Annotated in this window: 52 protein-coding genes; 20 read left to right on the top strand and 32 right to left on the bottom strand. The window is 46.3% G+C overall.

The genetic code is table 11. The features are described from left to right. Positions 1-265: 265 nt before the first annotated feature. The 3 genes from C6H04_RS06100 to C6H04_RS06090 are packed head-to-tail and all read left to right on the top strand — an operon-like array spanning position 266 to position 2,529. Positions 266-487, top strand: coding sequence for a TIGR00366 family protein (locus C6H04_RS06100; RefSeq protein WP_233711872.1), 222 nt, complete (start codon positions 266-268; stop codon positions 485-487). A 15-nt stretch (positions 488-502) separates the two neighbouring features. Continuing rightward, positions 503-1,861, top strand: coding sequence for a TrkH family potassium uptake protein (locus tag C6H04_RS06095; RefSeq protein WP_104695746.1), 1,359 nt, complete (start codon positions 503-505; stop codon positions 1,859-1,861). Next, a complete protein-coding gene (locus C6H04_RS06090; protein WP_104695745.1) occupies positions 1,858-2,529 on the top strand; it encodes a potassium channel family protein in 672 nt (223 codons plus the stop codon). The genes C6H04_RS06095 and C6H04_RS06090 overlap by 4 nt, the downstream gene beginning before the upstream one ends. An 87-nt stretch (positions 2,530-2,616) precedes the next feature. On the opposite strand, the gene C6H04_RS06085 is transcribed toward C6H04_RS06090, so the two are convergent. The 15 genes from C6H04_RS06085 to C6H04_RS06015 all read right to left on the bottom strand — a co-directional run bounded on the left by C6H04_RS06085 (position 2,617) and on the right by C6H04_RS06015 (position 15,414). Further along, positions 2,617-2,865 carry a hypothetical protein gene (locus C6H04_RS06085; RefSeq protein WP_158653001.1) on the bottom strand — a complete coding sequence of 83 codons (249 nt, stop codon included), beginning with the start codon at positions 2,863-2,865 and terminating at the stop codon, positions 2,617-2,619. A gap of 427 nt (positions 2,866-3,292) precedes the next feature. After that, complete coding sequence (locus C6H04_RS06080; protein WP_104732623.1) at positions 3,293-3,763, bottom strand: hypothetical protein; 471 nt, start codon at positions 3,761-3,763, stop codon at positions 3,293-3,295. Between the two features lie 97 nt (positions 3,764-3,860). Beyond that, a complete protein-coding gene (locus tag C6H04_RS06075; RefSeq protein WP_104732622.1) occupies positions 3,861-5,183 on the bottom strand; it encodes a purine-cytosine permease family protein in 1,323 nt (440 codons plus the stop codon). Positions 5,184-5,193: 10 nt separating this feature from the next. Then, positions 5,194-6,168, bottom strand: a complete 975-nt coding sequence (locus C6H04_RS06070; RefSeq protein WP_104732621.1) for a 5-oxoprolinase subunit C family protein — start codon at positions 6,166-6,168, stop codon at positions 5,194-5,196. Further along, on the bottom strand, positions 6,165-7,061 hold the full coding sequence (locus C6H04_RS06065; protein ID WP_104732620.1) for a 5-oxoprolinase subunit B family protein: 897 nt from the start codon (positions 7,059-7,061) through the stop codon (positions 6,165-6,167). The genes C6H04_RS06070 and C6H04_RS06065 overlap by 4 nt, the downstream gene beginning before the upstream one ends. After that, on the bottom strand, positions 7,051-8,424 hold the full coding sequence (locus tag C6H04_RS06060; RefSeq protein ID WP_104732619.1) for an acetyl-CoA carboxylase biotin carboxylase subunit: 1,374 nt from the start codon (positions 8,422-8,424) through the stop codon (positions 7,051-7,053). Before C6H04_RS06060 ends, C6H04_RS06065 begins: the two co-directional genes overlap by 11 nt. A 3-nt stretch (positions 8,425-8,427) precedes the next feature. Beyond that, positions 8,428-8,661, bottom strand: coding sequence for an acetyl-CoA carboxylase (locus C6H04_RS06055; protein WP_104732618.1), 234 nt, complete (start codon positions 8,659-8,661; stop codon positions 8,428-8,430). A 9-nt stretch (positions 8,662-8,670) separates the two neighbouring features. Beyond that, a complete protein-coding gene (pxpA, locus tag C6H04_RS06050) occupies positions 8,671-9,444 on the bottom strand; it encodes a 5-oxoprolinase subunit PxpA (RefSeq protein ID WP_104732617.1) in 774 nt (257 codons plus the stop codon). A 114-nt stretch (positions 9,445-9,558) separates the two neighbouring features. Further along, on the bottom strand, positions 9,559-10,593 hold the full coding sequence (locus tag C6H04_RS06045) for a sensor histidine kinase (protein WP_104694952.1): 1,035 nt from the start codon (positions 10,591-10,593) through the stop codon (positions 9,559-9,561). Between the two features lie 5 nt (positions 10,594-10,598). Next, positions 10,599-10,904 (bottom strand): hypothetical protein, encoded by a 306-nt coding sequence (locus tag C6H04_RS06040; protein ID WP_104694932.1) that lies wholly within the window; start codon positions 10,902-10,904, stop codon positions 10,599-10,601. Further along, on the bottom strand, positions 10,901-11,938 hold the full coding sequence (locus tag C6H04_RS06035; RefSeq protein WP_104694931.1) for a flagellar basal body P-ring protein FlgI: 1,038 nt from the start codon (positions 11,936-11,938) through the stop codon (positions 10,901-10,903). Before C6H04_RS06035 ends, C6H04_RS06040 begins: the two co-directional genes overlap by 4 nt. Positions 11,939-11,947: 9 nt before the next feature. After that, on the bottom strand, positions 11,948-12,793 hold the full coding sequence (lgt, locus tag C6H04_RS06030; RefSeq protein ID WP_104732616.1) for a prolipoprotein diacylglyceryl transferase: 846 nt from the start codon (positions 12,791-12,793) through the stop codon (positions 11,948-11,950). Continuing rightward, the gene (locus C6H04_RS06025) at positions 12,777-13,535 is read right to left on the bottom strand and encodes an RluA family pseudouridine synthase (RefSeq protein WP_104732615.1); all 759 of its coding nucleotides are present in this window, start codon (positions 13,533-13,535) and stop codon (positions 12,777-12,779) included. Before C6H04_RS06025 ends, lgt begins: the two co-directional genes overlap by 17 nt. Then, the gene (gene waaA, locus C6H04_RS06020) at positions 13,511-14,686 is read right to left on the bottom strand and encodes a lipid IV(A) 3-deoxy-D-manno-octulosonic acid transferase (protein WP_104732629.1); all 1,176 of its coding nucleotides are present in this window, start codon (positions 14,684-14,686) and stop codon (positions 13,511-13,513) included. Before waaA ends, C6H04_RS06025 begins: the two co-directional genes overlap by 25 nt. Beyond that, on the bottom strand, positions 14,686-15,414 hold the full coding sequence (locus C6H04_RS06015) for a zinc ribbon domain-containing protein (protein ID WP_104694928.1): 729 nt from the start codon (positions 15,412-15,414) through the stop codon (positions 14,686-14,688). The genes waaA and C6H04_RS06015 overlap by 1 nt, the downstream gene beginning before the upstream one ends. A 131-nt stretch (positions 15,415-15,545) precedes the next feature. Here C6H04_RS06015 and rfaD point away from each other — a divergent pair, with 131 nt between their 5' ends. From rfaD to C6H04_RS05990, 5 genes are all read left to right on the top strand, one after another. Then, positions 15,546-16,517: an ADP-glyceromanno-heptose 6-epimerase gene (gene rfaD, locus C6H04_RS06010; RefSeq protein ID WP_104732614.1), complete on the top strand. Its 972-nt coding sequence runs from the start codon at positions 15,546-15,548 to the stop codon at positions 16,515-16,517. Then, positions 16,511-17,965: a D-glycero-beta-D-manno-heptose-7-phosphate kinase gene (gene rfaE1 / locus C6H04_RS06005; protein ID WP_104732613.1), complete on the top strand. Its 1,455-nt coding sequence runs from the start codon at positions 16,511-16,513 to the stop codon at positions 17,963-17,965. The genes rfaD and rfaE1 overlap by 7 nt, the downstream gene beginning before the upstream one ends. Next, the gene (gene gmhA, locus C6H04_RS06000) at positions 17,935-18,504 is read left to right on the top strand and encodes a D-sedoheptulose 7-phosphate isomerase (RefSeq protein WP_104732612.1); all 570 of its coding nucleotides are present in this window, start codon (positions 17,935-17,937) and stop codon (positions 18,502-18,504) included. The genes rfaE1 and gmhA overlap by 31 nt, the downstream gene beginning before the upstream one ends. A 1-nt stretch (position 18,505) precedes the next feature. Continuing rightward, complete coding sequence (locus C6H04_RS05995; RefSeq protein ID WP_104732628.1) at positions 18,506-20,149, top strand: phosphoethanolamine transferase; 1,644 nt, start codon at positions 18,506-18,508, stop codon at positions 20,147-20,149. 80 nt (positions 20,150-20,229) lie between these two features. After that, positions 20,230-21,900 (top strand): phosphoethanolamine transferase, encoded by a 1,671-nt coding sequence (locus C6H04_RS05990; protein ID WP_104732611.1) that lies wholly within the window; start codon positions 20,230-20,232, stop codon positions 21,898-21,900. Between the two features lie 131 nt (positions 21,901-22,031). Here the strand turns inward: C6H04_RS05990 and C6H04_RS05985 are convergent, their stop codons facing one another. Beyond that, positions 22,032-23,948 carry a motility associated factor glycosyltransferase family protein gene (locus C6H04_RS05985; RefSeq protein WP_104732610.1) on the bottom strand — a complete coding sequence of 639 codons (1,917 nt, stop codon included), beginning with the start codon at positions 23,946-23,948 and terminating at the stop codon, positions 22,032-22,034. A 17-nt stretch (positions 23,949-23,965) separates the two neighbouring features. Beyond that, complete coding sequence (locus C6H04_RS05980) at positions 23,966-25,510, bottom strand: flagellin B (RefSeq protein WP_104694920.1); 1,545 nt, start codon at positions 25,508-25,510, stop codon at positions 23,966-23,968. A 108-nt stretch (positions 25,511-25,618) separates the two neighbouring features. Between C6H04_RS05980 and topA the strand changes: the two genes are divergently transcribed. The 4 genes from topA to C6H04_RS05960 are packed head-to-tail and all read left to right on the top strand — an operon-like array spanning position 25,619 to position 29,894. Continuing rightward, a complete protein-coding gene (topA, locus tag C6H04_RS05975; RefSeq protein ID WP_104694919.1) occupies positions 25,619-27,904 on the top strand; it encodes a type I DNA topoisomerase in 2,286 nt (761 codons plus the stop codon). Continuing rightward, entirely contained in the window at positions 27,904-28,833 is a 930-nt protein-coding gene (locus C6H04_RS05970) for a radical SAM protein (protein ID WP_104732609.1), read from the top strand. Before topA ends, C6H04_RS05970 begins: the two co-directional genes overlap by 1 nt. A 27-nt stretch (positions 28,834-28,860) precedes the next feature. After that, the gene (locus C6H04_RS05965) at positions 28,861-29,463 is read left to right on the top strand and encodes a nitrate reductase cytochrome c-type subunit (RefSeq protein WP_104732608.1); all 603 of its coding nucleotides are present in this window, start codon (positions 28,861-28,863) and stop codon (positions 29,461-29,463) included. After that, on the top strand, positions 29,460-29,894 hold the full coding sequence (locus C6H04_RS05960; protein ID WP_104732607.1) for a U1 small nuclear ribonucleoprotein: 435 nt from the start codon (positions 29,460-29,462) through the stop codon (positions 29,892-29,894). Before C6H04_RS05965 ends, C6H04_RS05960 begins: the two co-directional genes overlap by 4 nt. Here C6H04_RS05960 and C6H04_RS05955 read toward each other — a convergent pair whose 3' ends face one another. From C6H04_RS05955 to rpsO, 10 genes are all read right to left on the bottom strand, one after another. After that, positions 29,895-30,311, bottom strand: a complete 417-nt coding sequence (locus tag C6H04_RS05955) for a hypothetical protein (protein ID WP_104694915.1) — start codon at positions 30,309-30,311, stop codon at positions 29,895-29,897. A gap of 175 nt (positions 30,312-30,486) precedes the next feature. After that, positions 30,487-33,744 carry a carbamoyl-phosphate synthase large subunit gene (carB, locus tag C6H04_RS05950; RefSeq protein WP_438940246.1) on the bottom strand — a complete coding sequence of 1,086 codons (3,258 nt, stop codon included), beginning with the start codon at positions 33,742-33,744 and terminating at the stop codon, positions 30,487-30,489. Positions 33,745-33,795: 51 nt separating this feature from the next. Beyond that, positions 33,796-33,966 carry a restriction endonuclease subunit S gene (locus C6H04_RS05945; protein WP_233711871.1) on the bottom strand — a complete coding sequence of 57 codons (171 nt, stop codon included), beginning with the start codon at positions 33,964-33,966 and terminating at the stop codon, positions 33,796-33,798. A gap of 384 nt (positions 33,967-34,350) precedes the next feature. Continuing rightward, positions 34,351-35,346: a tyrosine-type recombinase/integrase gene (locus C6H04_RS05940; protein WP_104732605.1), complete on the bottom strand. Its 996-nt coding sequence runs from the start codon at positions 35,344-35,346 to the stop codon at positions 34,351-34,353. A gap of 305 nt (positions 35,347-35,651) precedes the next feature. Next, positions 35,652-37,298: a GmrSD restriction endonuclease domain-containing protein gene (locus C6H04_RS05935; protein ID WP_104732604.1), complete on the bottom strand. Its 1,647-nt coding sequence runs from the start codon at positions 37,296-37,298 to the stop codon at positions 35,652-35,654. A gap of 3 nt (positions 37,299-37,301) precedes the next feature. Further along, complete coding sequence (locus C6H04_RS05930) at positions 37,302-39,104, bottom strand: flagellar hook-basal body complex protein (RefSeq protein ID WP_104732603.1); 1,803 nt, start codon at positions 39,102-39,104, stop codon at positions 37,302-37,304. Then, entirely contained in the window at positions 39,101-40,291 is a 1,191-nt protein-coding gene (gene flgD, locus C6H04_RS05925; RefSeq protein ID WP_104732602.1) for a flagellar hook assembly protein FlgD, read from the bottom strand. The genes C6H04_RS05930 and flgD overlap by 4 nt, the downstream gene beginning before the upstream one ends. A 50-nt stretch (positions 40,292-40,341) precedes the next feature. After that, positions 40,342-41,808, bottom strand: coding sequence for a flagellar hook-length control protein FliK (fliK, locus tag C6H04_RS05920; RefSeq protein ID WP_104732601.1), 1,467 nt, complete (start codon positions 41,806-41,808; stop codon positions 40,342-40,344). Between the two features lie 49 nt (positions 41,809-41,857). After that, complete coding sequence (locus C6H04_RS05915; protein ID WP_104695153.1) at positions 41,858-43,096, bottom strand: O-antigen ligase family protein; 1,239 nt, start codon at positions 43,094-43,096, stop codon at positions 41,858-41,860. 7 nt (positions 43,097-43,103) lie between these two features. After that, positions 43,104-43,376, bottom strand: coding sequence for a 30S ribosomal protein S15 (gene rpsO / locus C6H04_RS05910; protein ID WP_104695154.1), 273 nt, complete (start codon positions 43,374-43,376; stop codon positions 43,104-43,106). A 137-nt stretch (positions 43,377-43,513) separates the two neighbouring features. Here rpsO and flhA point away from each other — a divergent pair, with 137 nt between their 5' ends. Genes flhA through pseC form a run of 8 tightly spaced genes read left to right on the top strand, consistent with a single transcriptional unit; the run spans position 43,514 to position 54,071 of the window. Continuing rightward, entirely contained in the window at positions 43,514-45,688 is a 2,175-nt protein-coding gene (flhA, locus tag C6H04_RS05905; protein ID WP_104695215.1) for a flagellar biosynthesis protein FlhA, read from the top strand. Between the two features lie 9 nt (positions 45,689-45,697). Then, on the top strand, positions 45,698-46,786 hold the full coding sequence (locus tag C6H04_RS05900; protein ID WP_104695155.1) for a DHH family phosphoesterase: 1,089 nt from the start codon (positions 45,698-45,700) through the stop codon (positions 46,784-46,786). A 37-nt stretch (positions 46,787-46,823) separates the two neighbouring features. Beyond that, positions 46,824-47,504 (top strand): hypothetical protein, encoded by a 681-nt coding sequence (locus C6H04_RS05895; protein WP_104695156.1) that lies wholly within the window; start codon positions 46,824-46,826, stop codon positions 47,502-47,504. A 14-nt stretch (positions 47,505-47,518) separates the two neighbouring features. Next, positions 47,519-48,508, top strand: a complete 990-nt coding sequence (pheS, locus tag C6H04_RS05890; protein ID WP_199766038.1) for a phenylalanine--tRNA ligase subunit alpha — start codon at positions 47,519-47,521, stop codon at positions 48,506-48,508. Then, positions 48,508-50,811 (top strand): YtpR family tRNA-binding protein, encoded by a 2,304-nt coding sequence (gene ytpR, locus C6H04_RS05885; protein WP_199767094.1) that lies wholly within the window; start codon positions 48,508-48,510, stop codon positions 50,809-50,811. The genes pheS and ytpR overlap by 1 nt, the downstream gene beginning before the upstream one ends. Beyond that, positions 50,811-52,130 carry a 3-phosphoshikimate 1-carboxyvinyltransferase gene (gene aroA / locus C6H04_RS05880; protein ID WP_104732626.1) on the top strand — a complete coding sequence of 440 codons (1,320 nt, stop codon included), beginning with the start codon at positions 50,811-50,813 and terminating at the stop codon, positions 52,128-52,130. Before ytpR ends, aroA begins: the two co-directional genes overlap by 1 nt. Then, positions 52,111-52,935: a 4-hydroxy-3-methylbut-2-enyl diphosphate reductase gene (locus C6H04_RS05875; protein ID WP_104732599.1), complete on the top strand. Its 825-nt coding sequence runs from the start codon at positions 52,111-52,113 to the stop codon at positions 52,933-52,935. The genes aroA and C6H04_RS05875 overlap by 20 nt, the downstream gene beginning before the upstream one ends. Positions 52,936-52,940: 5 nt before the next feature. Continuing rightward, positions 52,941-54,071 carry a UDP-4-amino-4,6-dideoxy-N-acetyl-beta-L-altrosamine transaminase gene (gene pseC, locus C6H04_RS05870; protein WP_104732598.1) on the top strand — a complete coding sequence of 377 codons (1,131 nt, stop codon included), beginning with the start codon at positions 52,941-52,943 and terminating at the stop codon, positions 54,069-54,071. Between the two features lie 55 nt (positions 54,072-54,126). Here pseC and C6H04_RS07940 read toward each other — a convergent pair whose 3' ends face one another. From C6H04_RS07940 to C6H04_RS05850, 5 genes are all read right to left on the bottom strand, one after another. After that, positions 54,127-54,300: a glycine zipper domain-containing protein gene (locus C6H04_RS07940; protein WP_158653000.1), complete on the bottom strand. Its 174-nt coding sequence runs from the start codon at positions 54,298-54,300 to the stop codon at positions 54,127-54,129. A gap of 97 nt (positions 54,301-54,397) precedes the next feature. Next, positions 54,398-54,784, bottom strand: a complete 387-nt coding sequence (locus C6H04_RS05865) for a molecular chaperone DnaJ (protein WP_104732597.1) — start codon at positions 54,782-54,784, stop codon at positions 54,398-54,400. A gap of 806 nt (positions 54,785-55,590) precedes the next feature. Continuing rightward, positions 55,591-56,064 carry a hypothetical protein gene (locus C6H04_RS05860; RefSeq protein WP_104732596.1) on the bottom strand — a complete coding sequence of 158 codons (474 nt, stop codon included), beginning with the start codon at positions 56,062-56,064 and terminating at the stop codon, positions 55,591-55,593. After that, a complete protein-coding gene (locus tag C6H04_RS05855; RefSeq protein WP_104732595.1) occupies positions 56,057-56,770 on the bottom strand; it encodes a hypothetical protein in 714 nt (237 codons plus the stop codon). The genes C6H04_RS05860 and C6H04_RS05855 overlap by 8 nt, the downstream gene beginning before the upstream one ends. A gap of 204 nt (positions 56,771-56,974) precedes the next feature. After that, the coding region (locus tag C6H04_RS05850; RefSeq protein WP_158653821.1) for a hypothetical protein at positions 56,975-57,271 on the bottom strand (297 nt) is incomplete at its 5' end.

The raw sequence follows: 57,271 nt of genomic DNA, 5'->3' as shown, positions 1-57,271 counted from the left end.
TTTACGCGACTTGTAAGATTCGGCTTGTCTGTCTTTCATTCCTTTATAAGGAGGGCATTTAAGAAAATGTTGGGTATAGCATTTACAATAGCGTGTATTTTAGAGCAAAGAGCAAGCCCTCTAACCTAGATGGAGATCATAAAAAAGCCTGGGAGTCCGCTTTGTAAGAGGGAGACATCAGAAATCCTCGTGTCAAATCATCGCGAGTTTTCTATTTTTAATGGGTCAGCAGTTTTGGCTATACTTTAGGAATAAAAGGATTGGCATGCGTTCTTTTGTCCTATTTTTGCAAAACTATTCGCCTTCGCCCTTGTTGAGCTACTTTTCTGCGGGTTTGCTTAACATTTTTATTCTCAGTGGGGGTGGGCAATTTGCCGTGCAAGGTCCTGTGCTCATCCCTGGCGGGGTGGCTTTGGAAGTACGCCCAGCTGTAACGAACATGAGTGTGGCCGCGGGTGTGGCGAGCGCGCTCTGTTTTATCTCTTAACTTAAAGGTTTAGGTTTGAGTGATAGTTTCCTCAATAAGGCAGAATCTGTCAATAAAACTTTTAGCACAATTGTGATCAGTTATGTGCTCTTGGCACTTTTAGGAGCATTATTGCTCAGTTTTGAGCCTATGCGCACTAAACCCATCGCTTTCATTGACCTCTTCTTCACCACAGCCTCGGCTGTGTGCTTAACGGGCCTCATCAGTGCCAACCCCGCTGTGGATTTTAGCATTTACGGGCAGGCCGTCATCATGGCTTTGATCCAAGCAGGGGGGCTTGGCTACATGGGTCTAGCAGGTCTGTTGTTTCTTCTCATTGGTAAAAAGCTGGATTTTAAAAATCGCGTCTTGCTTAAAGAAACCCTAGATTACCCAAATTTGCAAGGCATCATCAAGTATCTTAAGAAAATCTTATTATTTACTCTTGCTATTGAAAGCATCGGGGCTTTGATTTTGACCCTAAACTTTCTCTCTTACATGCCCTTTAAGCAAGCATTGTGGGCGGGGATTTTTCATGCCATTTCGGCGTTCAATAACGCGGGGTTTAGTATTTTTGAATTTAACCTCGTGGATTACCGCGATGATGTAGTGGTGAATCTCACAATTTGTATCCTCATTATCTTGGGCGGATTGGGATTCTTGGTGCTCAGTGAGTGCTACAATTACCGCTACAACGCGCGCTTGAGTGTGCATAGCCGTATTGTGCTCATCGCTACGGCAATCTGTATTGTGCTAGGCGTGATCGTGATCTTGCTTTTTGAATGGGATAATCCTAAAAGTATGGGGCATTTGGATTGGTTTCATAAATTTATGAGCACCTTTTTTATTTCGGTGAATTTACGCACAGCAGGGTTTAACACCATTGACATGGCAAGTTTGCACGACCAGAGTCTGTTTTTCTCCTCTTTGTTAATGGTGATTGGGGCAGCTCCTGGTAGCACGGCCGGGGGTATTAAAATCACCACAGTAACTTTGCTTCTCTTTTATGCCTACTGCACTCTCAAAGATAAAGAAGTGGTGCTTTTTCAACGCACGATTCCTGAATCCATTCTCAAAAAATCCTTCTTGATTTTCATCATTACCATGTTTTATATTATCATTTCCGCGATGATCTTGAGTGCGACAGATGACACACAAAACAAGCATTTCTTGCGTTTACTATTTGAAATTTGTTCAGCCTTTGGCACAGTGGGGGCGAGCACGGGCGATGGGGGCAATCTGTCCTTTGCAGCCACTTTTAGCCATTTTGGTAAACTCTATTTGATTGTTTTGATGTTTATGGGGAGGGTGGGGGTTTTGGTTTTTAGCATGGCTTTGGTGCGCAAAAGTAAGGCACACAGTATTAAATACCCAGAAGAAGGAGTGATTTTATGAAAACTTATGCAGTGTTGGGATTGGGGAAATTTGGCTCCCATGTGGCACGCGGTTTAGTGGAAAATGGCGAACAAGTGATCGCATTAGACATCAATGAAGACACGATTAATGCCTTTAGGGGCGTGTGCGATAATCTCTTTATCATTGATACAACTGATATCAACGCCCTAAAGGACATTGGGATTGCAGAAGTGGATACGGCAATTGTAAGTATCGGGCAGAAAGTAGAGGCTTCTATTCTAAGTGTGATGGCACTCAAGGAAATCGGAGTTAGGGAAGTGATTGCCAAAGCGTCCACTCTCATCCATGGCAAAATTTTATCCAAGATTGGCACGGATCGCGTGATTTATCCAGAGCGTGATGCGGCAAAGCGATTGGTTAAAGGATTTTCTTTCAACCCTAATTTAGAGGTGATCGATATCACCAATAGCATGAAAATCGTGCGCCTAACTATCGGCTCAGCGCATGCAAGCATGGCCGCGCAGGACTTTTTGAATCTCTTTAAAGCAGATTTGAAAATCATAGCGCTCAAGCGTGAGAACAAGTGGGAATACGACATTCATGTCTCTCTTATCTTGCAAAACGCTGACATTCTCTTGCTCTTTGGACACACCAAAGAGATTGAAACTTTCATGGCTAGCAAAGAAGTCGCAAAGTTTAACAAGTAAACATGATTTGACTAGCTCCCCATAGATAAAGGGGCTTTGGGGTGCGGGGTTTCTGTGCGTTGTTGGAGTTGGTGGGCTGGGAGTTCTTTAAATATTGAGTTCTAGGTAATGCAATTTGCCTTCCCCAGAATAGTAGTTATTGTTGCTCGAAATTTTTAAGGTATTAGCGATAAATAAGCAGTTTTTGATGCATTTAAGTGGACGGTCATTTTTATCCACAAGCTCTATCCCAAGATCTAGTAGCTCAAAACAAACAATCTTGCCAAAGTCGTGGGCTTTTGTGCGTAAGGTGGTAAAATCCAAAGTGATCTCCTGAATTTCTTCGTACTGGTCCATACCTAGCAGCTCGGCTACATCTTCTAAGAACCCCATTATTTTTAACTTCTCTACCCACACCTCTGCAATCTCATCTTAAAAATTGGGCTAGTGAGAAAGTAAAATAACAAAGCCCTAAAGGCTTTTTTGTCGCAATTCTTCTTTGTGGTGAGCAAGCCCAGATGGTCTGCTATCTCATTTTTGTCTTGTTCTAACAAATCTGCGTAACTTTTAAGTAATTCTTTTAAGATTGCCTTGCCAGTTACCAGCCACGCCGTAAAGCCCCTAGCTTTAGCTATGGGGATAGTTGGCTAGCACCAGCATGGCTGTGCTAATATTTGTGCAATCAAGGGGTAATACCCTTGGGGTTGGGGCATCAACCTTTGGAATAGGGAACGTAAGACTCCAAACGGAGCTGTCCTGCTTGAAGCCGCGATCTCCACTAAAGTTAGAATCCCCTAACTTTAGTTATGGGAGAGTATGTCAATAGACCTTTGGCGTCAAAAAGCCTTTCTTTAAGAAAGTTGTAAGTTTTTAATCTTTCCTCTAGGCTGGGATTGCTGGGGGGAGGGGGTGATTGCAAGGCTTTAACCTGTGCCTTAAGTGTTTTAATCTCTGCCTTTAAAACTTCCTTTTCTTGCATGCGTTCTTGGTTTTCCAACACCTCTTGAATCATCTGTCGATCCGCCTCTATCCCAAACACCTGACACAGCGCGCTTAGAATCTCTGTATCCTGTGTGGCTGTGATCGCCTCGATACCCGTCAATTCATTTTGATAACCGCGCGACCTAAGCCAACGCCATAGGGTGTTAGTTTTGTAATGCTCCAGCACATCTAAGAGATTAAAATGATCTTTGAGCTGTTCTAGGCTGGTGATCCTCTCCCCATCACAAATTAACGCAAACTTAGCTAGTTTCATCGTGCCTCCTCATAGAAACGCCCATTATACAATAAAAGCCACCGCCCCACAGCTTTAAAAGCGCGAAGTCATGGCATTAGAAAAGCTAAAATAGTTGTCAACGCCGCCTTAAGAAAAGATACAGCACGCACGCGCTCACAAAAGTAGCTGTAGCATACCAGTTTGCGCCCAAATCTTTAGAAACTAGCACTCCATGGTAAACTAAAATGCCCACCCCGCTCGCTCCAAACCACGCCACCAGCCCAGCTGCCTTGAAGGCAGGCGCGCTTAGGGCATTGCGCACATCTTGTTCGTAATTGGGCGCGCTTAAAATATGCACCAAAGCGATCGCCACCCACGCCACCACAAAGATACCCTGATAGGCTAGGGCACTGAGCAAATAGGCAAACATATCCACTAACATGAGCAAAAACACCGCTACTCCCACCAAGATAGCCCAAACATATTTAGAGAGATCAAGACCTAGCACTTCTTTAAAAAAGGCTTGCATGTTGGTCGCGCCCAAGAAGTAATTAGCCGTGTTGATGCGCGCTTGGGTGATGATCACAAAGAGCAAACCAAAGATACCTAACAATTCAATGAAGGCAAAGGCAACTGCGGACTCTGAAGTGGCTAATTTAGGCATGGTGCTCACTAAGTAAATACCCACCAATGCCGAGAGCACAAAGGCGACTAAGTAAAAGGGCGCGCCAAAGGTGATAAAGGCGTGGAATTTGACATCTTCTTTTTTGCCAAAACGCGCGAAGTCAAAGGTATACATCATTAGCACCCACACCCCCATGTAATACACCGCCACATGCCACCAGCCATAGGGGGGCGCGTTTTTAGGTCCCATGTGTAACCACGCCTCATTATAACCATAGGTGCTAGTCGCATAGATAACAGAAGCCACTAGCCCTAAGAGATACAGGGGTAAGAGCACCCCGTTAAATTTGTCTAACCAGTGTTGCACCGAGCCAAAGATCAAGGGCACGGAAAAAGCCACGATGATCAAACACGCCCCCCAGTGGGGCAGAGCGGGGAATTTATGCGTGGCTGCTAGCGCGATCACATACCCCTCAAAAACGGCGTAATAAATAGCAGTAGCAAAGAAAATCAAGGTGGCTAGGGCAGCCCCCTTACTCCCAAAGAGCACGCGTGAAAATAGGGCGACAGAGAGACCGCTCTTAGCCGCATAGCCAGAGATGAACGCGTTGATGAGAGAATAGGCCACCACGGTGATAAGCAACCCGATAAGGGCGTTTTTTGTGCCATAGGCTTGTGCCATCGCCACCCCCACCACCACATAAAACAAAGCCGAACAAACCCCCCACCAAGACATCATCAAAGAACCCCGTGAGGCTTTTCTCTCCTGCGTAACCACCGAAGTAGATTCGTCCTGCGTATGCTTGTGTGCTAGGTCCTCGTGGTGCGTTGGCATGGCATCTCCTTTAGCTTAAACTGGCGATCATCTTTTTAATCTTGTCTTGATAGGCTTTGCGCGCCACTAGGGCTTGTTGCATATCCACTTGTTTAAAGCGCACTTTTTGATTGGGCGCAAACTGCCCTAGGCGATCTAGATCACAACTAATTACCGTGCAATACATCGCAAATCCGCCCCCACTGGGCGCATCCCTTTGCAAGACAATGGGTTCATTGCCCCCGGGGGCTTGCATCGAGCCCACTGGGTAGCAGGCATCGGGGATATTGCTCGGATTGGAGCCCGCGCCAAAGGGCTGGGGCAAATCTTTATAAGTGAATTTCTGCCCATTTTTAAAGCGATAGCCCAGTCTGTCTGCTTGGGTAGAGACGACATAGACATCATTAAATAGATTGTGCAGGCTCTGCTCTGTGAGCTTATAATCTTGTAGTCCTAAGATCACGTGCAAAAACTCCACTTCTTCTAAGTGTAGATGAAATTCTGGGTCTAGGATCTTTTGGCTGGGTTTGCCCGTGGGCGTGCCAATGGGCAATACATCGCCCTCTTCTAATTTGCGCCCCTTAAAACCCCCAATGCTCCCTAGCGGATAGGTGGATCGCGAACCCATCACCACGGGCACATCTATCCCTCCGGCTATAGCGATATAAGCGCGCGCACCCTTCTTTAAGTAGCTAAAACTAAGTTTGCCCCCGGCTGGAACTTTGAGCGCGGCATTGCTGGGCATTTCTTGCCCATTGACAAGAGGGGTGGTGTGTGCGCCCGTAACCGCGATATAGGTTTCCTTTTCAAATTCTAATTCGGGTGCCATCAAGGCTACCTCTAGGGCGGCAGCGTTTTTATCATTGCCCACCAAGACATTCGCCGCGATGAAAGAGGCTTGATCGAGCGCGCCCCCGGGGGGAATGCCCAAATGGTAGTAGCCATAACGCCCCAAATCCTCTACATAAGTGGCAATGCCCGGCTTGATCACTTTAAAAGAGCTCATGCTAACACCTCCAAGATTTTTTGGTTATAGGCTTTGGGGTTGCTTTGCCACTCTTGCAGAGAAAAGCGCGTGGGGCGGATTTTGAGATTAAAAGTGCCCGCCTCTACCTCTTTGACATATTTATCATACTCTGCTTGCGTGCAGGGGGTGAATTTGATGATGTCCCCGGGGTTTAAAAACACCATGCTCTCTTTGAAATAGGGCAATCTTTGCTCCGGGTCCCACACGGGCGCGGGTGTGATACCCATCATCTGATAGCCCCCACCCCCGCGCACGGCATAAATACACCCAAAACACCCCCCATGCCCGATGGTGAGGGCGGGCGTGTCGATGCGCGCAATCGCGTATTTGGGCACTTCGATCTGAGCTTTGCGTTCTACAAGTTGATAAAGCCAAGGTAAGCCCGCCACAAAGCCGATCATGCTCACAAACCAAGGGCTCTCAGAGTGGGCTTGAATGAAGGCTTCCACACTCTCATAGCCATTGATTTGGCGGGCGTATTCAATGTCGGTGATATTGGGGTCTAAGGTGGAGCCGGGCTCTCTGCACTGGTGGTTATTGCGGAAGCGCATTTGGCACTCATGGGTATAGGGGTCATTGTAAAAAACGGGCATTTCAATCAAGCGGGTTTGAATTTCTGTGCGCGCCCCCACGACTTCTTTTTCTAAAGATTTTAAAATCTCTAGGGCCTTGGTGTGGGGTAAGATGTCCGGATTAAAGGCGATCATGTAGGACGCGTTAGCCGGGCAAATCTCGCTAATGCCCTCCACTCGCATTTCCCTCAGGCGGTTGCAAATCGCCATCGCCAAAAAAAACGCCTCTAAAGACATCCCCTCTTCGCTCACCTCCACAAATAAAAAGGTGTCCCCCCCAAAGCTATATCTAAACGCCATTTTTAGCCTCCTGTTGGTAGTTTTCTAAAAAGTTGATGTCATAATCGCCCTGTTGGATATGGGGGTTTCTCAAAAGCTCCTTAAAAAGCCCGATAGTGGTTTTCACGCCCTCAATTTTGAGCTCGTTTAGGGCTCTTTTGAGTTTGTTAAGGGCTAAGGGACGGCTTCGATCGTAGACAATGAGTTTAGCAATGAGCGAGTCGTAGAAGGGGGGAATGGTGCGCCCGCTAAAGAGCATGCTATCCAAGCGCACGCCCAAACCGGTGGGGCATTGTAATTTAGTGATCTCTCCGGGGCTGGGGAAAAAATTATTCTCAGGGTCTTCAGCGTTGATTCTAACCTCCACAGAATGCCCGCGTAAAGAAATGTCCTTTTGTTGGTAGTGCAAAGCCTGCCCATCGGCAATGCGCAACATTTGGCGCACGATGTCAATCCCGGTTACCATTTCTGTAATGCCGTGTTCGACCTGAATACGCGTATTCATCTCTAAGAAATAAAAACCCTTGCTTTGCGTGTCATAGAGAAACTCCAAAGTCCCTGCACCCTTATAACCCACATCGCCAGCCATGCGCACCGCGCACGCGCACAAAGCCTCCCTAGTCTGAGAATCTAAGCTGGGGCTGGGGGCTTCTTCTAAGATTTTTTGCCTGCGCCGCTGCAAAGAACACTCGCGATCGTAAAGATGGATCACATCTTTTCCATCGCCTAGCACCTGCACTTCGATGTGTTTGGCTCTTGCTAGATATTTTTCCAAATACACCCCCCCATTGCCAAAGGCGGCGCGCGCCTCAGCCGTGGCGATCTCAAACTGGGTTTTAAGCTGGGTTTCATCATTCACTAGCCTAATCCCCTTGCCTCCACCCCCGGCAATCGCCTTAATGAGCAAAGGATAGCCAATTTGGCGCGCCTCCTCTAGGGCTTGATCTAGGTTTTCTAACACGGGACTACTAGGCATGGTGGGCACTTGGCTTTTTTTAGCCTGTTGCAGGGCTTTAGCCTTATCCCCCATTGTAGCGATGAGCTCGCTTGAAGGTCCTACAAAAATGATCCCCGCTTCCTCGACGCGTCTGGCAAATTGGGCGTTCTCGCTTAAAAAACCATAGCCCGGGTGGATGGCATCTACTTGTGCTTGTTTGGCAACTTCGAGCACATTATCAATATTAAGGTAGCTTTTATGGGCGAGATTTTCTCCCACTCGGTAAGACTCATCGGCCAACTGGCAAGCCAAGTTGCCCGCGTCTGCGTCTGTGTAGATCGCCACAGCTTTCATGTTGAGCTCATGGGCGGCTTGGATAATGCGTACCGCGATCTCTCCGCGATTAGCCACCAAAACCTTTTGGATTTTTAAGGGGCGTTTTAGCATCGTCTACTCCACCACAAAGAGCACATCGCCCGGGTTGACAAATTGTTCATTCTCCGCCCTAATTTCTGTGATCTTGCCTTTAGCTCCGGCCTTGATCTCATTGAAAGTTTTCATCACCTCTACTAGGCAAAGGGTGGTGTCTTCATTGACTTCAGAGCCCACCTCTACAAAGGGAGCGGCATCCGGGTTGGGTTTGCGATAAAAGGTTCCGGGGATGGGGCTAACAACTTCGTGCATAGGTTCTCCTTAAGGGTGGTGAATGGTGGGTTTTTGAATTTTAATGCCATGCTCTTCTAAGAGCGTGCGCGTGGCTTGCAACAAAGAGAGGGCCCCGGGGGTATCGCTGTGGATACACACCGAGTCAAAATCTACCTCAATGACCTTACCGGTTACCGTTTTGACTATGCCCTCTTTGCAGGCTTGCAAGACCTTATTAGCAACTTCCTCAGGCGTGTAAGCACGTGCGCGGCGCACCATTACCAACTGCCCATCATCGCCATAATCGCGATCCCCATAAAATTCGCGCACAAAGGGGTGTTTGAGCTCCTTTGCCACTTCATGCGTGATCGTGTTTTCCATGCAATAAAGGGGCAGGCTGGGGTCAATCTTATGCAAAGTGCTGATGAGTTCTTCAGAAAAGGCGCGATCCTTGCTGGCGTGGATATACAAACTCCCATGGGGCTTGAAGTGGTGCAATTTACCCCCTAGGAAATGCACAAACTCGCGCAACGCGCCTAGCTGGTAGAGACAATCATTAGTTAATTCGGTCGGATTAGCCACAATATGCCTGCGCCCAAAGCCCACCAAGTCTCTAAAGCCCGGGTGCACCCCAATCTCTACCCCTTGTTCTAGGGCGTTTTGCACGCTATGGCGCATGATATTGGGATCGCTAGCATGAAAGCCAGCGGCAATATTGCAACTGCTGATGAGCTTCATAATCTCATCATCTACGCCATCTCCAATAATCCATGGGCCAAAACATTCCCCCATGTCGCTATTTAAATCTATGTGTTTTTTCATGGTTCTCCTTTGAATTACATTGAAAAGTATGGCATGAGAAGGCTAACTACCCCAAAGCTTGCCTAAGAGTCACAAATTTATCTGGGTAGAATAGAAACTAAGACGCGTCAATGTCTAGGGAGCGAGCGTCGTGTCTTCCAAATCCCTCAAAATGCGGATTTCAAAGGTTTTATCTGGTGTGTCTAAGAGCGTGATCTTGCCCCCATGCGCCTCCACCACCTGTAAAGAGAGTGCTAAGCCTAGCCCATTGCCCTTTAATTTGGTGGTTTCAAAGGGCTCAAAGAGCACTTCTTTGTCGATGATTTCTTTCCCATCGTCCTTAATGTGGCACACCACCCACTCCCCCTCTTCAAAGATGGCTACTTCAATTTGCCCCTCTTCTAAATGCCCCTCTTCAATCGCATCAATGGCGTTATACAAGAAGTTCTGCAGGGCAATACTGAGCAAACTTAGATCGTAGCGTGCGCTAATGGGCGCGATGTCTGTCTTGAGCGTGATGTCCTTAGTGTAGGTGTATTGGTTGAGCGCGTCCTTGATCTCATCTTCCAACAGGGATAAACTCTGCACGATTTTATTGGCATGCACCCCCTTAGAAAAGAGCAAGGTCGCCTTGATGATACGCTCCACGCGCCATAACGCCTTTTGCAATTCAAACACAATAGGTTTGGTCTTTTCGTCCACCTTTTTAAGTAAAACAGAAGTGAGAAGTGAGATCGAACCTACGGGGTTGCGAATCTCATGGGCTAGGTGGGCGGAGATTTTACCCATAGAAACTAGGCGTTCTTGGCGTTTCTGCTTGGTAATGTCTGTGGCGGTGATGATTTCCTTACCCTGTATTTTGTTATGCTGAAATAAATAGTTCTTGCCCTCGTGCTCGATCTCGCTATTAAAGCCTTGCGCACGCGCCTTTTCAAAAATGCTTTGGTTTTCTAGGGCTTTGCTATTTTTATAAAAGAAACTCTTGTTCTCATTGAGCACCCAAATGGCTTGGGGCAAAATCTCAATCACCCACTCGTAAAGGGCTTTGTAGTCCTTAAACTCTTTTTCTACCTTGTAGCTTTGCAAGATAAATTCGTTGAGCAAGGCTAAAAGCTCTTGGCGATCCCCGATCTTGTGTAAAATCCCTTCTGAATCTGATGGTTTCTCCATGCGCACTAACTCTTTTTCTTGGCTTCCTCTTGGGCTTTCAGAAAGTTGAACAAGAGCTCGCTATAGCCAAAATGCCCACTGAGTTGGTCAGAGAGAGACTCCTTAAACATGGATTGGTAAATCTCACTCCCGGGTTGCTTGGGATAGAGTGGGTTGTCTAATTTAAGCGCGGTGTCGAGCATGAACTTCAAGAGCAAGGATTCAAAGGCATTGGTTTGCTCTTTGAGTTTGGTATCATCACCCTTAAGATTTTTAGCATCGAGCTTATTGGCTAAATACTGGTTGTAAATATCTACATTATTCTTAATCATATGACCTCCATTTCTGCGCTGATCGCTCCCCCTTTTTTCATTGCCTCCAAGATAGAAACAATGCCCTTAGGGCTCACCCCGATCTTTTGCAACGCCTTAACCACACTGGCAATGGTTGCCTTTTGGGAGCTTAAGATATTCTCCTTGGTGTCAAACATGGTCTGTGCGTCCAGCTTTTGGATATCCTTTTTGGCCTTGCCCTTCTTGGGCTCTAAGAGTTCTTGGGTGATCTTAATGGTTACATCCCCACTAGTTACTACCACCGGGTGCACCACAATATCCACACCCGCTACCACGGTGCCCGACTTTTCATCAATGATAATCTTATTGGCGTGGCTGTAGTCAATATTGATCTCTTGGATCAGTGCCAAAAACTCTACCATAGTTAGGTTGTCTGGTTTTTTGAGCTTGATCGTCTTGGGATCGATGGCTAGGGCGACTGCGTCTTTAAAGACATGATTTAGAGCCTCTTGGATTTTGATCGCGTTTTTAAAATTAGGTTTTTTAAGACTGAGTGTCATACCATTTTTATGCAAGAGATCGTAACTAACCTCGCGCTCAATGGTTGCGCCATTGATGATTGTGCCCGAGAGTAGATTAGCCGAATTGCCTAAACTCACGCTCCCTTGCGCGATGGCGTAGATATTCCCATCAATTGCGCTTAAGGGGGTCATCACCAACACCCCATGGTCGATGGATTTAGCATCCCCAATTGAAGAGATTTGCACATCGATTTTATCGCCCTGCCGTGCAAAAGAAGGCAAGCTAGCGGTGATCATGACGGCGGCAACATTCTTAGACTTGATGTCTTGGGGAGACACTTTCACATTGACACTTTCTAGCATATTGGCAATAGATTGCATGGTGAATTTAGAGCCGGATTTATCCCCCGTGCCATTGAGCCCAATCACCAGTCCATAGCCCACCAGTTGGTTATCGCGCACACCCACGATATTGGCGATGTCCTCGATCTTTTCGGCATGCAGACCCACCACGCACAGACATAGAGCTAAGAATTTGCTTAAACTTCCCATGCGCGCATTCTAGCTAAACTTTTTTAATCCGCGCTTGGCAATATAGCCCCACAGACCTAGAGAAACCCCTACCATCGCCAAGCTTAAAATCTGTCCCATGCTCAAGTGCCAAAAATAATACCCCAGTTGCGCGTCTGCCTCTCTCCAGTATTCGCAGATAAAACGCGCACATGCATACCCCAAACCATAGACCACCATCAGCATGCCCGGAGTGCGCACAAAGGCTTTAGCCACCCACACCACGATAAAAAGCACTAGACCCTCTAAAAACGCTTCAATGAGTTGGCTAGGATAGCGCAAGACCCCATCTACTAGGATTCCTATTTTTTGCCCCCACACATCGCTACTAGGCACTACACGACCCACTAATTCTTGGTTTAAAAAATTGCCTATGCGTCCAAAGACATAGCCTAAGGGCAAAGAAATCGCAATCAAATCCAAATAGATTAAAAAGTTTTGCTTTTTAATCACGCTAAACAGCACAGAGGCCACCAAAAAGCCTACCAGCCCGCCATGGTAGCTCATCCCTCGAATGCCTACAAATTCCCCATTGTAAAAGGGATTGAAAATCTGCCATGGGGCTTTGAGATAGTAAAGGGTGTTGGGATCGTAGATGAGAATATAACCCAAGCGCGCACCCAAGATCACGCCCAATTCCACATACAAAAAGTAGCTCTCAAATAGGGCTTTAGAAATGGGAAAACGCTGCGGGTCGCGCTTGATCGCGCTGAGTGCGACAAAAAAGGCGACAAGGAGCGCACTCACATAGGCTAATCCGTACCAATGCACATTTAAGCCAAAGAGAGAAAAGGCAATGGGGCTAAAGTGGCTGTAAATTTCATTCCAAAAACTCAAAATCCTCTCCTAAATCAAAATAGGGCGGGGTGGGGGCTTGTAGGTCATAACCCAAGAGTTTTACTCTTTTAGCGTGTAAAAAGAGATACATATTGGGTTTTGCCCCATAGAGAGTATCTCCCACAATGGGGTGCTTGATCGCACTCAAATGCGCGCGGATTTGATGGGTTACCCCGGTTTCAATCACCACTTTTAAAAGAGTGTAGTGGGGATAGTGTTTTAAGGGGGTGATGTGCGTGATCGCCTCTTTGCCCTTGGGATCACACACACTTTTGACAAAACCCTTATCCACATGTGCATGGCTTTTTTGCACCCTTAAGGGCATGCGCAAGGTTTGCCCCTTATGGATAATGCCCTCCACCAGTGCGCAGTATTCTTTATAAACGCGTCTTTGTTTAAACGCTTCTAATGCGCGGGTATAAAATGGGGCACACCCCAATAAAAGAACCCCGCTAGTGGGCTTGTCTAAGCGGTGCAAGAGTTGGTAGGGGGCGTGATCGCGTTGCAGCGTATAGCTATCCACCCCCGCGCTTTTACAAAGAGCTAAGAGTGTGTCATTTTGGTAGAGAATGCTAGATTCCACGCGCTCTAACACCTCAAAACGCGCTGTCAAGGGAAGCAGAGTTCTAGCTAACTTTAAGGGCTTGTTGTGTGCGCGCACTCTGCCTAAATCGATTAAATTCTTGGCTTGCTTGTGAGAGATGCCTAATTGGGCACTTAAGAGTTTGTAGGCTTTCTGCATATCATGTGAGCCAATGTTTCTAGGCGATGGTTGCCGTATTCAATAGAACTGGGCAAGATTTTTTGGGCTTGTGCAAGGGTTTGAGTTAGTTGTGGGGGTTCTACCAAGATAAAATTACGCACACAGCTAAATAGAGCTTCTTGGTTGAAAATATGTTTACCGCTAATGAGTTTTGCCCCAAAAAAGGCGGGCTCTAGGGGATTATGCCCTCCTATGGGTGCAAAAGCCCCCCCTAAAATCACGATGTCTGCGATGGCGTAAAAGTCATTGAGCACCCCTAGCGCATCGATCAAGGTAACTTGATGATGCCATGTAAGCCCCTCTGAGAAAAGATCAAAAATCAAGCCCTTTTGAATCAACATTTTCTTAACTTCCCCAAAGCGCTCAGGGTGGCGCGGGACTAGGCCAAGAAAAGCATCGCTTTGCAGGGCTAAAAACGCCTCTAAGATCAACGCCTCTTCACCTGGATGGGTGCTAGCCGCTAGGATCAAGGTTTTAGGAGGCTTTGGGTAGTGATGAGTGCGCTTGGGGGGGTTAAAGAGTTTGAGATTGGGGAAAATTGCCCCGGTGCGCACCCCTAAAGAGCGCAGTTTTCCTAAATCTTGTGTGCTTTGAGCGTAGATGTGATCCACTTGCGCAAAAAGGTAGGCATAAAACACCCTAAAGCGGTGATAACGCGGGTAAGAACGCCTAGAAATGCGTGCATTGATCAAAAAGGTTTGCGCTCCCACTTGTTTAGCCAAGACAAAGACTCCCAGCCACAATTCAGCTTCTGTAACTACCAAGGATTGCAACTGATCCAAATCTTTGCGCCAGAGCCAAAGTAAGGTCTCAAAAAGCAAGTAGCGCACTTGTATATAAGCGCTGTGGGCATAGGTGTTGCGCGCGAGGGTGTAGCCGGTTTGGGTGGTGGTGGTGAGCAAAATAGGAGTGTTGGGGAAAAGGGCTAGCAAGGGTTCTAGGGATTTGACTTCGCCAAAAGAGCAGGCATGAAACCACAACATAGGCTTAAAGGTGAGCTTGTACCCCCTAGCAAAAAAGCGTGCTCCCAAAGAATGGCGGTACTTGGACTTGAAACGTAAGAAAGCAAGCACGGGCAGGACTAGCAAATACACTAGCGCAAGCAGGGCAATATAGAAGCGATAAAAAATTAGATCTCGCTTGTTTGTTGGGGTTGGGTTTCCACATAGAGAATACGCCCACAATGCGGACAGGTCAAAATGTCCTGACTGCCTAAAATTTCTGTGTAAGTCTTGTCGTTAATGCGGATAAAACACCCCCCACATGCCTGTTTGCGCACACTCACTACACAGGTATTGCCCGCCCAACGCCTAATGCGCTCGTAAAAGGCGATGAGTTTGCGATCCATTTTGAGAGTGAGATTTTGTTTTTCATGGAAAATCTCCTGTTGGCGTTGCTTGATCTGGGCTGTGTCCTGCTCTACCCGCTCTTCAAGGGTAGTGATTTGGGTTTCTAGCGTTTCTAACGCTTCTCTCAAACCATCTTGCAATTTGCTTTTATGCGCCATTTCATTTTCCAAACGCTCAATTTCTTTATTGGCTTGGTTGGCGCGCTCTTTAGTAATGTCTTCTTCGATGCCTAAAGAACGCAACTCTCGTTCTGACTTGATTTGAGCGATTTTTTTCTGAATACTATCGATTTTAGCGTTGATTTCGTGCAAGGTCTGTTCATTTTTGGAAACTTGGAGCTTCAGAGCAGCTTTTTCTTCTTCTAGTGCGCTGTATTCGGCTTGTTGTTTGTGTTTCGTGGCTAGGGCTTTATCTAAATCCACGCGTTTAGCCTGAATTAGAGGCTCCAAGGCTTCAATGTCTTTATCTAAACGAGAAATCTCGATGAGTTGGGTCAAATGCGCATTCATAGCGTGCCTTATAGATGTAATTGAAACCGGGGATTCTAACATATTCTGGCTTAGGGTTGTGGCATGTAAGCAACTAAGCTGTGAGGGTATGTTAAATGCTATAATCCACGCCATACTTCAAAAGGAATACCATGCCCTATATTTCTAATACACTCGATGGCGCAAGAATTCTCATTACTGGAGGGGCGGGGTTTATAGGGAGCAATCTAGCTTTTTATTTTCAAAAACACCACCCTAAAGCACGCGTCATCGTATTGGATAAATTCAGAGAACAGACCCCCCCTAGCACGAGTCTAGGACATTTTAAGAACCTTATTGGGTTTAAGGGGGATGTGGTGCGTGCGGACATTACAAAGGATTTAGAACGCATCGAAAAGCTCGATTTTGATTACCTTTTTCACCAAGCTGCCATTTCGGACACCACTAATTTAAACCAAGAATTAGTTATGCGCACCAATCACCAAGCTTTTTTGGATTTGCTAGACATTGCTGCGCGTAAACACGCCCGCGTGATCTACGCTTCTTCGGCTGGAGTTTATGGCAACACACCCGCACCTAATGTGGTAGGACAAGGGGAAAACCCCGAAAATGTCTATGGTTTTTCTAAGCTCTGCATGGATGTCAGCGTGCTCAGTGGGCGTTACAATATCCCTATTGTTGGCTTGCGCTATTTTAATGTCTATGGTCCGGGGGAATTCTACAAACACAAAACCGCTTCGATGATCTTGCAATTAGGGCTACAAGCCCTGCTAAACCAAGAGGTTAAACTCTTTGAATTTGGAGATCAGCAACGCGATTTTGTGTATGTCCAAGATGTGATTCAAGCCAATGTCAAGGCGATGCGCGCGCCTGTGAGTGGGGTGTATAATGTGGGCTTTGGCGTGGCGCGCTCCTATAATGACATCGTAGAGCTTTTAAAACAAGAGTTGGGTGACTTTAAAGTAACCTATATCAAAAACCCCTATGCCTTCTTTCAAGAGCACACTTGCGCACACATTGAACTTACGCAAAAAGAGTTGGGCTACCAACCTGCTTACAACCTAGAAAAGGGTATTAAGACTTATGTCCCCATTATCCGTGCATTGGCGCAACAGACATGTTAGAGCTCTTAAGCCAACCCCAAAAAATCCCCCATATTGTAGTGGTGGGTGATCTCATTGTGGATCATTACATTTGGGGTGTGAGTGAGAGGCTCTCCCCAGAAGCCCCCGTGCAGGTAGTGGAGGTGCAAACAGAGAGTTATCGCCTAGGGGGAGCGGGCAATGTGGCAGATAATTTGCGCGCACTGGGAGCGCAGGTAAGTCTGTGCGGGGTGGTGGGCGCAGATGAGCCTAAAGAATGGTTGCTCACCCAATTAGCCCAACTAGAGATCAATTCTCAAGGCGTGCTTGTCGATCCCACACGCCCCACTTGTAAGAAAAGCCGCGTGATGATCTCCAAGCAACAGGTCTTACGCATAGATCGCGAAAGTAGAGCCCCCATCAGCCCCACATTGGAGAAAACCCTTTTAGACACTGCTGCTGCTTTATTAGAAAATGCGGATGCACTGGTGATCTCAGATTATCAAAAGGGCGTGGTGGGTACGCGGCTTTGCCAAGCTTTGATCACCCTTGCTAACCAAGCTCATAAGCCCGTTTTATGTGATCCAAAGGGAAAAGACTATTCTAAATACAGCTATGCGACTTTAATCACCCCCAACAAAAAAGAAGCCCAGATCGCCACAGGTTTGGACATTCAGGACGATGCGCATTTGCAAGAAGCTTTAGAGCATTTTAAAACACAATTCCACATCACCATTCCCCTTATCACTCTAAGCGAAGCGGGCATGGTATTTTTAGATCGGGCTAATATGGTGAAAATCCCCACCATTGCCAAAGAAGTTTATGATGTGAGCGGAGCGGGCGATAGCGTGATCGCGGCTTTAGCTTTTTGTTTGGCTTTAGGCTTTGATCTGCACCAAGCATGCGCGTTTGCCAATGCGAGCGCGGCGGTGGTGGTGGGCAAGGTGGGGAGCGCGCATGCCACTTATGCTGAAGTGCTCGAATTTTGGCAACGCCACTACCATCAAGGGCAAAAAATCCTAGATCGCCATCTCTTAAGCCAAATCTTACGCGCCAGCCACCCTAAACGCGTGGTTTTCACCAATGGGTGTTTTGATCTCTTGCATAGGGGACATGTAGATTACCTGCAAGAGGCTAAAAAGTTGGGGGATATTTTGGTAGTGGGCTTAAATAGCGACTCTTCTGTGTGTGCGCTCAAAGGGGCGACGCGTCCCATTCAAGCCCAAGAGGATCGCGCCTTTATTTTAGCGGGCTTAGAGTGCGTAGATTTTGTCGTCATCTTTGAAGAACTCACCCCCCTAGAACTCATCAAAGCCCTTCAACCCGATATTTTGGTCAAGGGGAGCGATTACAAAGATAAAGAAATTGTAGGGAGCGATTTAGTGCCAGAGGTGGTTTTAATCGACTTCGTGCAAGGCAATTCAAGCAGTAGTATTATCCAAAAAATTCAAGGACTTTCATGCAACACTTCATCCAATCTGAATTCTTAGCCCATATTCAAACTGCTCAAGAGACTTTGGCAATCTTGAGCCAAGACATCGAAAAAGCCGCGCTTTTACTCGTGGAAACTTTAAGGCTGGGTAATAAGATTTTAATCTGTGGGAATGGGGGGAGCGCAGCGGATGCGCAACATTTTGCCGCCGAGCTCACGGGGCGTTATAAAAGAGAGCGCGTAGGTTTGCCTGCCATTGCTTTAAGCACAGATACTTCAGCTTTGACAGCTATTGCTAATGATTATGGTTATTCTAAGGTCTTTGCGCGTCAGGTGGAGGCATTAGGCAAACCGGGGGATTATTTGGTGGGCATTTCTACCAGTGGCAATTCTGAAAATGTGCTTTTAGCCTTGCAAAGGGGCAAAGAATTGGGCTTAGGCACTCTGGGCTTAAGCGGACATCAGGGGGGCAAGATGCGCGCGCTGTGTGATTGCCTTCTAGTTGTGCCCAGCACAGACACTCCGCGTATCCAAGAGATGCATATTTTACTCATCCACCTACTTTGCGATGCGATTGAAAAGGCATTCTGTGAGTAAAATGGTTTTAGATAATCGGTTCTTGCTGTGTTGGGTGAGCTTTGTGCTTGCGTCTGTGTTTTCACCTGATGCGCATTTAAGCTATCTTTCCAAAACTTTGCTCAAAGTTGCCTTCTATAGTGGGGCGTTTTTCTATGCGCTCTACACGCTTTTAAGCTTTTTGCCCACGCGTTTAAGCAACTTGATAAAAAATACTATCGTAGTTCTAAGCCTTTTAGTGGCTTTTCTGCGCTTTTTTATGGGCTACATTTTCAACATGGACATTAACCAAGCTTTGATTGAAACCCTACTAGGCACAAATGTCCAGGAAGTCCGCTCGTTTTTGATCGCTCATGTATTCTCCCATAGTTTTCTGATTTTGGGCGTGGGGGGCGTTTGTGCGTTGTTTTTGGCTTTTGTGCGTTTTAAGTGGAGTCTTCCCCCTAAGCTCCATGCTTTGTTTTTAGGGATGTTTATTTTGGGTGTGGTCGCGCACATGGGACGCACGGCTTATCTGTTCCACCAAAGAGGCGCGACAGGTTGGACACCCCCAGAAATTTGGGACACTCTGCCTTTAATCAAGGAGGTGCGCGCGATCTATTTTGGTATAGGTAGTGATGCGCAAGCGGTGCACGCTAGCCTCAATAAACCCTATCCTAAGGATTATCTCAGAGTAGATAGGGATAGCGTGGATAATGTGGTACTCATCGTGGGCGAGAGTGCGTCTAGAAATTTCATGGGGGTTTATGGCTACTCTGTGCCTAACACGCCTTTTTTTAGTGGTTTAGTAGAGAGAGAGAGATCGCAAAACTTGTTTGTCTTTGATAATATTATCTCAGCTTTTGCAAATACTCATGGGGTTTTCCAAACTCTCTTGAATTACAGCGACTATGAAAACCACGCTACAGCTTGGTATGAACAAAAGAATCTAGGAGATATTTTCAAGAGGGCGGGTTACAAGACTTTTTGGCTGGACAACCAAGACCAAGCCCGTACCAGCAATGCCTACGAATTGCTACCCCGCCGTTTTGAAAAAATTTTTCGGACTCCTTCTTGGAGCACGGGTGATCAAGCTTTGCTAGATGTGTTTAATAAGCGTGTTTTGCCCCATTTAGGGGCTAAAAATGTGGTTGCCTTCCATCTCATCGGCAGTCATCTACTCTACAAAGAACGCTTTCCCAAGAGTTTCGCCAAATTCACTCCTGCGCAAATCCCCTATCAGGGTTTACATGTAAAAAATGAGGCAGATAAACAAATCGTCGCTGATTATGTGAATTCGCTTTACTACACCGATCATGTCTTAGAGGGAATTTTTAAGCTCTTTGAAGACAAGGACGCAGTGATCGTCTATCTCTCCGATCATGCCCAAGATATTTTTGAAAGTGATAACACCTATGGGCATCGTTGCTCTACCTATGGCGTAGAAATCCCCTTTGTCATCTATGTTACCGATCTCTTTAAACAAAAACACCCTGAAAAAGTCAAACAACTCGCCCAAGCGGTGCATAAACCTTTCATGAGCGATGATCTGATCCACACTCTTTTACCATTAGCAGGGGTTCACACCAAGGATAATATAGAAAGCAAGGATTTATTGAGTCCGCAATTTGACACCACTCGCCAGAGGGTTTATTGTAATGATATACCCTATAAGCAAAAGCCTTAGCGCGCAAAATATAGATATAGGTCATAAAAAATGTAGTAAATGTGTTAAAATGCGCCCTCATTTCTTGATCAAGGTTTCGTATGATTTTAGATAACCGCTTTTGGCTCATGTGGCTGGCCCCTGTAGTGGCGAGTTTCTTCTCTATGGATATACATATGGGTGGGTACTTGATGCGCCATGTGCTCAAAGTAGCCTTTTATGGTTTTTTACTTTTTTATCTATTTTATTTTTTGGTTGATCTCATCAAATACAAAGGCCTAGTTCGAGGGTTGAAAAATGCCATGCTCATCTTGAGCTTGTCCTTTGCCTTTATTAACTTTTTTACTTCTTATTATTTTAGTATGGGATTTAACCAAGCATTGGTCGACACCATTTTAGCCACTAACCCTGAGGAAAGCTATGCCTTCTTTGTGAGCACGGTCATGCCCCATTTGGGGATTGTAGTGGCATACTTACTCTTTTGTTACCTATTTTTATACGGGGTGCGCGCACGGGTACAACTCAGCTATCGAAAATCTAGCCTTATCTTTGCACTCCTTGTAGGTGGCATCGCTTTACACTCCATGCGTACGGGTTGGAATTTACAACAAGGCGTAAGGGGGTATGTTGTCAATCTTGAAATTGCGATGCGCACCACTCCCATTGTTAAGGAAATTGGCACGCTCGTGCATGCCTTTCAGGATCGTCACCAAGCCCAACATATTTACCAAAGTTTCAAAGAACCTTACCCGAAAGGGTATGCAAGTATCAAGCCCAGTAGCGTAGCCAATGTTATTTTGATCGTAGGGGAGAGCGCATCTAGGAATTTTATGGGAGCTTATGGCTACTCTGTGCCTAACACGCCCTTTTTGAGTAGCTTGCTAGAGAGAGAGAGAGAGAGAAAGCAAAATTTGTTTGTCTTTGATAATGTGATTTCTCCCTTTGGCAACACCATGCCTGTTTTTCAAGTCTTGCTAAATTACAGCAATTATGAAAACCGCACTGTCCCTTGGTATGAACAAAAAAATTTAGCCGATATTTTCAAGCTTGCTGGTTATAGAACCTTTTGGTTAGACAACCAGGAAGAATCAGGCTCTAGCAACGCCTATAGTCTTATTGCGCGTCGTTTTAATCGCCATGTCTATACCCAGATTTCTTTCAAAAAGCTTTACGATTCTGCTTTGATAGACACCTTTCACACTGAAATCCAGTCTCAAGTTGGTGTTAAAAATTTTATCCTCTTTCATCTCATCGGCAGTCATCTACTCTACAAAGAACGCTTTCCCAAGAGTTTTGCCAAATTCACTCCTGCGCAAATCCCCTATCAGGGTTTGCATGTGAAAAATGAGGCAGATAAACAAATCGTCGCTGATTATGTGAATTCGCTCTACTACACCGACCATGTCTTAGAAGAGATTTTTAAACTCTTTGAAGACAAGGACGCAGTGATCATCTATCTCTCCGATCATGCCCAAGATATTTTTGAAAGTGATAACACTTATGGGCATCGTTGCTCTACCTATGGCGTAGAAATCCCCTTTGTCATCTATGTTACCGATCTCTTTAAACAAAAGCACCCTGATAAAGTGAAACAGCTTGCTCAAGCCGTGCACAAGCCCTTTATGATCGATGATCTCATCCATACCCTTTTGCCCTTAGCAGGGATTCACACTAAGGATAATTTAGAGAGTAGGGATTTGCTAAATCCCGATTTTGATATTACGCGCCCAAGAATGTATTGTCAAAATATGCTCTACAAAAAAAGGCCCTGAGCATCTTTAACACGCTCTCCTTACACATCGTCTCTTGTGTCTACAGCACAAATTTGCCAGCCGATTATCCTCATAACTTCGAGCTTGTGGGCTTTAGCGCCCGCGCGCCAAACAAGACAAAGAGAAATGGGCTAAATCTCCCCTTCCCATGTGTGCAAAGCTTGCTCTAAAACCTCTTTAACACAGGTGATTCCCCCTGCTAGGCTAAACAGCCAGTACTTGTGCGCGTAGATCCATTCTAATTGTTTGGCCTGTAAATCTTCTTGGGTGAAAGTGGGCTTGACGACAATCTTAGCAATGTCTAACTCTTGGTGAAAAATATAGGATTGAATCGCATCATTAAAGCATTGGGTAAACTTGACCTCTTCAAACAAGCCCTTGAGATTATCAATCTTGATGCTCAAGTCTTCAATGCGCTTTAAATCCAAATTCTCTAATTCCTGCCTGGCATTCAAGTCTTCGATCTCTTCTAAAAAGCTCATCACCTCTAAAAAAAGGGCTTCGATCTTTTCTTTGCACTCTTGGGCGTAGGTAATCGCCTCTAGGCATGTGTTTCTAGCTCCCTCCAGCCATTGCGCGCTCTGCTCTGGGCTTGGGGAGGTGAGCTGTAGGGGGGGTTTGGGTTCTAAGAGGGGTAAATCCGCATGGATTCTAGCTATTGCCTCTGCAAAACTCAATTCCAAAGTGCCCCTAATTCTAGCCCCTCCCTCTGTAGCGTTGATCACCTCTAGGGCATAGGGCGTGTGGTAGATGTCTTTTTCAAAAAAATCTAAGAAGAGTTTCCAAATACGTGTGCTCTCCACTTGTCCTTCCCCGCCATAGGCTTCAATAAAAATTTTCTCTCCTTCCTCTTTGGGCTTGATTTCCTGCGCGCCATAGAGAGCGCCACTAGCATGGCTATCCCCGCTGGGCGCAAAGCTCAAATCCTGCCCGATAAAAACACAACGCTTGAAGCGCGCATGCACCACGAGCTCATAGGCCATGTTAGCCGCACTCATGCCAATGCCCAAATAGCCATAGTCATGCAAGTTAAAAAGGCTTGTATAGCCAAAGGGGCGCAAACTAAACTGGATAGTGCCCTTACTGATGGCTTGGCGTAAGGTTGAATGCACAATCGAAGTGATGGCAAAGATCACGCCCTCTTGGGCCTCTTTAGGAGTGTCTTCGTAAAATTTTGCGCTAGCCTCCACGCGCTCCAAAGAAAAGACCAGATCGGGTTTGATCCCATGCGCGTGCAAAATGGGGAAAGATGCGTCAATGCAAAAGAGAGTTGCATAGGGAGCGATTTCTTTGAGCAGGGGTAGCTGCTTGTTGAGGCTAGGCCCTGTAGAGACAATGATCGCAGTGTTGTAACGCGCGTTGCGCAACTTGAGAGCTTGCACGAGGTTGATGAGAGTTGGGGTTTGCACAACAAAGGGGAGGTTTTGCACATGGTGTTTGATACCAATGATGGCATCCCTAGCGTCATTACCCACCCCAATCACGGCGTTTTCCAAAGCTTTAATGAAGTGTTGGTTGATCTGAGTGAAATCCGACGCGTAGCGTTCATAATAGGAATGGGCAATGATCAGCTCATAGACTTTGGCATAAATCTTGGCGTGCTTGTCCATCAGGAAAAGTGAAGCGATCAAGGGGTAATTGCACGCACTAGAATGCAATAAAATCAGGCGATCACTCTCCATCTCTTCGCTAAAATCCAATAGGTTCAAAATAATAAAAATGATTTCTAATTCTGGTTCAATGACCACGATGCGTTTGAGTTGTTCTAATCCCAAAAACAAACGCATGAGCATGCCATTGCCTGCACCGTAGAAGTAAAGGTAGGGAATATAGGCATAGCTCTTGAGTTCTTCAAAACGATCTAAGTTTTCTTCTAAGGGTTTATTGGCAAATAAAGGTGTGTTACAGGAGATGTCCACAATATTGAACGCGTCTTGTTGCACAAAGACCTCGTATTTGAGATTACTCTTGAGCTTGGCCAGCTCTAAGGCGAGCAGGGGGTCTTTGGCTTGCAACACCCCTAGATTCTTCTCATAAATGTTAGACAAGTCCTACCCTACCCCCTCTATTGTAAGAGTCTCAAGACATTTTGCTGCACCGCATTGGCTTGGGCCATCGCAAAACTCCCGCTCTGGGCCAGGATATTGTATTTAGAAAAGCTCGCACTCTCTTCAGCAAAATCCACATCGCGGATTTGCGATTCGGCCGCTTTCACGTTCACCTGAGTTACAGAGATGTTATTGATCGTGGTGACCAACTCCATCTGCACGGAACCTAGATCAGAGCGAATCTTATCCAGCTGGGTGCGCGCGCTCTCAGCCATATCCATCACCATCATCGCCCCGCGCAAACTCGTAACCCCTGCCCCAATGCCCTTAAGATTAAAGGCGGCCTGAGCAGCGTTAGCATTCCCCCCCCCAGCACTGGCAGCGTTGGCATCAAAAACCCCACGGATATTCTGCAAATTCACTGTGTATTCTGCGATACCCTGAGCAGAGTGCAAGCCGACATGGCTAAAATTCACCCCGCTGACAATGATGTCGCGCGCATCCTCTCTAGTTAAAGTTAATCGACCTACGATGGCGTGTGCATTGCCCGAGATGCCTCTAAAATTCCCTCCTCCAAAGACATGCCCAGAAGCACTCTCAGTGTGGATGGAGATTGCACGCCCATCTACAGAGCGTAAATTGATACGTCCCTGAATATCCGTATAAGCCTCTACACCCGTGCGCTCCTTAACAGAGTTGATCGCATTGGTCAATCTCCCATCGCGGTCATTGTGTTGGACATCATTCACATTCCCGATCAACACCCCATTAATGGTCAAGCCCCTTACCGTGCCTGACTCTACGGAGTTCTCACCCGTGCCCAAAACCACGGCGGTGGCGCGCACGCCCAACGCCACAGAGTTCTTATTGATCACATTCACCAACGCGCCTAGCCCTGTGCCCGCGCTAGTGGAAATCTTTACAGACTCTAATTTAAAATCATTTACCGCATCCGCCTGCTTGAACTTGAGTGTTACTTCCTGGAGGTTGTGCGCACCCGCACTCACTTCCATGCCCCCGCGATCCATTGCTGAGGTTTCAAAGCGCACATGCCCAATCTTATCTGAGCCTGTAGGGCCAATAGAAGCCTTGATCGTAGTGTTGGAATACGCCCCGATCTGGAATTCTTTATTGGAAAAACTTCCTGCCAGCAACTGCTGGCCATTAAAGCTCGTGGTGTTAGCAATATTGTCCAACTCTTCTAGGAGTCGTAAAATATCACTTTGCAACGCCTTTCTAGTTTCGGCAGTTTGTCCATCTTGGGCGGCCTGCACGGCCTTAGTTTTCACCGTGTCTAAGATTTTGATTTGCTCATCCATCGCTTTATCTGCGGTTTGCACCACCCCGATTGCATCATTCGCGTTTTTGACCGCCTGCCCCAAGCTCGCACTTTGGCTTCTCAAGCTATCGGCGATCGCCATCCCTGACGCGTCGTCTGCAGCCTTATTGATGCGCAAGCCTGAACTTAATTTTTCTAAAGAGGTAGAAAGATCGCGGTTGTTGCGTACCCCGATAGTGTGTGCATTCAATGCGGCTACATTCGTATTGATTCTAAAACTCATCTGTGCATCCTTTGCAATAATATGCCCACACAAAGCAATAGCTATTCCATGTTTTAGAGACACTCCTTGCAGTAAAATAGTTTATAATGTGAGAAAAACGAGGTATGCATGGGCAAACACACCAAACTGATTATTGTAGAGTCTCCCACTAAAGCCAAGACAATCGCACATTTCTTAGATGGTAGTTATGAGATCATCGCCTCTAAAGGGCATGTGCGCGATCTGCGCAAATACGCTATGGGAATTAGTGTACAAGAGGATCGATTCATTCCTAAATATGCTGTAGACAAAGACCATGAGGAAATTGTGGCGCAGATTTTACAACGCGCCCAAGGCGCGCAAGAAATTTACATCGCCACGGATGAAGATCGCGAGGGCGAGGCAATCGGTTACCACATCGCCTATCTCATCGATCAGGCCAAACGCAAAGGCCAAGACCCCTTGGAGGAAATGCACACTTTAGAATTTCAGAGCCAGACCAAGACTCCTAACAGCCCTATCTTTACCTTTCCACGCATTGTTTTCCATGAAATCACAAAAACCGCCATTTTGCACGCACTCAAACATCCCAAAACCCTCGATGTACACAAAATCAACGCCCAACTAGCCCGCAGGCTTTTGGATCGCATTGTGGGCTTTAGTTTGAGTTCTCTACTAGCCTCTAAAATTTCTAAGGGCATGAGTGCGGGGCGGGTGCAAAGCGCAGCTCTTAAAATCGTGGTGGATCGCGAACGCGAGATCAAGGCCTTTAAGCCCATCACTTACTACGAGATTGAGGGTATGATTGAAAAGGTATCAGTGAGTTTACACACCTATCAAAACCAAAAACTCAAGAAACAAGGTCTTAGAAATGCCCAAGAGGCCTTGGAGATGGTAGCTAATTTGCGCGCTCAGACTTATCAAGTCCAAGAAATCAGCACTAAAGAGAAGAATGCCCCCACGCCCCCCCCTTTCATGACCTCCACTTTGCAACAAAGTGCCTCCAGCCAACTAGGTTATAGCCCTTCTAAAACCATGAGTATCGCCCAAAAACTCTATGAGGGTGTGATGACTCCACAGGGGGCTAGCGGGGTGATCACCTATATGCGCACGGACAGCCTTAACATCGCTAAGGAAGCTATTAAATCCGCGCGTACTTTCATTGAGCAGACTTATGGAGCACCTTTTGTGCCCAAAAAACCCAAAGTCTACACTTCTAAAAATAAGAGTGCTCAAGAAGCCCATGAGGCAATCCGCCCCACCAATTTAGATTTCACCCCAAATATCGCTAAAAACTACCTCAAGCCCGAAGAGCATAAAATCTATACCTTGATTTACCAACGCTTCTTGGCCTCTCAAATGAGCGATGCGCGCTTTGAAAACCAGAGTGTGCATTTTACTAATGAGAAGTTAGGGGCTGTGTTTAAAGCCAGTGGGCGCAAATTGCTCTTTGAGGGCTTTTACAAAGTCTTGGGCGAGGTAGATAAGGACATGCTCCTGCCCCATTTTAGCTTGCATCAAGAAGTGCATCTGGAGAGTTTAGAGGCTAAGGAGTGTAGCACGCAGCCCCCTGCGCGCTACTCAGAAGCCTCCTTAATCAAAACTTTAGAGAGTTTGGGAATTGGGCGACCCAGCACCTACGCGCCTACTATCGCCATCTTACTTAGCCGCGATTATGTGTCCTTGCAACAAAAACAGCTCGCCCCCACTCCAAACGCCTTTAGCGTGATAGAGATTTTAGAAAAACACTTTAGCGAGATTGTGAACACCGCCTTTAGCGCAGGGCTAGAAGATAAATTAGATGCGATTGCTAGCCACCAACTTAATTGGCAACAAATGCTTTTAGACTTCTACACTCCCTTTATGGCGCAGATTGAAGAGGGCAAGCTCAATATCGTCTCCCAAAAGGTGAGTGTGCCCACTGGCGAATCATGTCCTAAATGTAGCGCTCCATTAGTGCAAAGGACGGGTAGATATGGCGTGTTTGTAGCGTGTAGCGCTTATCCTAAATGCAAGTTTATCAAATCCGAAGTCTCTCAAATGGAAGACCTGGGTGTTTGTGAAAAGTGTGGCGCGCCGATGGTGAGCAAAAGGGGGCGCTTTGGGACATTTGTGGCCTGTAGTGCTTATCCCACCTGTAAAAATATCCGCAACGAAGATGTTAAAAACACCCCTCCCCTTGCCAAATGTCCGCAGTGTGGGGGAGATGTGCGCGCCAAAAGGGGTAAAAGGGGTATGTTCTATGGTTGCGACAATTATCCAAATTGTAAGTTCATTTCCAATTACAAGCCTGCTCCAGACCCGTGCGCCCAGTGTGGTGGCTTGCGTGTGATTAAGCTCTATAAGACAAAACCCAGTGTGCAGGAGTGTTTACAATGCCACGCTAAAGTAGAAATAGAGAGTGAGCAAGTGTGATGGCGAGCATTGTCTTTGGTCCTTTAAAGTCGCGCCGTTTTGGGTGGTCTTTGGGGATTGATGTGAGTGGAGAAGTGAAACAATGCAATTTTAATTGTGTCTATTGCGAATTACAAGCACATAAGCCCATAGACACAATGCAGCATATAATCCCCTTAAATACGCTCTTAGAGGCGGTGCACACGGCCCTGCGCACCTACCAAAACACTCCCCTAGATGTGCTCACCACTACTGCTAATGGCGAGCCCACACTTTACCCCCATCTCTATGAATTTATCACCCAACTAAAAACCCCGCACGGGCTTAACACCTTGATCTTAAGCAATGGATCGCGCTTTGGAGACCCTGAAGTGCAGAGAGCGCTACTGCGCTACAACATGGTTAAATTCTCCATCGATGCTGCTCTGCCTAAGGCCTTTGCCAAAGTGGATAAACCCAGCGCACAACTCCGTCTGGATCGCCTGCTAGAAGGTATTGCTGATTTCAGCACGCACTATGAGGGTATGTTAATTGCAGAGGTTTTGCTCGTCAAAGGAGTCAATGATACTTTGGAAAATATCCAAGCCATTGTAGCCTTCTTGCGTCAACTTAAATTAGTCCGCGTGGATTTGAGCACCATCGATCGCCCTCCCTCCCACAACGCCAAACCTCTGAGCACAGAGGCATTGTTAGCAGCTGCAGCGCATTTTGAGGGTTTGCCCGTGAGTTTGGCCTTGCGCGATGCCCATACTCCTGATGCATTCCCCCTGCAACAGTTAGAGCCCCACGCCTTTTTAGACCTTCTGTATCGCCGTCCTTTAAGCGTAGAAGAGGCGCGCAGTTATCTTCCCTTTCCTGTTTTAGAAGCCCTTGTGCAAGAAGGAGCGATGCATGTGAAAAAAATCGGAGCGGTGGCATTTTATTACCATCCCTCATCAAACTTGCTATAATTGAACAAACCAATATCAAGGATGTAGATGCGGCATAAGATGCGCTGTGGGGTTTTAGCGGGTTTGTTGCTTGTTGGCGGGCTGTACGCGCTCAACCATCCCCACAAATCCCATGCACAGGATCAACAACCTGGGGAAACGCCCCTTTTGAGCGATACTCAGATCGGATTGCGCAACACCCCTTTAGAAGATGAAAAGGACCTGAAATTACGCGCCTATGATTTTCACAAGAAACCCCCTGGGGAGAGCCAACGCTTTGAGCGCGCATATGAAAATGCCCCACCCATGATTCCTCATGACACCACGGGATTGTTACCCATTACGAAAGAAAATAACCAGTGTCTAGGTTGCCATGCACCTGATGTGGCAAGCAGTGTGGGGGCAACTCCCGTGCCTCCCTCCCATCTCTTTGATTTTCGTAACAATCGTCCTACTAAGGATGGAAGCGTGAGTGAGGCGCGTTTTAATTGCACGCAGTGCCATGCTCCGCAGGCTAATGCCCAACCCTTGGTCAAGAATAATTTCAAGCCTGTCTTTACAAATAAAGATTTGGAATTTCGTTCAGATTTTATGGATGTTGTGGATGTAGGCGTCAAGGGTGCCAAGCCTAAGGATGTACGCAAACCATGAAATACACGCCTAAGTCACTGATACCCTTTGGGATCATCGCGCTCTTGGGAGGGTGCTGGGTGGGTGATCCTAGCGATGTGGATCCCAATTTACCCGATGTAGACTCCTTAAATGAATGTGGAGAGATCAAAAACGAATGTGTGGGGAATAAAGATAGAGATATTCCTACAGAATCCAAGCCCAAGAACTACGGCACTTTCCATACAATTTCTCTAGCTGGGGTCAAGGTAGCGCATGGGGGCATGTTTTCTATCTCAGCCCTACCCCCCTCTGGGTGGGGATACATGCCCTACTACCCGATGAGTCCTATGATGTATCCAGGAATGTATGGCATGGCTCCAATGATGGGGATGTATCCTATGGGCATGTATCCCTATGGCATGTACCCGATGATGACGGGCATGCCCATGATGTATGGACCTTGGTGGTAACTAATAGATGGTCACATGCTCAGGCTTACAAAATAGAACCAATTCTTTCCCATTATCTAAATGGTAGAGTTCGATCGATCCCTGATCGAGCACAAAATCCACGCTGCAATCGTTGAGAGCAACTTCCACACGCTGCATGTCGGGTTCTTTGCGATCGGCTTTCATGCTCAAAATGACGCCATTGAAAGCCATGGGGTCTAATTTAAGTCGCTGGCTAAAATTAGGGATGAGAACTTCAATCACTTTAAGAATAATTGTAATATCATCGTCTTCCTGACAATTCTCAACCTCGCTCGCACTGCACTTGGCCTGCACCACTACCTGATGGGCTTCAAAGTGTACTCTATACATTCCCTGCCCTCTTTCATGCAAAGAAATCTTCCCACGAATACGATTCTTGACATAAAGACTACTCATACAGCTCCTTGTGTACATTCAAAAGTTTAATAGGTTATTCTACCATGAGTGGAACACAAAAATTTCAGAGTAAAGATATAACTCACCATTCACACACTAAAAGCCGACATACTTAGAGCGATTTTGCAGGATTGAGAGGGCTCCTCTCTCCTACGCTCATCAGGTGTTCAATATATCAGTAAACCAAGGTCTCTTTTTGCAATTCCTGCAAACTCACTGGTGGGCTATCCTTGAATTTGGAGTACTCTAGCAAACTCAATAGCACCTTTTCGGTGGCTTTAAGGGTAGTGAAATAAGAAATCTTATTTTTGAGCACCTGCATACGGATGATTTTAGAGTCTTCATTGAGTCTGTCGCTGGTGTTAATTGCCATGTCAATCTCGTGATTCAACATAAAATCTGAAATATTAGGCCGTCCCTCAGAGATTTTAAGCACTTGCACGCTCTCTAACCCTTCGGCTTGCAGGGCTTTGTGTGTGCCCGTAGTGGCATATAACTTAAAGCCTAAACTCACAAAGGCACGCATAAGAGGCATGGCACGCTGTTTGTCGCTATCTTTCAGAGAAACAAAGAGATTCCCCGAGAGTTTTACGGGATTATTGCAGGCTAATTGGGATTTATAAAAGGCCTCAGCCAAAGTGTAGCCCACACCTGCCACCTCGCCCGTGCTCTTCATCTCAGGCCCTAAGACCAAATCCGCCCCATAAAGTTTATTAAAGGGAAACACACTCTCTTTAACAAAGACATAATTCAAATCTTGAGGGATAAAGAGATGTTCAGCCTTATGCACCAAAGCAAACTCTTTAGCCAAGTTCTCCAAACTCTGCCCTACCATCACGCCGATGGCCATCGCCGCAATGTCCAGCCCCAAAGCTTTAGATACAAAGGGTACGGTACGCGAAGCTCTAGGGTTAATTTCTAGCACGACCAGCTGGTTATTTTTGTAGGCAAACTGGATATTGACCAGCCCCAACACCTGCAAACCCAGAGCGATCTTTTGCGTCTGGTAATAGAGATCATCTAAAAGCTCAGGGCTCAAATTTGGAGGGATAAAACAAGTGCTATCGCCTGAGTGAATCCCGGCTGGCTCGATATGCTCTAACACAGAGCACACAAACACGCTTTTTTGATCACAGATTGCGTCTACATCCAACTCTAGCGCGTCCTCTAGGAAGTTATCCATTAAAAGACTGGTTTCAAAATTATAACTTTCTATGTAATCTAAGCATTCTTGCTTACTGCGTAAAATACGCATTTTAGCCCCCCCTAATACAAAACTTGGGCGCAGGATAAGGGGTAATTCCAGCTGGCCTAGATACTCTAAAGCATCTACCTTAGAGTTAGCACATAACCCTTTAGGATAGGCAATGTTGAGATTATCTAAGAGTTGGTGGCATAAGTCGCGCTCTTCAGCGATCTCAATGTTTTTAAAGGCGGTGCCTAGCAAGGGGATATTGAGGGCTTCCAAATCTTTGGCAATTTTAAGCGGGGTTTGCCCCCCAAAACCCACCACTACACCTAATAAATGCTCTCTCTCTTGCGCCACAATCTCTAAGACATGTTCTAAAGTGATGGGCTCAAAGTAGAGTGTGTCGCTGGTGTCATGATCGGTGCTAATAGTCTCGGGATTATTGTTAATGATGATAGGGCTTAAACCCAGCTTTTTAAGCGCAAGGCTGGCGTGTGTGAGCGCGTAGTCAAATTCCATCCCCACCCCGATTTTATTGGCACTTGAGCCGATGAGTATGACCTTTTGGCGTGTGGATTTGAAGGGTTTTTGGAGCGTAGGAAAGGGGGGTGCATAGGTAGAATACAAATAGGGCGTGGGGCTTTTAAACTCATTGGCGCTCAAATCCACTTGATACATTTTAGGGTGCAAGTCTAGGGTATCCCTAGCTTGGCGCACCTTTAGTTCGCTCACCCCTAAAAAGCTAGCGATCAGCGCATCACTTAGACCCATGCTTTTAAGCCCAAATAGAGCGTTTTTGTCACCAAGTAGAGTCTTTGCCTCTGTGCCTTTGAGTTCTAGCAGGGCCTGCACGATCTCAGCTATCTCGTTGAGGAAGTAGGGGTCAATGTAGCAGAGCGCGTTCACCTCATCCACACTTAAGCCATCGCTAAAAGCGTGCATGGCGTAAAGTAAGCGTTTAGGATTAGGGCGGCGCAATTCCTTTTTAAGAAACTCTAATTCTAGGGGTTGCTCTAAAAAGGCGCGCAGATTTTTTAAGAGATAATCACTCTCTAGGGCTTTCATTAAGCTTTCTTTAAAACTCCCCCCAATACCCATCACCTCGCCGATGCTCTTCATAGAAGTGCCCAAAGTGCTATCCACTTGGGGGAATTTCTCAAAGTCAAAATGCGGAATCTTGGTGATGATGTAATCTAGGGTCGGCTCAAAGCAAGTCGTGCTTTGGGTAATGTCATTTTGAATTTCTTCTAGCGTGTGCCCTAGAGCTAAAAGCGTGGCGACTTTGGCGATGGGAAACAAGGTTGCCTTGCTGGCAAGCGCGGAGCTTCTGCTAACCCGTGGATTCATTTCAATGACTAATAAACGTCGATCTTTAATGGCAAATTGCACATTCGCCCCGCCCGTATCCACGCCCACCGCCCGCAAAACCGCAAAGCTGGCATTGCGCATGCGCTGGTATTCTTTATCTGTTAGGGTCAGCGCGGGGGCAATGGTGATGCTATCGCCTGTGTGGATTCCCATAGGGTCAACATTTTCAATGCAGCACACAATCACGCAATTATCCTTGCAATCGCGCACTACCTCCATTTCAAACTCTTTACAGCCCAATAAACTCTCTTCAATCAAAATCTCGCTAATAGGCGAGGCTTCTAGGGCGAATTTGGCTAGGTCTCTAAACTCCTCAATATTAAAGGCGACACTACTCCCTTCCCCGCCCAAAGTAAAACTAGAACGGATGATGCAAGGAAAGCCCACCTCTTTAACCACACCTAGTGCCTCTTCCTCGCTGTAGGCATAGCCCCCCTTGGGCAAATCTAGCCCAATGCCTAACATGCACTCTTTAAAAGCACGCCGATCCTCTGCCTTTAAAATGCTCTCAATCTTAGCCCCCAAGAGCCTGACATTTTTCAGCGCGCCCTCAAAATGCCCCTGTTGGTGCAACTCCACCATGATATTAAGCGCGGTTTGCCCCCCCATTGTGGGTAAGATCGCCTCTATGCCCTCTTTGTCTACGATTTTAAGTACATTTTGCGTGTTAATGGGCTCAATATAGGTCTTATAGGCTAGGGCTTTGTCCGTGTTGATGGTGATGGGGTTGGAGTTTAAAAGCACCACTTCATAGCCCAAGCTTTTAAGCGTTTTAAGGGCGATGCTAGAGGAGTAGTCAAATTCGCACGCCTGCCCTATAACAATGGGACCCGATCCAATGAGTAAAATTTTCTTAAAGTTTTGCATAAGGGGGATTATAGCAGAAGTTGGGGGGTTGCTTGGGTCTTTGCAGGCATGGCCATATATTCAGGTCCAGATATTTTTTAGGATGACTTCCCACTGTCCCTCTAAAGACTTCATGGTGTTTTCTAGGATGATGCGTTCTTGCTCGATCTTGGCGATCACGCCCACGATTTGCTCTTGCTCCTGCAAGGGTGGGAGTGGGATTTTAAGGGCTTCGTAAAAACTAATCGGCACTCTTTTACATGAAAAACTATTAAAAAACTGTTTTTAAAAAACGCAACTGTGCTTGACGCATCCGTGAATCGAAGTTTTCTCGAACAAAAAAATTGCTTGAATCGGATTCAAATGAGGTGTTTTGAAGTGGAAGGGAGAGAAGATGTGCTTTGGGGATATGAAGTGAAGCATTTTGAGTTCTTGTGAGAGGATTTGCGAGGGTTTTAGCTGGTAGTGGTATCAATGGGCTTACACACAAGAACTTTTAGGGGCTTTGGAGGTGAGATTTTGGGAAATTGGGCAGTATAGGGTTAAGTAACGCACTGGGGGTTGAACGGTTGGGTGAGTTTGGAGGAATGGAAGGGTTTTTTGGGCTATATGCTCTAAATGGCTCTAGAATCGATTTTAAGCGCGTTTAAGGGTGGGGGTTTGCTCTTGAGGGATGTATTGGGCGTACACACTTAGGGTCATGTGCGCGTTGGCGTGGCCTAACATCTTAGAGATACGCAACGCATTGGCTCCCCCTGAGAGCATGAGGCTTGCAAAGGTGTGGCGGGTGCTGTAGAGCTTGCGCGCACTCAAATGGAGCTGCTCTAAGAGTTTATACCAGGGCTTGGCTAGATTGAGATAACGCCCTGGCGTGAAGATGTAAGGACTGCTAGGGTTTTGCTCTAAATAGCGCAATAGGGCCTCTTTGACAATGGGCAACATCTCCAGGGTGCGCACACTCGAGCGCGTCTTAGGCGTGCCTAGCTCATTTTTTTGGCTTAAAGTGCGCTCAATGCGGATGGTATTCTTAGCAAAGTTGACATCACTCCATTTGAGAGCTTGAATCTCGCCCACTCTAGCCCCTGTAAAAAAAGCCACGACTAGATAGGTCTTAAGCCTCAGGTCCGAACACACCTCCAACATGTCACTCACCTCTTCTAGGTTTAGGGGTTGTTTTTCTTTAGGGGGCTTGGCCATAGCCAGGCGTTGCTTAAAAAAAGGGTTGGCCTCTATGTAGTCCATCTCTAGGGCAAAGTCTAAGAGGCGTTTGAGCAGGTGTGTGAGGTTTTTAGCATGGAATTGGCTGGGGGCTTTTTGGGCCAACTGGTTGTAGAAATCTTGGATACTCTGCTTGTTGATCTGGGCGATGGGGGTTTGAGCATTGAAAAGCTCCACAATGGTGTTGAGACGGCTCTTGATAGTGCGTTGGCTGGAGGGCTTGAGGCCTAGATTATGTCTTTGGAGGTATTCTTCTACAACAACGCCTAAAGAAGGGCTATTGGCGTATTTGATTTGGGCTTGGGCTTTGGCGCGATTTTCTGGCGTGTCGGGCATTTTCAAGCTGAAGCGTTTGCGTTTGCCCTGCTCGTACACTTCAGCATAAAGCATTCCATTGCGGGGGTAGTATCTCATTGTTACTCCTTTGTTTGTTTTGGAGTTCTGTGATTAGTGGATGTGTGTTGAATGAGAGCTTTATGACTTCATAAAAAGTCACCCCCCCTTGGGGATTTGAGCGCGCGTTTTAGCAGAGTTTTTTCAAGTGAGCTTGTAGGTTAAGACTTAGCTTGAGAATGCTCTTGGGCGCAGTTGAGTGCAAAGAAGAAGGATTGCAATAGGCTAGAAAAGCCTAGTTGTGGGGGGTTATGGGTGAATTGGTTTTTTGGGGGGATTGAAATGGGTTTTCCTTGCACTATTTAGCATACCAAGACAGGATAACGCTAAGTAAGATCGCGGATTTTTTCTAGAATAGCTTGGGCGCGTGTTTGCAGGAAGTAGTCATAGTCTTCAAAAAGGCGCATATCATCGCCTACAATCAAGTGCGTTGCCAAGCCCTCCGCACATTTTGAGTTGCTCTGCTGGTATTTGGGGATATAAACCCGCGGAGGTGTGTCTTTGATAGAACGATTCAAGCGCGCATCGATGCAGGTCATATTAGCGATTGCATCTGCGTTACTTCTAGGGTAGGCATATTTGAGATGATTCTTGGGGAAAAAGTGATGGAGGTTGCGCTTTTGCGCGCTATGTAAAAACAAGTTGTCTAAAATTACCTTGCTATTGTTGTCGAAATTCTTGGGTTCTAAAGTTGCCAAAACACAGAGGACAGCCCGATGTAGAGCATTCCGTGTGCTGAAGCGATCGGTGATTAGAAACTCTTGTGAGAGTTCAAGAGGCAGTTCTTTGTCAAAATCCACGGGTTTCTCTTCATAGATGCGTTTGACGATTTCAAACTGGATGCTCAAATGATCGTTTTGAATCTTGCCTAGGAAAGCGGATCGAAAAAAGAGGCGTCGGAGATTGGAAATTTGGCCAGCATTAGGAGATTTGCGCTGACTGAGTACATAGAAATACGCTATGAGCATAAAAAGAGCAGGATCTGACAAAAAGCCAGAAGCAGGGATATTGAGATCATGTTTGAGAAATTGGGCAGCATGTTTGAAACAGGGCGCGATCGCATTCCATCCATTCTGCACCTCCCTAGCACTTAGCTTTAAGAGAGCCGGGATAGAAATCTTTTCCTTGAGTGGGCTTGTGATATGGGCACGCAGATGATAGGCGATAAGCTGTAAGATCACCAAAGGTTTTTCAAGGCTGTAATCTAACTTCTCGAGTTCCCCCATGAGGGCTTGGGATCGCTCAATCACATTAAAGCCCTCTAAGGTGACAATGGCCTGACTCTCATCTGTTTCATCGGGAATATAAAATTTAGCGCATAGAATTTCAAAAGTGCTCAGTTTTGTGCCCCCAGTGTTGATACGAGCGAAGATTTCGATGATTTCCTCCAAGGCAGTTTGTGTAATCTCAATGGTAGGGAATAAATAATCTTCAATGTTGTACTTAAAGGCTTCGAACTCCATAGCAGTCTGTTTATCTAGCTGATACTTGTCCTGAATATCCAAGATACTTTGCGTAATCAAGTCATGCGCACTGACCGCTTGGAGGGGGTTCTCCTCTTTGGGGTTTTTGACAAAACAATATTCTCCATTTTCGTTCGCCTCCACCCTAAGCCAAATATCTTTGTAGTTCTCTCTAACCCTAGCACTTTTAGAGATTTGTAGGCCTTTGTAGACCATGAACAATGCCGTGATGCGCTGTTGCCCATCGAGTACATAGTGCGTGTATTCATCCGGATGAGGTCTTCCCAGTTCATAATGCCCAATCTCAGTGCACGCCTGCAATTTCTCCTTAGTTTTCCACAGCACGAAACTGCTCGTGGGGAATCCCCTGAGAATACTATCGATGAATTTGGCCACTTGCTCTTTAGTCCATACAAAATTTCTTTGGAAACGCGGGATTTGAAACTCCCCGTTTTCTAAAAGACGGACAATCTCCCTAAATTTTCTTTCTCCGTGATTACAAATAGGCATGGCTTACTTCTTCAAATTGATGGCTTCTTTAATGAGATCGTCTCCGGTGGTGAAGGCTTTAGCATTCATGGAGTAGCCTCGTTGCATTAAAATGAGATTCGTCAGAGAATGCCCAGCATTGACATTGCTGGTCTCCAGGTATTTGTGCATGATCTTGCCAAATTTGAGCTTGCCATCATCGCGATCCCAGCCGATAATTGGATTTCCACTCAAGGGCGCAGCGCGTCCGTTCACCGTCGCATTTTGGATATCAAAGAGATTGCTCCCCACTTTTTTAAGCCCTTGGTCATTGATGAAACTTGCGATTCCCACACGCCCCATGGTCTCTAATGCCCCATTACTGAAGATGAGGTGGATAATTCCGTCATCATCAATGCGCATGTTTTGCAACAAGCCCTTGGGCTTTCCATCTTGGGAAATTTGAAAGATTTTAGAATCTTCATAAGTTACATCGCTAGAATCGTAATCATCACTCTTAGCTAACGAGTAGGTCAAGGGGTTGCCCTTGAAGTCTAGTGTGACAGGGTCAGCCTGGATTTTGCCCGTTTTATCAAAGGTAATCGTTTGGCGCACGGGATTGTTAATAGGAGTTTTATCACGCGTCTCAATGATGGAACTTTCCACATCCCATTTGTCCTGTGAGTTGGGATTCAAGGGGTCTTTGATCTCTGTCATGAAAAAATCGCTTTTTAAGAGATATTTTTGTCCAGCTTTGTCGTAAATCTCAGCAGTGGTGCTGTAAAAGGGAATACGAATCGAGGTGGAATCTCGAGATTCACCCTTTTTTAAGATCGCCCCATTAGCCGTCCAACCTAATTTTTCTGCCATGTGACCTCCAACAGCAATGGTAGCAGTGGGGTCGCTAGGGTTTTTGATTTGCAGGAGCAAATGAGACTGCACATCATTGGGGCTACTCTTGATGACATCCAAATCTAAGTTTGCCTTAGTCTGGAGCAATTTTTTCAAATCCCCCAGAGTTCTAAACTCGTTTTTATCAGGTCCACCCGTGCCGTATTTAAAGGTAAAATCCTGCGCAAGATCGCCCTTGACCACCATGATCTCTAAATTGCGGTGCATGGCCAAATCTAAAGGCTCATTATCGTCATTGGCTAAGGCATTGACATCTTGGTTTAAGAAGCGATTCTGAATTACTTCTCCATTTTCGTCTAAAAAATACTCCTCAGCCGGGCGCACGTGGTTTCTGGGGTTTAAATTAAGACTGAGATTGAGCTTGGTTGTGACCACAGGTTGGTATTGCACATCACGGGGCAAATAAAGGGGAGTGAGCTTGCCTGCTTGCAAGGCCTTGGTCTCTTCTTCTTTGTTGCCTGCTGTTAAAATCCCATTTTTGATTTTGTGCAAATCTACGCCGTAGAGATAGTAACCATGTGAATTGACAATATACCCCTCTGCATCGCGCAAAAAATTTCCATCACGGGTGTAGAAATTTTCCTGAGCTTGCTGGTAACCATCTTTATTGATCTCCATGCTTCCATTTTTATTAGGCCCTACAACAAACCACCCACTTCCCTGATAAGCCATGTTAAATTCTGCATCACTGGGCATGTACTCGCCATCTTTATTAGAAATCGCGTTTCCCCCCGCAGCAGCCCCATAGTTACGATCATTGGCCGTGACCGTATTCCCCCCTAGAGAATCTAAGTGCGAAGCAAAAAGGGATTTAAACTCGGGATTATTGGCACGATAGCCCACAGTGTTGATATTGGCAATGTTATTAGAAACGCTGTCGATGCCAAATTGATGAGTCTTGATTCCAGAATAAGCGTTGAGAATTGTATCATTCATGCGTGCACCTCTGGTGCTTTTGTCGTCGTGTTGGCCAAGTTAGATACGCTATGCACAAGGGGCTTAGCAGGGGTGAGGAGACCCAAATTTTCATGGGATCGTGGCTCTGCACGGGTATTGGACGCGCTGGCAGAGATAGGCGTTTTAAGGGGAGATGCAGACTCTCGAGCTGGAGGAGTGGTAGAAGCGTTGGGCTTGTCTTCTGGAACAGACTTTTCAAACGAGCTCACATCAGAGTCAACACCCTTTTGAGATGCGTGTGGGGATTGCTTGGGTGCGGTGTCATTAGAATCGGACACCTTCGGAGTAGTGGGAGGAGGGGTGTTCTCCTGCACGAGGTGGGCTAAACTCTCATGTTGTTCCTGATCGTGGCGCGAACTAGGCTTGTCATAAAATTCTAGGGCACTATCCATTGGCAAAACCATATCGCCCATTCTAAGCATGGGTTTGCCCTTGTTAAATACCACACTCTGCACCTCGCCCCTGCCAATGCGCGTATGGAGATACTTATTGCTACTGGGGTCCAGATTGTATTCAGCTACAATCTCATAAGTGCCCGGCTTGACAGGTTTGCCCTCTTGATTCAAACCATCCCACTCAAAGTGCACATACCCATACTGACCACTTTTATCTTTCAAAGAGAGGGTGCGCACGAGTTTCTTATTTTGATCAAAGATTTGCACTCCCGGATTGCCCTCAGAAACCTTGATAGGCTGATCGAAATAGAGAGCAAAGGTAACCTTGCCCTTGCCTACATTGATTCCCTTGACATCGGTTTCGGCGATCTTGCCAATCATGGTAACGCTATTGCGCCCAGAAGCCTCTGTCATCAATGCGCTAGCCTTCAGGCTATTGTCCATTCCCTTATCCAAGTGATCGAGAGTTTCCTTGAGTTTGCCCTGGAAATCTTTGAGAGACTGGTTAGTCTGCTTACTGGATTGCATCGCATCGGCCACTTCTTTCATAGTCTTCTTATTCTCTTCTTGCATTTCCACTTGTGTGAGTTGTGCCGTTTGGGTGATGATTTTGTCGGTTTCCATAGGTGCCGTGGGGTCTTGATTCTTGAGTTGCTCTAAAAACAACTTCATGAACGCATCCTTATCTAAACCATTGGCAATCTTGGGCTCGTGTTTTTTCTTCTCCATCGCCGCTTTTGCCCCGGTCACTTCTGCTAAATCAATGGGCATGCCCTTCTCCCGTTGTAGTATAACCTCCATTATACCCTAATCTGCTGATCTTAAGCGTAGAGTCCTGCACTCTTAGATGATTCGGAGGGGGGGGCATTGGTATCCTTAGGTGGCGTGGGCGTGGTGGGCGAATTTTGACTAGGATTGCCTTGAGCCTGTCCTTGTTGTTGCTGTTGAGAATGACCCGATCCTCCATGCCCTGCGTTATTGTGGGCGATAAAACTCACATCCACATCGCTAAAGCCCATTTGGGCTAAATTGTGACGCAACTCATTGTTGTAAGAGGAAAGCAAAGCAGCTACAGGCGCGCTAGAAGCCACGCTCACTTGAATATTCTTACCCACTTGTTGGATTACCACATCCACTTTGCCCAATTTGTCGGGGTGGAGTTCCATGGAAAGTCTGCTAATGGGGGGTTTGAAATTTTGAAGTTCTTGTTTGAGTTCTGTAGCAAAGTTTTTAAGGGTTTCCTTGATCTGGGGGGCTTTGGGCAATTCCTTATCTTGAGTGTGTTGGATGGCCGTGTGGGATGCACTTTCTTTGATTGCCACACTAGATTTTTCTTCCTTGGTCTCTTCTAGGGTTGACTTGGCAGGGCCGTGCAGGGGTGCATGAGGAGCGTAGATTGAGGGGGGGAACTGCGCAAGAGCTTCCTTGAATGCCTGTTTGATCTCCTTATCATTAGTCTCATTGTCCTTAGGGAGGGTGTGTCCATAAATTTTTTGGGCGTTGACTTTGGCGAGATTCTGTTTCTGTTGGGCCGTAGTCTGTTGCCCCAAGAGTTGGGTTAAAGGGGTCTTGGGAGGAGTGGGAGTCTGTTGTGCAGGTTTAGTCGTGGGTTTTGGCGTTGAATCTAAAACATCTTTGATTTCCTCAGCTTGCTTGGGTGCTGGAGATGTTTCTTTTCCCCCTTTAAGAGTGGACTTGGGTTTTTCCTGCATCTCAAGTAAACTCTGGGTAGGGAGGGTTTTTTCCTTAATTTCTGTTGACCCCTTGGGGGTTTTAGACACTTTCTTTTCATGTTTGAGCTTGCTCAAGCCTAGCTTTTTGGCACTCTCCAGCTTCTGGATGTCTGAGAGCTTGGCATCTTTGGAATTTGAGAGCATTTTACCTGATGGTAAATCCTTATCGTTAAGGGCAATTTTCTGTGCTAAGAGCGCATCTTCAGAGGTCTTTGGAGTGGAATCGGGTAACTTGACCATCTTGGTATCGAGTAAGTGCGCAAGCGGACTTTGGGTAATATCTAGGCTCTGTTTACCCTTTGAAGCCCTCTTGTCTTTAGTAGGCATGTCGGCGGGTAGAGCCTGCTCTTTAGCATGGGGAGAAGACTTTAAAGGCAGAGCGTGCTTTTTGCTATCCCGGGTTTTTAAATCAGCAAGTGCTTTGAGATTATTTTTTTTATTGGATAAAAGCTGTTTGAAAGCATCTTTGTCTTCTAAAATCGCCTTATGTGTGGAGGGGGCCTTGCCCTTACTGGGCGCTTTGGCGGCCTCTAAATTGATAGGGTTGAGCGCCACACCGATCCTTTGTGTTTTCCAATACTACAAGCAAAGATAATACCATGAGCTAAGAGGGGGCGGGGCGTGTTCCTACCATGCCCATCACCACCATTCCTACAAAGAAGCTTCCCTCGATGAAATAGGCAAAGGGATCAAAGCCAATACCCAAAACAATATAAAAGAAAAGCATGGTAAGCATCAAAAGCGGTAACTGTGAATTTTGTTGGAGTCGTTGCCAAAAAATACGCGCGACCACACCCCAAAGTGCGAGCAATACTCCCAGCCCTACAAGACCTTTATGGGCCAGCGTGTTGAAAATCTCGTTATCGTATTTTCCCTTGCAGTCGCTCCCTTCTACACTATGATAAGAGTGTGCCATCGCAATAATTGTGTCCATGTGTTTGCAACGCGCACTTAAGCTCATTCCAAAGAGAGGTGAGAGGCGTACAATGACCAAGGCTTCTTTCCAACGCTCTAGCCGTGCGCCGATGCTTGAATCTGAATTTTTTTGCGCGTAAAGCTTGAGATCATGGCTAAAACTCTCGTGAGCCCATCTGGATATGTGAATCAGTGCGCGATTTTCTAACATCTGTTCCCCCACAAATAATCCGCCCAATACTGCACCAAGTATTAGCATGTAGGGCAGGGAGCGATAGGATTTTTGTAAGTAGAGCACTAGGACTGAGAGAGCGATAAAAGTACAGGCAAAAGCGATCCACGCGCTTCGGGTTGCGCTCATGATCACTACCATAAATCCCAGGAGCAAAGCTCCACTAAAAAACATCCTTTCGGCGCGTTTAGGTGTGTAAAGTGCGTAGATATAGCACCCAAAAATCGCTATAGAGCTCAGGGTAACAAAACCTACTATGGTGCTCCAAGCACTCACGCGTCCTATCCCAAAACCTAGTTTGCCCACCAGCGCGATCACCCCATTGCACGCAGATGCAAGTGCCATGCTATAGAAGATAACCCGTTGGTTGAGCGTAATAGGCACATGGCTTAGACACACTAAGGCCAATACGCCCAATAGATAAATTACAGGCATATTGAGCAAGCGTAAGTTATAGGAGAAGTGCTCTAAACTGCCATCCATAAAGAGATTTGGCAAGACACTTGCAAACATCAACACCCACACCCATACTAGCCACTTGTGCGCACGAGGTAATTGTAAGGAGGGCTTGTACTTGAGATAACAACCCACTGCTCCCAGCGCCAAGACAATCAAAAGAATCTGTGCGAGAGGCTTTTTGAAAGAAGTTAGAAAAAACAGCGCAAAGACTAGAGTGAAAAAGTTCGATGCGCTCACAAAAAGTCTAACGGTTTTTGATTCCCAGGGCTTGGATAACTTCCAAGTAGCGTTCGTGCTGGGTGCGTTTGAGGTACTTGAGCAAATTCCTACGATGTCCTACGAGCTTGAGAAGCCCTAAACGACTGGAATGATCCTTGGGATTGCTTTTTAGGTGAGCGCTTAAATCGCTAATACGCTGACTGAGCAAGGCGATTTGCACTTCACTAGAGCCCGTATCGCCCGCTTGCCTGCCAAACTTGGCAATAATTTCTTGCTTTTTTTCTGCACACAAAGCCATATAAACTCCTAGCTCAAAATTTTAACAATCTTTGATTATATCCTAGAAAAGTGAAATTTTACATGAAAGAGTGTAAAATAAGACCATCCTAACACAAGGGGTATCTAAGAGGCGTGGCGGGCAATAAACCTAAGAATATGCTTAAAAAAGCTTTTCCTTTCTTTAAACATTTGAGTCAGTCTAAAGACCTGACCGTAGTTGCTTTTGTGATCGCCATTTTGGGCATCATCATTGTGCCCCTGCCCCCCTTTTTACTCGATTTTTTACTCACCATTTCTATCGCACTCTCCGTGCTCATCATTTTAATCGGGCTCTACATCACCAAACCCACTGATTTTAGTGCTTTTCCTACTTTACTGCTCATTGTAACCCTTTATCGCCTTGCGCTCAATGTTGCCACTACGCGCATGATCCTCACTGAAGGGTATAAGGGTCCTAGCGCGGTGAGCGATATTATCAGTGCCTTTGGAGAATTCACCGTAAGTGGTAACTATGTGATTGGGACGATCATCTTTAGTATTTTGGTCTTGGTTAACCTTTTGGTAGTTACCAATGGTTCAACGCGGGTAACGGAAGTGCGCGCGCGCTTTGCCCTAGATGCGATGCCAGGTAAACAAATGGCCATTGACGCGGATTTGAATTCAGGATTGATTGATAGTGATGAGGCCAAAAAGCGACGTGCTGCCCTCACCCAAGAGGCAGATTTTTACGGCGCGATGGATGGGGCGAGCAAATTCGTCAAAGGCGATGCGATTGCCTCGATCATTATTACTCTTATTAATATTATCGGGGGCTTTCTGGTGGGGGTGTTCCAGAGGGACATGACCATTGGCTATAGTGCCTCTACCTTTACCATTCTGACCATTGGAGATGGTTTGGTGGGGCAGATTCCTGCGCTCATCATCGCTACGGCTACGGGCATTGTCGCCACACGCACCACCCAGCATGAAGAAGAGAACTTTGCTAGCAAACTCATTACCCAGCTTACCGATAAAAGCAAGACCTTAGTCATCGTAGGCTGTATCTTGTTGCTCTTTGCGAGCGTACCTGGATTGCCTACCTTTTCTTTGGCCTTTGTGGGGAGTTTGTTCTTATTTATCGCGTGGTTAATTTCGCGAGAGGGCAAGGATAATTTATTTGCTAAGTTTGAGAAATGGTTGAGCAAAAAGACGGGACTTGACCTCTCCACCAAAACCACTACACAGGTAGAACAAGCTCCTATCACTCGCCCTCAAAAAAGCGCAGAAGAGATTAAAAAAGAGGAAGAGCAGGCCATTAATGAGGTGCTTAAGATCGAGTTTTTGGAGCTGGCATTGGGTTACCAGCTCATCTCTTTAGCCGATGTCAAGCAGGGGGGGGACTTGTTAGAGCGCATTCGAGGTATTAGAAAAAAGATTGCCAGCGATTATGGCTTTTTAATGCCTCAAATCCGCATTAGGGATAATCTTCAACTGCCTCCCACGCATTATGAGATCAAACTCAAGGGGGTGAGTATTGGGGATGGAAATGTGATGCCCGATCGCTTTTTGGCGATGAATACCGGTTTTGCGGGTAAGGAGATTGAGGGTATCCCCACTAAAGAGCCCGCTTTTGGTATGGACGCGCTTTGGATTGAGCCTAAGGATAAAGAGGAAGCGATCATTCAGGGCTATACTATTATTGACCCCTCCACGGTGATTGCCACACACACCAGTGAACTCGTCAAAAACTACGCTGAGGAATTCATTACCAAAGATGAGGTCAAGTCGCTTTTAGAGCGCTTAGCCAATGACTATCCGGCCATCGTGGAGGAGGCCAAAAAAATCCCTACTGGAGTAATTCGCTCCGTCTTGCAGGAGCTTTTGCATGAAAAAATCCCCATCAGGGATATGCTCACCATTTTGGAAACCATCACTGACATCGCCCCCAGTGTGCAAAATGACATCATGATTTTAACCGAGCAGGTGCGTGCACGCCTCTCCAGGGTGATCACCAATATTTTTAAGTCTGAAGATGGCACGCTCAAACTACTCACCTTAGGCACAGCCACCGAGCAGTTTTTACTAAACAAGCTCAAAGATCAAACATCAGGGAAATTCCTTCTTTTGAACGCAACTGAAATGCAACAACTCATCGAGAGTATTTCTGCAGAATCGATGAAAATTTTACAAAGGGGGATCGCTCCGGTGATCTTAATTGTCGATCCGGAGTTGCGTCGCCCGCTTTCCACAAAGATGGAGCAATTTAAAGTCGATATTGTGGTCTTAAGCCATGCCGAATTAGACACTAATGCTAAATACGAGGTGCTAGGCACGATTAATATTAATTTTTAAGGAACATGCATGCAGGTCTTTCACTTATCTCACATCGATTTAGACGGTTATGGTTGCCAGTTTGTCAGCCGTCATTTTTTTGAACACATTACTTACTACAATGCCAATTATGGTAAGGAGGTGTCTGCAAGACTCAAAGAAATCATCACTGCCCTTAACAGACAGAATGCGCAAAAGGCACTAATTTTGGTAACAGACTTGAATTTGACTTTAGGCGAGGCGGAGTTTTTGCAAAAAGAGAGTGAAGCATTGCGCTTGCAGGGCAAAGAGGTAGAGATTTTACTTTTAGATCATCACATCACAGGACAGGATGCTGCACAGGCATATTCTTGGTATCATTTAGATGTGGACAGAAGTGCTTCCAAGATCACTTTTGAAACCCTAAAGGAACGTTATAAACCTTTACAGGAGGGCACGCTTGAGAAACTCACCCCAATGGTGGAGATGATCAACTCGGTGGATATTTGGCAAGAAGAGGGTTTTGGGTTTGAGCTGGGCAAGGTGTGCATGCGCATGATTGCCAGCACGCACGAGCTCAATCGTTTCATGTTTGATGTGGAGCATCGCGCTTATAAATTTGCCTTGTTAGATCATGTGCCCCACTACATTCACCAAGATAAGGGTGCCGTCTTGTTTGACAATGATCTCTTTAGGTTAAAAAAGATCGCCCTAGGAGGTGAACCTGATCAAGAGACAATGGATAACATCGCTTCCAACGCGCAGGTATCTCTACTCTCACAGAAAAAAGAAGCTTGTAGTGTGCTATGCGAGGGTAAAAAGGGTTTTTTAAGCTATTCTATGGGGGGTATTAGTGTGCTGGCTAACCTCTTTTTGCGTGAAAACCCCGAGTTTGATTTTTATATCGATGTGAGTTTTAGAGGCAGCGTGAGTTTACGATCCAATAACAAATGTGATGTAAGTAGCATAAGTAAACAATATTTCAATGGGGGGGGGCATAAAAATGCCAGCGGAGGTAAAATTGAGGGTTTTAAAGAAAGTTTTAGCTATTATGACATTAAGGAACAACTGGAGGGGGTCTTCGCACGAGAAATCGAGGATGGTTCCGATGGTTTTTTTGCCAATCGGTTTGTGTTTTAGCCTTAGCGAGATCATATAAAAATATAAAGGAATGTTCATGAGGTCATTGTTTGTCGCTTCTTGTTTGTCCTTGGCCCTGATAACGGGGTGCACTACTTACAGCGTAAGTCCCGAGCAGGTGTCTAAGTACAATAATGGTGTAAAAGTGCTTACCTCCAATCAGCCGCATTCTAAGGTGCAGGTAGAAGTCGCACAGAAAAAACTCAAGGGTGTGGATAATCCTCCCTTGGTACTCTATGTGGGAGCGCAGCTCACAGAGGGTGAGCCTTTGGAGTTTGATAGCACTCATGTCAGCGTGACTGAGGGGCAACGGGAGCTACCCGTGCTCACTTTTAGCCAAATGCTCAAGTCCAGTTACGACTTTGACCCCGTGTTGCAAAAGTTTAACATTGCTGTGCCCTCCACTCCAATCACCTCAGATAATTTCGCTTCGCCTGCATTTTACTACGGGCAGGGGGCTTTCTTGGCCTATGATATGATGTTAGGCACTCCCTTTATGATGATGGATGACGCGCAAACCCAGGCGATCATGCAAGATGAGCGCCAAGCTTTCAAAATCATGGCGATTAACTATCTCAGACGCTCTACGCTTAAACCCGATGGTAAAGCTAGAGGCGGTTTTATTATCGTCGATCCCAAGCACATCACCCCGGGCACTTTACTGGTTAAGGTGGCTCTCAATGATGATGTGCACACCTTTAAGATTGACATCAAGTAGGTTCTTTGCAGACTCTGTACGCTCTTTTAGCCCAGGTTTCTAGCGTCACCACTCTTAAAGGTTTGGAAGATCTGCGTTTACAAGCTTTGGGCAAGAAGGGCTTGCTCACTCAAGAGTTTGCCCAGCTTAGAAACTTAAGTGGGCAGGAAAAAGCTCAAAGAGCCCAAGAGCTTAATCAGTTTAAAGAAGCTTTTACCCATGCCCACACCCAACAAAAGCAAACCCTGCAGGCTTTAGAGTTAGAAGCTCAATTAAAATCTGAGAAAATCGATCCGAGTTTAGCTAACACCCACTTTGGCACAAGTCTAGGCCACCCACTCAACTATACCAAGAATCGCATTATTGAGTATTTCACCCAATTGGGCTTCAAATTACATTTGGGAGCATTGGTAGAAGAGGAGTTTTACAACTTTGAAGCGCTTAACATGCCTGCCTACCACCCCGCGCGTGCCATGCAAGACACCTTCTACTTTAAAGACCACAAGCTCCTACGCACCCACACCTCCCCCACCCAAATCCACGCCATGCAAACCCAGAAACCCCCCATTAAAATGATTGGGGTAGGCCCCACCTTTAGGCGTGATTACGACACCACCCACACTCCCATGTTCTCCCAAGTAGAGGGATTGGTGGTAGATGTTAAGGACAGAGTGCATTTTGGGCATCTCAAACAAGTCCTAGAAGATTTTCTGTACTATCTTTTTGGGAATATTCGCGTGCGTTGGCGCGCAAGCTTTTTTCCCTTTACAGAACCTAGCGCAGAGGTAGATATTAGTTGTGTATTTTGTGCTCAAGAGGGGTGCAAGGTATGCAAGCATACGGGCTGGCTGGAGATTTTAGGAGCGGGGTGCGTGCATCCGGGTGTTTTTGAACATGCAGGACTGGAGAATGTAAGTGGATATGCCTTTGGGATGGGGATTGAGCGCTTAACCATGCTCACATGTGGAATCAACGATCTAAGAAGTCTTTTTGAAACTGATTTGAGATTACTAGGGGCTTTTTAATGTTGTTAAACACCTATGCTTTAGACGATTTTTTAGAGGGCGGTTTGCCCGATGTATCCACTCTGTGCGCAGATTTGAGTCGCATTGGCCTAGAGGTTGAGAGCGCAACCTCTTTTGAATTGCCTTCTCAAGTAGTGGTGGGGCAAGTCTTGGAATGTGTCAAACATCCCGATGCCACCAAACTACATGTGTGTCAAGTGGATGTCGGCTCTGAGGTCTTGCAGATTGTGTGTGGGGCTGAAAATGTCAAAGTCGGGCAGTTTGTCGCTGTGGCATTGATTGGAACACATTTGCCAGCGTGTAACCTCAGTATACGAGCGAGTACATTAAGGGGTATTCAGAGCTTTGGCATGCTCTGCTCGAGTGTTGAGCTGGGTTTGCCCAAGCTCTATGAAGGAATTTTGATCCTAGATGGCAGTTTGAATAGAAATGAGCCCTTAGAACTGGGCGCACCCCTTAGAGATTTGCCCTTTTTTGCAGGCACTCTCTTAGACATTGCGATCACGCCTAATCGCGGAGACTGCTTGAGTGTGCTAGGCATTGCGCGCGAAATTAGTGCACTCTATGCTCTGCGTCTCAAATCTCCCCCCAACCTCCCTTATACTCCCCTAGAAAACCTTCCCAGCCTCCCCCCTACTAAGTCCCTCCCCTCTTGCGCGCTACACTATGGCATGCTGGACTTGGATACACACTTTTTACCCCTAGAGATTGCCCTCACTCTTGCCTTGCAACACTCTTTGCAAGAGAGTTGGATCGCCAATCTCTTAGAGTATAGCACCTATATTAGCGGGGTGATCTTGCAAGCCTACCCTGTTACATCCCTAGAAGTGTGTGTAGATACACAGGGATTTTTACAAATCAGACACGCCAACAATATCCTAGCTACCCTTGGGGTAAGCTGCCCAACCCCACCCCCTGCAGGTCCCTATCTACTAGAGGCGAGCTTTATAGACCCTAGCCATTTATGCCAATGCTTGCACCTTCACCCCCAACAAGCCACGCTCTCCCTCACTCATCGCACTCAACGCGGGAGTAATCCGCGGGTGCAAGAGGGTTTAGAGTGGTTAGCCTTTTTGCTGGTACGCTTTTACCCTGAGGCCAAGCTACGAGTTGGCGCGTCCATGAGCACCTTCACCTCTCCAAGCCTCAGCTTCACTCTTACAGAAATCGCCCATATTCTAGGGACAAATATTGGTTTCAAACAAGTGCGTGCCATCTTAGAGAGTTTGGGTTTTGGGCTGAGCGTGCTAGAGGACACACTCATGACCCAAGTGCCCTCCTATCGCCACGATATCAAGGGTGTTCACGACATCGCAGAGGAGATCTTGCGCTTTTTGGGCATTGACAACACTCCCAAAGCCATTTTACACACCACAGAAGCCAGTAGTGCCAACCCTCACTACGCCCGCTATCGCTTTGAGAGGAATCTAGCCACAAAAGCTCTAGCCCTGGGCTTTAAAGAGGTAGTGCACTACCTCTTTGCCAAAAGAGAGAAATTAGAGGTGCTAGGCTATCCCATCTTGCAAGAAGACCTAGACTTACTCAATCCTATCAATGCCGATCTCAACACCTTACGCACTTCTCTAATCCCCGGACTCTTAGAGGCTACCACGCACAATAAAAACTTAGGCTTTAAAAGCATTGCTTTGTTTGAGCTAGGGAGTGTCTACAACGCCCAGCGCGAGGAGAGAACCAGCCTAGCTTTTTTAGCCAGCGGGCTTAAAACCCTGCCCCATTACCCCTACCCCAAGGGGCAGGCGTGGGATTTTTATGCCTTTGCGCACGCGATTTCCAGCATTGTAGGGACTTTCAACCTAGAACCCATTGCTTTAGATCAAACCCACCCCTATTTGAGCACCACCTACCACCCCTACCAGAGCGCGTGGATGGTGCAGGAGGGGCGCAAAATCGGGGTTCTGGGCGCAATCAACCCCATCTTAGTCCAAAAAGACGACCTGCTAGAGGGCTTTATTGCCGAGATCGATCCTGTATCTTTACACCAAAAGCCCTACAAAGCTCAAGAGTTTTCCAAACTCCCCACCAGCTTTAGAGATTTGACGATTGTGCTCCATAAAGACTGCCTTTTTGCCTCCCTAAAACAACGCCTCCAAGAAGCGCGTATTCCTCACTTAAAAGAAGTTTTTCCTTTGGATATTTATACAGAAAATACCGAGCAGATCGCCCTGAGCGTGCGCTTAAAAATCCAGTCCCAGGAGGCTTTGACTGATGCGCAATTGCAGGCTGTAACAGAGCAGACTCTAAGCATCCTAGAGCGCGATTTTAATGCCAAGCTCAAACATTGATGCTGTACATCGCCCCCGCTCCCGGCTTTGATCTGATCTTGGAAAACCTGCCCGCAGACAAGTCTTTAAGCCACCGCGCGCTCATTTTTGCTCTTTTTTGCCAAAAACCCTGCTTTGTGCAAAACTTGCTCATGGGTCAAGATTGCCTAAGCACACTTAACATCGCTAAAGCACTAGGCTTAAGAGCACACAAACACGCCCTTAACGCTCTCAAGCTCACCCCCCCTAAACAATTTTTACATTTTAACGAGCCCTCTAAGCCCCTAAATTGTCGCAATTCGGGCACAACCATGCGCCTTTTTAGCGGATTACTTAGCAGTAGTCGGGGCCAAAAAAACCACTATGTCTTAGTGGGCGATACCTCTTTGAGTAAACGCCCCATGGGACGCGTGATCGTCCCCTTGCAGGCGATGGGCGCACACATCCATGCAAGAGCACAAAATCTAGCTCCCTTGAGTATTGTAAGCGCACCCTTACAAGGTACGCAGTACATAAGCCCCATTGCTTCCGCACAGGTCAAAAGTGCGATCCTGCTTGCTACGCTCAATGCCAAAACCCCTACCACATTTAGCGAGCCGCATTTAAGCCGCGATCACACTGAAAGAGGCCTATTGGTTTTGGGTGCACCCCTAAAAATCACCCCAAGAAGCCTACACCTAGAACCGCTACAAAAACCCCTAGAGTCTTTCTCTTGGAGCATCCCTGCCGATCCCTCAAGCGCGTTTTACTTTGCTCTAGCAGTCGCCCTAGTGCCTCAAAGCGCGGTGTTATTAAAGAATGTCCTACTCAACCCCACACGCATAGAAGCCTTTAAAATCTTAGAGCAAATGGGCTTGCATGTGGAGTTTCACTTACACACCCAAGAGATCGAACCTGCGGGGACTATTTATGTGGAACATCGCCCCCTCAAAGCCCTTGAGATCAAAGACAATATCCCCTTTTTGATTGACGAATTGCCCGCTTTGGCAGTGGCCATGGCTGTTGCAAGGGGTATAAGCGTGGTAAAAAACGCCCAAGAATTGCGTGTCAAAGAAAGCGATCGCATCGCCACTACTTTAAGTAATTTAGCCAAAATGGGGATAGAATGCCAAGCCCATGAAGATGGTTTTAGCATTAAAGGGGGGTGTCTTAAAAGCCCCCAAGAGCCCCTAGAGAGCTTTGGGGATCACCGCATCGCTCTAAGTTTTGCTATAGCTTTGCTAGCTTGTGGGGGGAGTCTGAAAAACACAGAGTGCATGGCAGTTTCTTTCCCCAATTTTCAAGAGATTTTAGGGCGCATTGCCCCCATTAAGGACATTTATGCAAGTGAAAATGGCTAAGAATTATGGCTTTTGTTTTGGCGTGAAGCGCGCCATTGAGATTGCCCAAAAGAATAAAGATAGTCTCACACTAGGTTCTCTCATCCACAACCCAAAGGAAATCAAGCGCCTAGAGCAGGATTTTAATGTGCGCGTGCAAGAGGATGTTAACACGATCGAGCCCAATAAAAGCGTGATTATCCGCACGCATGGCATCCCTAAAAACGACCTAGCCCAGCTCAAAGATAAGGGAGCGCATATCATTGATGCCACCTGCCCCTATGTAATCAAACCCCAACAAATTGTAGAAAAAATGAGCGCACAGGGGTATCAGATCGTGCTTTTTGGGGACGCAGATCACCCGGAAGTCAAAGGGGTTATTAGCTATTCGAGTACACCTCCTCTAGTGGTGAGTTCTTTGGAGGAATTGCAAGATCAGGGCTTGGCTAAAAAGGTTGCTTTAGTATCCCAAACCACCAAACAAACCCCCAAACTCCTAAAGATCGCCAGCTTCCTCATCGCGCGTTGTGCAGAGGTGCGTATTTTTAACACCATCTGTAACGCCACCTTTGACAACCAAGAAGCAGTTAGAGAACTCAGCCAAGAGGTGGATGTGATGATTATCGTGGGAGGCAAGACCTCTTCTAACACCAAGCAACTTTTTCACATTGCCAAAGAATTTTGCCCGGATAGCTACTTGGTGGAGGATTTCAACGATCTCAACCCCCAGTGGTTTAGCGGTAAAAAGCTCTGTGGGATCAGCGCGGGGGCTTCTACTCCCGATTGGATCATTGAAGGGGTGCGTCAAAGCATCGTAAGGTTTTGAACGCTATGAATCCCTATAGCACCCAATGCATTGATCAAAGTGATATAGAGGCTGTGGTGCAAGCCCTTCAGAGCGCACACCTAGCACAGGGCCCTTTAGTAGAAGAATTTGAGAAAGCCATGGCCACTTATTTGGGCGTTGCACATGTGCTGGCGTGTAATAGCGCCACTTCTGCACTGCTGATGACCTACCAAGCTCTAGGGTTGGCAAAACATGATGCAATCACCACCCCTATTAGCTTTGTAGCCACGACCAACATGCTCTTAGCATGCCAGGCTATGCCACTATTTTGCGACATTGGGACAGATGGTAATCTGAACCCCGCGCTCTTAGAAGAAACCTACCGCGCGCATCCGCAAAGAGAACGCGTTAAAGCAGTGGTGAGTGTGGACTATGGAGGGCGGAGCGTGGACGTACAGGCTATCAAGGAGTTTTGCGCGCGCTATGGATTGTATTTTATTTCAGATAGCTCACACGCACTTGGGGGGACTTATAGGGGGCAAAAGATTGGAAGTTTAGCTGATGCCACGATTTTTAGTTTGCACGCGATCAAGCCCATCACCACCGCCGAAGGAGGGCTCATTGCCACGCATGACAGCGCACTTTATCATAAACTCAAATTACTGCGCGCGCACGGGGTGGAGAATCGGGGTTTTGATGTGGAAGTGCACAATTATGGCTATAATTTTAGAATGAACGAATTGCAGGGAGCATTGGGTTTAAGTCAACTGCCCAAACTCGATGCCTTTGTTGCTGTGCGCGAAGAGATCGCACGCTTTTACGATCGTGCCTTTACCAACAACCCTTATTTTACCCCCCTGCATGCAAGCTTACCCCCCCATGTCGCCAGTTCCAACCATCTCTATCCAATTCTCCTAAACCCAAATCTATGGGAGAAAAAAAACGCATTATTACAAGCTTTGCTGGACGCGCAAATAGGCGTGCAGGTGCACTATAAGCCCATTCATACCTTTAAGCTTTATCAAGAACGCTTGGGATATTTGCATCTCTCTACAGCTCAAGACTTTTATCGAGCTGAACTCTCACTCCCTTGCCACCAAAAAATGACCTTAGCTTTAGCCCAATACAGCGCAGACACACTCTTGAAAATTTGCGCGGAACTCTGGAGGTCATAAAGCGTCCACCTACTAGAAACGAATGAATCTACTGGGTTTACAAGACGGGTTTGGCCTACTTTTTGTCTTTGTCTCTTAAACCCATCAGACCACCTACAGCAGCTCCTAGACCTGCTCCAACTAGAGTGCCTACCACAGGAACCATAGAGCCTAAAAACCCTCCAATGGCAAACCCAGCCAAGGGCTTGGGAACTTTGGGGGTCGTCTTGTTAACTTGAGAATCTTCCATGCCTATCTACTCCTAATATTGTCAATACCCGTACCCAAACAATTTCCGGTCTCATCGTATGCTTTGATGATCTATCAAATGATGCTCTCCCCCTCCCCTAGTCTAACAACTTAAGTGCTTCTTGATAAAGCATAAAATTTTTCACCACCCAGTCTTTGAGCTGATCAACTTTCTGAGTAGAGACCCCCATCTCTTTGGCATAAAAATAGATAGTATCACGCTCATTATCATGCCACCTACTATCTGCCAGGGCGACAGAAGCCAATTCTAACAACACAGCGTGTTTAGCGTGATTAGTGGTGAAGATTCGACCTAAAGTATTTAAAGGCACTTCCTTCTCGCTGATGCCATATTCGCATTGCTTTTTAATCACATCTAAAGCCCCTAATTGCAATTCATGCAACACTCCATCGGCTTCAATAACTCTTCTTGCCAGATACAAGAACACTTGTTGTTGCTCCACACTTAAATCCTGAATAAACATGTTGCTCCTATGTTTAAAATTTTAAGTCCACGCGTCCAAACCCCTAGCTTTTAGAACAAGGATATACTTTTACCATTATTGTACGAATACTTGCATTATAACAGCCACGATCTTTTAACCCCTATCTCCACCATCAAAACTCGCTAGACTTTGCGCACCAGTATAAAGGATTAGTATCTGCACACCTTGAGCCAACAAGCCCAAACAGAATTGAGCGCAGCTCTAGCAGCACAGCAAATAGAGTTTAAAGGAGCTATCCAAGAATTCATTACGCGTGCGCGAGGCAAAAGTGTTTCAGAAAAGTTTTTAATCAAACAACAAGATCGAAAATAAGGAATTATCTGTGGGGGAGACCCCCACACCCCCCTGGGGCTTTTTAAGAGGGGAAAAAGTGTTGTAGAACGCTTTACAATCGTTTTGGGGGTATGGGTAGGCTTTCTTGAATGGTAAGGATATTAGAACGATTATGGGGCATTTTAGAGGGGTTTATGAAGGTGTTTTGAAGTGAAGAGGAGAGAAGATGTGTTTTGGAGGGTGTGAAGTAAAGCATTTTGAGTTCTTGTAAGAGGATTTGCATGGTTTAGCTGGTAGTGGCATCAATGGGATTACACACAAGAGTTTTTTGGGGCTTCTGGAGAGCTTTAAATTAAAAGTTTGTGGGTTATGGAGAAGGAGAATATAATTTGAGAGGTTCGGAACGGTCGAAGAGGATTAATAAAAACGACCACAAAAACACCTAAAATGCCACTATCTAATTTCTAAACTTCGTAGATTAGCAATTCTAGCATCACTATGAGAAAAAAGCCTTACTTATTCTTGTATTCTTCCATTTTGAGTCGACAGATGGTTAAAATAGGACCACATGTCTCAAGGTCGGGGAGCGTATTTTGCGATACGCTAGTTTGAGGGGGTTGCTGATTCTGTGGAGTGGGCGTTCTCTCTGTCATTCTGAAACCCTCAGGGTAAGTCATTAGATGAAGATTTTCTACACTTCCACCAAAACGCTCTAAAGCCTGTTGCATGGCTTCTTGTGTGAGATCAAGACTACTTGCAATGCGTATCTCTGCAGGGATTGTCAAACTTTCTTGATCGCTGGCAATCACAAAGCCATGCCCTACGCTCATGTCTAGCCCTGCTTTGTCTATAAACCACCCCCAAAAGCTTTCAGGCTCAAACCCCTGCCACAATTCTCCATTACACCGCAACACTTCAAAACCACTAGCTTGAAAAACTCCCACCCCGATTTGACCATTTACATGCACGATTAAAAAATTAGCCATCGACCTTTCCTACTGCAATGGGGTTTTTAAATTTCCCTACCTCTTGATACACCTCTTTAGCGCTCATATCAGGGTTGAGGGCTTTGAATGTGTCATGGAGCTTATCAGAAACCAAAATACGATCAGCTGTGCTCTCTAATTTGCCCTCTAAGTGTTGGGTGAGCTTGTCCATGTCTGCACCCTTAAAATTATCTAGCACTCTCTCTAGGACTTTAGCATTATAGACTTCGTTTTCTTTCCCGCCTGCCTCTATGGTATGGGTTGCAAGGGTTACCCAGCTCTCAGGGCTAAGTTCCACTCCCTTTTTTTCCTCAATAGCTTTAAGTGATACGGCTGCGGCTATAGCGGTGTTTTTGAGATGGTCTGCATCACTCCATTTTAGTTTGTCTTCTTTGGAGGGTTTCTCCACATTGGCGCGCGCATAGTCAATAAAGGCTTGGTAGCTCTCAAACTCTTCGGGCTTTTTATTGCAATTAGCGACTTGGTGACCCAAATCTTCCATGTCCTCTACCTTATCCTCTTTGCTAAAAATACCCAACACCTGCGCCACCGCAAAGATAATGCCCACAATGGGCAATAAGCCCGACCCCAAACTCGCCAAAGTTGCGCCCAAGCTAGCTAACCCTGCGCCTATACTGCTAGCTAAACTTCCAATAGCACTACATACTCCACTAACAAAACTCCCTACTCCACTCCAAAATCCCATATTTATCCTTTCATTGATTTTTGCAAGGCATCAAATGCCGCTTGTTTTTCCTCTATGCTCTTTTTCATCGCCTCAATCTCGGCTTTGTATTGCTGGTATTTGGGCGGTTTGTTTCTTGTTGATACGAATTTGGGCGCATACCCACCTTCTTAACAACCTACCTATTTTTAAAAGCACAAATAAACAATCCCCAAAACCCATCATTCACCCTTTCAAACAATCTTCTAAGTTCAAATCAATATGATCGCTGTATTCGATCTCTTTCTCCTGCGTATTAAGTGCTTTATTGAGCACAAAGAGTAAAGCCTTTTTGGTCTGTTCAGGCAGACCACTCTTAGCATAGATTTTGCGCATTAAATAATCGGCTAAATACTCCAAATTAGCGGGCACTTTAGCCTTAAGGGCACGCACAGGCTCTAGCTTGATATGGTTGTCCTCAAAAGCCTTTCTCCACGCCAAACTAAAGCTATAAAAATCATAACTCAAGGCTTGCTTCACTTC

This window comes from Helicobacter salomonis (genome assembly GCF_900197775.1).
Taxonomy (GTDB): Bacteria; Campylobacterota; Campylobacteria; order Campylobacterales; family Helicobacteraceae; genus Helicobacter; species Helicobacter salomonis.
This window is presented reverse-complemented; position numbering and strand designations above follow the sequence as displayed.

Excerpts from the sequence above, each read along its gene's own strand:
- C6H04_RS06100 (WP_233711872.1), top strand. The coding sequence starts at position 266 with ATGCGTTCTTTTGTCCTATTTTTGCAAAACTATTCGCCTTCGCCCTTG.
- C6H04_RS06090 (WP_104695745.1), top strand. The coding sequence starts at position 1,858 with ATGAAAACTTATGCAGTGTTGGGATTGGGGAAATTTGGCTCCCATGTG.
- C6H04_RS06085 (WP_158653001.1), bottom strand. The coding sequence starts at position 2,865 with ATGGACCAGTACGAAGAAATTCAGGAGATCACTTTGGATTTTACCACC.
- C6H04_RS06080 (WP_104732623.1), bottom strand. The coding sequence starts at position 3,763 with ATGAAACTAGCTAAGTTTGCGTTAATTTGTGATGGGGAGAGGATCACC.
- C6H04_RS06075 (WP_104732622.1), bottom strand. The coding sequence starts at position 5,183 with ATGCCAACGCACCACGAGGACCTAGCACACAAGCATACGCAGGACGAA.
- C6H04_RS06070 (WP_104732621.1), bottom strand. The coding sequence starts at position 6,168 with ATGAGCTCTTTTAAAGTGATCAAGCCGGGCATTGCCACTTATGTAGAG.
- C6H04_RS06065 (WP_104732620.1), bottom strand. The coding sequence starts at position 7,061 with ATGGCGTTTAGATATAGCTTTGGGGGGGACACCTTTTTATTTGTGGAG.
- C6H04_RS06060 (WP_104732619.1), bottom strand. The coding sequence starts at position 8,424 with ATGCTAAAACGCCCCTTAAAAATCCAAAAGGTTTTGGTGGCTAATCGC.
- C6H04_RS06055 (WP_104732618.1), bottom strand. The coding sequence starts at position 8,661 with ATGCACGAAGTTGTTAGCCCCATCCCCGGAACCTTTTATCGCAAACCC.
- pxpA (WP_104732617.1), bottom strand. The coding sequence starts at position 9,444 with ATGAAAAAACACATAGATTTAAATAGCGACATGGGGGAATGTTTTGGC.
- C6H04_RS06045 (WP_104694952.1), bottom strand. The coding sequence starts at position 10,593 with ATGGAGAAACCATCAGATTCAGAAGGGATTTTACACAAGATCGGGGAT.
- C6H04_RS06040 (WP_104694932.1), bottom strand. The coding sequence starts at position 10,904 with ATGATTAAGAATAATGTAGATATTTACAACCAGTATTTAGCCAATAAG.
- C6H04_RS06035 (WP_104694931.1), bottom strand. The coding sequence starts at position 11,938 with ATGGGAAGTTTAAGCAAATTCTTAGCTCTATGTCTGTGCGTGGTGGGT.
- C6H04_RS06025 (WP_104732615.1), bottom strand. The coding sequence starts at position 13,535 with ATGCAGAAAGCCTACAAACTCTTAAGTGCCCAATTAGGCATCTCTCAC.
- C6H04_RS06015 (WP_104694928.1), bottom strand. The coding sequence starts at position 15,414 with ATGAATGCGCATTTGACCCAACTCATCGAGATTTCTCGTTTAGATAAA.
- rfaD (WP_104732614.1), top strand. The coding sequence starts at position 15,546 with ATGCCCTATATTTCTAATACACTCGATGGCGCAAGAATTCTCATTACT.
- rfaE1 (WP_104732613.1), top strand. The coding sequence starts at position 16,511 with ATGTTAGAGCTCTTAAGCCAACCCCAAAAAATCCCCCATATTGTAGTG.
- gmhA (WP_104732612.1), top strand. The coding sequence starts at position 17,935 with ATGCAACACTTCATCCAATCTGAATTCTTAGCCCATATTCAAACTGCT.
- C6H04_RS05995 (WP_104732628.1), top strand. The coding sequence starts at position 18,506 with ATGGTTTTAGATAATCGGTTCTTGCTGTGTTGGGTGAGCTTTGTGCTT.
- C6H04_RS05990 (WP_104732611.1), top strand. The coding sequence starts at position 20,230 with ATGATTTTAGATAACCGCTTTTGGCTCATGTGGCTGGCCCCTGTAGTG.
- C6H04_RS05980 (WP_104694920.1), bottom strand. The coding sequence starts at position 25,510 with ATGAGTTTTAGAATCAATACGAATGTAGCCGCATTGAATGCACACACT.
- topA (WP_104694919.1), top strand. The coding sequence starts at position 25,619 with ATGGGCAAACACACCAAACTGATTATTGTAGAGTCTCCCACTAAAGCC.
- C6H04_RS05970 (WP_104732609.1), top strand. The coding sequence starts at position 27,904 with ATGGCGAGCATTGTCTTTGGTCCTTTAAAGTCGCGCCGTTTTGGGTGG.
- C6H04_RS05965 (WP_104732608.1), top strand. The coding sequence starts at position 28,861 with ATGCGGCATAAGATGCGCTGTGGGGTTTTAGCGGGTTTGTTGCTTGTT.
- C6H04_RS05960 (WP_104732607.1), top strand. The coding sequence starts at position 29,460 with ATGAAATACACGCCTAAGTCACTGATACCCTTTGGGATCATCGCGCTC.
- C6H04_RS05955 (WP_104694915.1), bottom strand. The coding sequence starts at position 30,311 with ATGAGTAGTCTTTATGTCAAGAATCGTATTCGTGGGAAGATTTCTTTG.
- C6H04_RS05940 (WP_104732605.1), bottom strand. The coding sequence starts at position 35,346 with ATGAGATACTACCCCCGCAATGGAATGCTTTATGCTGAAGTGTACGAG.
- C6H04_RS05935 (WP_104732604.1), bottom strand. The coding sequence starts at position 37,298 with ATGCCTATTTGTAATCACGGAGAAAGAAAATTTAGGGAGATTGTCCGT.
- C6H04_RS05930 (WP_104732603.1), bottom strand. The coding sequence starts at position 39,104 with ATGAATGATACAATTCTCAACGCTTATTCTGGAATCAAGACTCATCAA.
- flgD (WP_104732602.1), bottom strand. The coding sequence starts at position 40,291 with ATGCCCATTGATTTAGCAGAAGTGACCGGGGCAAAAGCGGCGATGGAG.
- rpsO (WP_104695154.1), bottom strand. The coding sequence starts at position 43,376 with ATGGCTTTGTGTGCAGAAAAAAAGCAAGAAATTATTGCCAAGTTTGGC.
- flhA (WP_104695215.1), top strand. The coding sequence starts at position 43,514 with ATGCTTAAAAAAGCTTTTCCTTTCTTTAAACATTTGAGTCAGTCTAAA.
- C6H04_RS05900 (WP_104695155.1), top strand. The coding sequence starts at position 45,698 with ATGCAGGTCTTTCACTTATCTCACATCGATTTAGACGGTTATGGTTGC.
- C6H04_RS05895 (WP_104695156.1), top strand. The coding sequence starts at position 46,824 with ATGAGGTCATTGTTTGTCGCTTCTTGTTTGTCCTTGGCCCTGATAACG.
- ytpR (WP_199767094.1), top strand. The coding sequence starts at position 48,508 with ATGTTGTTAAACACCTATGCTTTAGACGATTTTTTAGAGGGCGGTTTG.
- aroA (WP_104732626.1), top strand. The coding sequence starts at position 50,811 with ATGCTGTACATCGCCCCCGCTCCCGGCTTTGATCTGATCTTGGAAAAC.
- C6H04_RS05875 (WP_104732599.1), top strand. The coding sequence starts at position 52,111 with ATGCAAGTGAAAATGGCTAAGAATTATGGCTTTTGTTTTGGCGTGAAG.
- pseC (WP_104732598.1), top strand. The coding sequence starts at position 52,941 with ATGAATCCCTATAGCACCCAATGCATTGATCAAAGTGATATAGAGGCT.
- C6H04_RS07940 (WP_158653000.1), bottom strand. The coding sequence starts at position 54,300 with ATGGAAGATTCTCAAGTTAACAAGACGACCCCCAAAGTTCCCAAGCCC.
- C6H04_RS05865 (WP_104732597.1), bottom strand. The coding sequence starts at position 54,784 with ATGTTTATTCAGGATTTAAGTGTGGAGCAACAACAAGTGTTCTTGTAT.
- C6H04_RS05860 (WP_104732596.1), bottom strand. The coding sequence starts at position 56,064 with ATGGCTAATTTTTTAATCGTGCATGTAAATGGTCAAATCGGGGTGGGA.
- C6H04_RS05855 (WP_104732595.1), bottom strand. The coding sequence starts at position 56,770 with ATGGGATTTTGGAGTGGAGTAGGGAGTTTTGTTAGTGGAGTATGTAGT.